57 protein-coding genes (2 of these 57 only partly in view) are annotated in these 54,810 nt (G+C 67.2%); 23 read left to right on the plus strand and 34 right to left on the minus strand.

The annotated features are described in order from the left end of the window. Positions 1–362, plus strand: the 3' end of a protein-coding gene (locus HWX55_RS13280) for a LysR family transcriptional regulator (protein WP_175975985.1). The gene continues 544 nt to the left of window position 1, outside the view; only the last 362 of its 906 coding nucleotides appear in the window; the start codon falls outside the window, past its left edge; it ends in the stop codon at positions 360–362. Positions 363–410: 48 nt separating this feature from the next. On the opposite strand, the gene HWX55_RS13285 is transcribed toward HWX55_RS13280, so the two are convergent. From HWX55_RS13285 to HWX55_RS13295, 3 genes are read right to left on the minus strand one after another with little or no spacing between them, the layout of a single operon-like run. Then, on the minus strand, positions 411–776 hold the full coding sequence (locus HWX55_RS13285; protein ID WP_175975986.1) for a hypothetical protein: 366 nt from the start codon (positions 774–776) through the stop codon (positions 411–413). After that, positions 773–1,720, minus strand: coding sequence for an alpha/beta fold hydrolase (locus tag HWX55_RS13290; RefSeq protein ID WP_175975987.1), 948 nt, complete (start codon positions 1,718–1,720; stop codon positions 773–775). The genes HWX55_RS13285 and HWX55_RS13290 overlap by 4 nt, the downstream gene beginning before the upstream one ends. Positions 1,721–1,772: 52 nt before the next feature. Next, the gene (locus tag HWX55_RS13295; RefSeq protein ID WP_175975988.1) at positions 1,773–2,666 is read right to left on the minus strand and encodes a LysR substrate-binding domain-containing protein; all 894 of its coding nucleotides are present in this window, start codon (positions 2,664–2,666) and stop codon (positions 1,773–1,775) included. A gap of 148 nt (positions 2,667–2,814) precedes the next feature. On the opposite strand from HWX55_RS13295, the gene HWX55_RS13300 reads away from it, so the two are divergent. The 5 genes from HWX55_RS13300 to HWX55_RS13320 all read left to right on the plus strand — a co-directional run bounded on the left by HWX55_RS13300 (position 2,815) and on the right by HWX55_RS13320 (position 6,484). Beyond that, positions 2,815–3,345, plus strand: a complete 531-nt coding sequence (locus HWX55_RS13300; protein WP_175975989.1) for a sugar ABC transporter — start codon at positions 2,815–2,817, stop codon at positions 3,343–3,345. Beyond that, the gene (locus tag HWX55_RS13305) at positions 3,338–3,664 is read left to right on the plus strand and encodes a hypothetical protein (protein ID WP_175975990.1); all 327 of its coding nucleotides are present in this window, start codon (positions 3,338–3,340) and stop codon (positions 3,662–3,664) included. The genes HWX55_RS13300 and HWX55_RS13305 overlap by 8 nt, the downstream gene beginning before the upstream one ends. An 18-nt stretch (positions 3,665–3,682) precedes the next feature. Next, positions 3,683–4,528, plus strand: a complete 846-nt coding sequence (locus tag HWX55_RS13310) for an MBL fold metallo-hydrolase (RefSeq protein WP_175975991.1) — start codon at positions 3,683–3,685, stop codon at positions 4,526–4,528. A gap of 32 nt (positions 4,529–4,560) precedes the next feature. Beyond that, entirely contained in the window at positions 4,561–4,728 is a 168-nt protein-coding gene (locus HWX55_RS13315; protein ID WP_175975992.1) for a glyoxalase, read from the plus strand. Positions 4,729–4,918: 190 nt separating this feature from the next. Beyond that, entirely contained in the window at positions 4,919–6,484 is a 1,566-nt protein-coding gene (locus HWX55_RS13320) for a methyl-accepting chemotaxis protein (protein WP_175975993.1), read from the plus strand. Positions 6,485–6,493: 9 nt separating this feature from the next. Here HWX55_RS13320 and HWX55_RS13325 read toward each other — a convergent pair whose 3' ends face one another. Then, a complete protein-coding gene (locus HWX55_RS13325) occupies positions 6,494–6,901 on the minus strand; it encodes a DUF3224 domain-containing protein (protein WP_175975994.1) in 408 nt (135 codons plus the stop codon). Positions 6,902–7,166: 265 nt separating this feature from the next. On the opposite strand from HWX55_RS13325, the gene HWX55_RS13330 reads away from it, so the two are divergent. Together HWX55_RS13330 and HWX55_RS13335 are read left to right on the plus strand one after the other, a co-directional pair. Next, positions 7,167–8,084, plus strand: coding sequence for an acetoacetate decarboxylase family protein (locus tag HWX55_RS13330; RefSeq protein WP_175976057.1), 918 nt, complete (start codon positions 7,167–7,169; stop codon positions 8,082–8,084). A gap of 43 nt (positions 8,085–8,127) precedes the next feature. After that, on the plus strand, positions 8,128–9,378 hold the full coding sequence (locus tag HWX55_RS13335) for a saccharopine dehydrogenase NADP-binding domain-containing protein (RefSeq protein ID WP_175975995.1): 1,251 nt from the start codon (positions 8,128–8,130) through the stop codon (positions 9,376–9,378). A gap of 38 nt (positions 9,379–9,416) precedes the next feature. Here HWX55_RS13335 and HWX55_RS13340 read toward each other — a convergent pair whose 3' ends face one another. Further along, a complete protein-coding gene (locus tag HWX55_RS13340) occupies positions 9,417–10,295 on the minus strand; it encodes a LysR substrate-binding domain-containing protein (protein WP_175975996.1) in 879 nt (292 codons plus the stop codon). A 132-nt stretch (positions 10,296–10,427) separates the two neighbouring features. Between HWX55_RS13340 and HWX55_RS13345 the strand changes: the two genes are divergently transcribed. Next, positions 10,428–11,060, plus strand: coding sequence for an NAD(P)H-dependent oxidoreductase (locus tag HWX55_RS13345; RefSeq protein WP_175975997.1), 633 nt, complete (start codon positions 10,428–10,430; stop codon positions 11,058–11,060). 63 nt (positions 11,061–11,123) lie between these two features. On the opposite strand, the gene HWX55_RS13350 is transcribed toward HWX55_RS13345, so the two are convergent. Beyond that, positions 11,124–11,741 (minus strand): LysE family transporter, encoded by a 618-nt coding sequence (locus HWX55_RS13350; protein WP_175975998.1) that lies wholly within the window; start codon positions 11,739–11,741, stop codon positions 11,124–11,126. Positions 11,742–11,808: 67 nt separating this feature from the next. Here HWX55_RS13350 and HWX55_RS13355 point away from each other — a divergent pair, with 67 nt between their 5' ends. Next, entirely contained in the window at positions 11,809–12,732 is a 924-nt protein-coding gene (locus tag HWX55_RS13355; protein WP_175975999.1) for a LysR family transcriptional regulator, read from the plus strand. A 465-nt stretch (positions 12,733–13,197) separates the two neighbouring features. Further along, a complete protein-coding gene (locus HWX55_RS13360; RefSeq protein ID WP_175976000.1) occupies positions 13,198–13,530 on the plus strand; it encodes a cupin domain-containing protein in 333 nt (110 codons plus the stop codon). A gap of 172 nt (positions 13,531–13,702) precedes the next feature. Here HWX55_RS13360 and HWX55_RS13365 read toward each other — a convergent pair whose 3' ends face one another. Beyond that, complete coding sequence (locus HWX55_RS13365; RefSeq protein ID WP_050013598.1) at positions 13,703–14,002, minus strand: H-NS histone family protein; 300 nt, start codon at positions 14,000–14,002, stop codon at positions 13,703–13,705. Between the two features lie 227 nt (positions 14,003–14,229). On the opposite strand from HWX55_RS13365, the gene HWX55_RS13370 reads away from it, so the two are divergent. Further along, positions 14,230–14,718 (plus strand): RidA family protein, encoded by a 489-nt coding sequence (locus HWX55_RS13370; protein ID WP_175976001.1) that lies wholly within the window; start codon positions 14,230–14,232, stop codon positions 14,716–14,718. Positions 14,719–14,763: 45 nt separating this feature from the next. Here HWX55_RS13370 and HWX55_RS13375 read toward each other — a convergent pair whose 3' ends face one another. Genes HWX55_RS13375 through HWX55_RS13385 form a run of 3 tightly spaced genes read right to left on the minus strand, consistent with a single transcriptional unit; the run spans position 14,764 to position 17,077 of the window. Then, entirely contained in the window at positions 14,764–15,753 is a 990-nt protein-coding gene (locus HWX55_RS13375) for an AraC family transcriptional regulator (RefSeq protein WP_175976002.1), read from the minus strand. Then, positions 15,750–16,808 carry an NAD-dependent epimerase/dehydratase family protein gene (locus HWX55_RS13380; RefSeq protein ID WP_175976003.1) on the minus strand — a complete coding sequence of 353 codons (1,059 nt, stop codon included), beginning with the start codon at positions 16,806–16,808 and terminating at the stop codon, positions 15,750–15,752. Before HWX55_RS13380 ends, HWX55_RS13375 begins: the two co-directional genes overlap by 4 nt. Continuing rightward, the gene (locus HWX55_RS13385; protein WP_175976004.1) at positions 16,805–17,077 is read right to left on the minus strand and encodes a hypothetical protein; all 273 of its coding nucleotides are present in this window, start codon (positions 17,075–17,077) and stop codon (positions 16,805–16,807) included. Before HWX55_RS13385 ends, HWX55_RS13380 begins: the two co-directional genes overlap by 4 nt. A gap of 276 nt (positions 17,078–17,353) precedes the next feature. On the opposite strand from HWX55_RS13385, the gene HWX55_RS13390 reads away from it, so the two are divergent. After that, a complete protein-coding gene (locus tag HWX55_RS13390; protein WP_089490112.1) occupies positions 17,354–17,605 on the plus strand; it encodes a hypothetical protein in 252 nt (83 codons plus the stop codon). A 249-nt stretch (positions 17,606–17,854) separates the two neighbouring features. Continuing rightward, positions 17,855–18,889: a helix-turn-helix transcriptional regulator gene (locus tag HWX55_RS13395; RefSeq protein WP_244140557.1), complete on the plus strand. Its 1,035-nt coding sequence runs from the start codon at positions 17,855–17,857 to the stop codon at positions 18,887–18,889. Between the two features lie 35 nt (positions 18,890–18,924). Here the strand turns inward: HWX55_RS13395 and HWX55_RS13400 are convergent, their stop codons facing one another. After that, positions 18,925–19,119: a hypothetical protein gene (locus HWX55_RS13400; RefSeq protein ID WP_050013593.1), complete on the minus strand. Its 195-nt coding sequence runs from the start codon at positions 19,117–19,119 to the stop codon at positions 18,925–18,927. A 457-nt stretch (positions 19,120–19,576) separates the two neighbouring features. Here HWX55_RS13400 and HWX55_RS13405 point away from each other — a divergent pair, with 457 nt between their 5' ends. The 3 genes from HWX55_RS13405 to HWX55_RS13415 are packed head-to-tail and all read left to right on the plus strand — an operon-like array spanning position 19,577 to position 22,495. Beyond that, positions 19,577–20,563 (plus strand): TRAP transporter substrate-binding protein, encoded by a 987-nt coding sequence (locus HWX55_RS13405; protein WP_175976006.1) that lies wholly within the window; start codon positions 19,577–19,579, stop codon positions 20,561–20,563. After that, positions 20,560–21,138, plus strand: a complete 579-nt coding sequence (locus HWX55_RS13410) for a TRAP transporter small permease (protein WP_175976007.1) — start codon at positions 20,560–20,562, stop codon at positions 21,136–21,138. The genes HWX55_RS13405 and HWX55_RS13410 overlap by 4 nt, the downstream gene beginning before the upstream one ends. A 4-nt stretch (positions 21,139–21,142) precedes the next feature. After that, complete coding sequence (locus HWX55_RS13415) at positions 21,143–22,495, plus strand: TRAP transporter large permease (RefSeq protein ID WP_006481162.1); 1,353 nt, start codon at positions 21,143–21,145, stop codon at positions 22,493–22,495. A 94-nt stretch (positions 22,496–22,589) separates the two neighbouring features. On the opposite strand, the gene HWX55_RS13420 is transcribed toward HWX55_RS13415, so the two are convergent. From HWX55_RS13420 to HWX55_RS13530, 23 genes are read right to left on the minus strand one after another with little or no spacing between them, the layout of a single operon-like run. After that, entirely contained in the window at positions 22,590–22,832 is a 243-nt protein-coding gene (locus HWX55_RS13420) for a hypothetical protein (protein WP_175976008.1), read from the minus strand. Positions 22,833–22,864: 32 nt separating this feature from the next. Then, on the minus strand, positions 22,865–24,283 hold the full coding sequence (locus tag HWX55_RS13425; RefSeq protein ID WP_175976009.1) for an FAD-binding oxidoreductase: 1,419 nt from the start codon (positions 24,281–24,283) through the stop codon (positions 22,865–22,867). Positions 24,284–24,285: 2 nt separating this feature from the next. Continuing rightward, positions 24,286–24,828: a permease gene (locus HWX55_RS13430; protein WP_175976010.1), complete on the minus strand. Its 543-nt coding sequence runs from the start codon at positions 24,826–24,828 to the stop codon at positions 24,286–24,288. A gap of 37 nt (positions 24,829–24,865) precedes the next feature. After that, complete coding sequence (locus HWX55_RS13435) at positions 24,866–25,945, minus strand: ABC transporter permease (protein WP_175976011.1); 1,080 nt, start codon at positions 25,943–25,945, stop codon at positions 24,866–24,868. Continuing rightward, a complete protein-coding gene (locus HWX55_RS13440) occupies positions 25,938–26,951 on the minus strand; it encodes an ABC transporter ATP-binding protein (protein ID WP_175976012.1) in 1,014 nt (337 codons plus the stop codon). Before HWX55_RS13440 ends, HWX55_RS13435 begins: the two co-directional genes overlap by 8 nt. Before the next feature lie 11 nt (positions 26,952–26,962). After that, positions 26,963–28,036 (minus strand): TauD/TfdA family dioxygenase, encoded by a 1,074-nt coding sequence (locus HWX55_RS13445; RefSeq protein ID WP_175976013.1) that lies wholly within the window; start codon positions 28,034–28,036, stop codon positions 26,963–26,965. A gap of 3 nt (positions 28,037–28,039) precedes the next feature. Then, positions 28,040–28,702 (minus strand): class I SAM-dependent methyltransferase, encoded by a 663-nt coding sequence (locus HWX55_RS13450; RefSeq protein WP_074808097.1) that lies wholly within the window; start codon positions 28,700–28,702, stop codon positions 28,040–28,042. Positions 28,703–28,730: 28 nt separating this feature from the next. Beyond that, positions 28,731–29,996, minus strand: coding sequence for a citrate/2-methylcitrate synthase (locus tag HWX55_RS13455; RefSeq protein WP_175976014.1), 1,266 nt, complete (start codon positions 29,994–29,996; stop codon positions 28,731–28,733). 1 nt (position 29,997) lies between these two features. Further along, positions 29,998–31,848: an acyl-CoA dehydrogenase gene (locus HWX55_RS13460; protein ID WP_175976015.1), complete on the minus strand. Its 1,851-nt coding sequence runs from the start codon at positions 31,846–31,848 to the stop codon at positions 29,998–30,000. Continuing rightward, on the minus strand, positions 31,848–32,942 hold the full coding sequence (locus tag HWX55_RS13465) for a hypothetical protein (protein WP_175976016.1): 1,095 nt from the start codon (positions 32,940–32,942) through the stop codon (positions 31,848–31,850). Before HWX55_RS13465 ends, HWX55_RS13460 begins: the two co-directional genes overlap by 1 nt. Next, complete coding sequence (locus HWX55_RS13470; RefSeq protein ID WP_175976017.1) at positions 32,939–34,516, minus strand: acyl-CoA ligase (AMP-forming), exosortase A system-associated; 1,578 nt, start codon at positions 34,514–34,516, stop codon at positions 32,939–32,941. The genes HWX55_RS13465 and HWX55_RS13470 overlap by 4 nt, the downstream gene beginning before the upstream one ends. Before the next feature lie 16 nt (positions 34,517–34,532). After that, on the minus strand, positions 34,533–35,708 hold the full coding sequence (locus tag HWX55_RS13475; RefSeq protein WP_175976018.1) for a PLP-dependent decarboxylase: 1,176 nt from the start codon (positions 35,706–35,708) through the stop codon (positions 34,533–34,535). Further along, positions 35,698–36,687: a 3-oxoacyl-ACP synthase gene (locus HWX55_RS13480; protein ID WP_175976019.1), complete on the minus strand. Its 990-nt coding sequence runs from the start codon at positions 36,685–36,687 to the stop codon at positions 35,698–35,700. Before HWX55_RS13480 ends, HWX55_RS13475 begins: the two co-directional genes overlap by 11 nt. Before the next feature lies 1 nt (position 36,688). Then, a complete protein-coding gene (locus tag HWX55_RS13485) occupies positions 36,689–37,672 on the minus strand; it encodes a ferritin-like domain-containing protein (protein WP_175976020.1) in 984 nt (327 codons plus the stop codon). After that, positions 37,672–38,298: a hypothetical protein gene (locus HWX55_RS13490; RefSeq protein WP_175976021.1), complete on the minus strand. Its 627-nt coding sequence runs from the start codon at positions 38,296–38,298 to the stop codon at positions 37,672–37,674. Before HWX55_RS13490 ends, HWX55_RS13485 begins: the two co-directional genes overlap by 1 nt. Position 38,299: 1 nt before the next feature. After that, a complete protein-coding gene (locus HWX55_RS13495) occupies positions 38,300–39,175 on the minus strand; it encodes a hypothetical protein (RefSeq protein ID WP_175976022.1) in 876 nt (291 codons plus the stop codon). A 7-nt stretch (positions 39,176–39,182) separates the two neighbouring features. Next, on the minus strand, positions 39,183–39,437 hold the full coding sequence (locus HWX55_RS13500; RefSeq protein ID WP_006481176.1) for an acyl carrier protein: 255 nt from the start codon (positions 39,435–39,437) through the stop codon (positions 39,183–39,185). A 58-nt stretch (positions 39,438–39,495) separates the two neighbouring features. Continuing rightward, positions 39,496–40,581: a hypothetical protein gene (locus tag HWX55_RS13505; RefSeq protein WP_175976023.1), complete on the minus strand. Its 1,086-nt coding sequence runs from the start codon at positions 40,579–40,581 to the stop codon at positions 39,496–39,498. Positions 40,582–40,594: 13 nt separating this feature from the next. After that, a complete protein-coding gene (locus HWX55_RS13510) occupies positions 40,595–41,932 on the minus strand; it encodes a hypothetical protein (RefSeq protein ID WP_175976024.1) in 1,338 nt (445 codons plus the stop codon). Beyond that, positions 41,922–42,665, minus strand: a complete 744-nt coding sequence (locus HWX55_RS13515; RefSeq protein WP_175976025.1) for an outer membrane lipoprotein-sorting protein — start codon at positions 42,663–42,665, stop codon at positions 41,922–41,924. The genes HWX55_RS13510 and HWX55_RS13515 overlap by 11 nt, the downstream gene beginning before the upstream one ends. Then, positions 42,662–43,879, minus strand: coding sequence for an FtsX-like permease family protein (locus HWX55_RS13520; protein ID WP_175976026.1), 1,218 nt, complete (start codon positions 43,877–43,879; stop codon positions 42,662–42,664). The genes HWX55_RS13515 and HWX55_RS13520 overlap by 4 nt, the downstream gene beginning before the upstream one ends. After that, the gene (locus HWX55_RS13525) at positions 43,851–44,561 is read right to left on the minus strand and encodes an ABC transporter ATP-binding protein (protein WP_175976027.1); all 711 of its coding nucleotides are present in this window, start codon (positions 44,559–44,561) and stop codon (positions 43,851–43,853) included. The genes HWX55_RS13520 and HWX55_RS13525 overlap by 29 nt, the downstream gene beginning before the upstream one ends. Then, the gene (locus tag HWX55_RS13530; RefSeq protein WP_244140558.1) at positions 44,558–46,321 is read right to left on the minus strand and encodes a fatty acyl-AMP ligase; all 1,764 of its coding nucleotides are present in this window, start codon (positions 46,319–46,321) and stop codon (positions 44,558–44,560) included. The genes HWX55_RS13525 and HWX55_RS13530 overlap by 4 nt, the downstream gene beginning before the upstream one ends. Positions 46,322–46,747: 426 nt before the next feature. Between HWX55_RS13530 and HWX55_RS13535 the strand changes: the two genes are divergently transcribed. The 6 genes from HWX55_RS13535 to HWX55_RS13560 all read left to right on the plus strand — a co-directional run. After that, positions 46,748–47,695, plus strand: coding sequence for a fatty acid desaturase (locus HWX55_RS13535; protein ID WP_175976058.1), 948 nt, complete (start codon positions 46,748–46,750; stop codon positions 47,693–47,695). A 29-nt stretch (positions 47,696–47,724) separates the two neighbouring features. After that, positions 47,725–48,576 (plus strand): ferritin-like domain-containing protein, encoded by an 852-nt coding sequence (locus HWX55_RS13540; RefSeq protein WP_175976059.1) that lies wholly within the window; start codon positions 47,725–47,727, stop codon positions 48,574–48,576. A gap of 619 nt (positions 48,577–49,195) precedes the next feature. Further along, positions 49,196–50,185, plus strand: coding sequence for a LysR substrate-binding domain-containing protein (locus HWX55_RS13545; protein ID WP_175976029.1), 990 nt, complete (start codon positions 49,196–49,198; stop codon positions 50,183–50,185). Positions 50,186–50,337: 152 nt separating this feature from the next. Then, a complete protein-coding gene (locus HWX55_RS13550; RefSeq protein ID WP_175976030.1) occupies positions 50,338–51,162 on the plus strand; it encodes an alpha/beta fold hydrolase in 825 nt (274 codons plus the stop codon). A 1,278-nt stretch (positions 51,163–52,440) separates the two neighbouring features. Next, positions 52,441–53,367: a helix-turn-helix domain-containing protein gene (locus HWX55_RS13555; RefSeq protein ID WP_244140561.1), complete on the plus strand. Its 927-nt coding sequence runs from the start codon at positions 52,441–52,443 to the stop codon at positions 53,365–53,367. Positions 53,368–54,100: 733 nt separating this feature from the next. Beyond that, positions 54,101–54,810, plus strand: partial view of a sugar transferase gene (locus tag HWX55_RS13560; RefSeq protein ID WP_089490097.1) — the 5' portion only. It continues 367 nt past the right edge of the window; only the first 710 of its 1,077 coding nucleotides appear in the window; the start codon lies at positions 54,101–54,103; its stop codon lies off the right edge, out of view.

Here is a 54,810-nt window from a genome sequence, read left to right on the forward strand (position 1 = left end):
CCGATCTGCGCAGCCAGGGGCACAAGATGATTCACTACACGCTGACGCTCGGCGCGCGGCATCCCGGATGGGAATACCCGGACGGCGACGGCTATGCGTGGTTGCCGTTGCCGAGCGCGATGCAGGTCAACAGCGTGCAGACCTATCACGCGGCGGGGCTGGCGGGCATCGGGCTGATCCAGGCCGGCTATTCGGCGCTCGCGCATCACATCGAAAGTGGCGCGCTCGTGGAGGTGCTGCCCGACTTGCGGCCCGAGCCGCTTGCCGCGTCGCTCGTCGTCGCGCATCGGCGCAATCTTTCGCCGCGCGTGCGGGCTTTCATGGACTGGATCGCGGGCGTGTTGAAGCCGTACCTCGATTAGCGCAGGGATGGGCCGGTTCGACGTATCGGCGGAGGCGATTGCTTTGCGTCACGCAAACTTGCCGAAATCCACGGCTTCCTTGCTGAATCTTCCGGTCGCCAGCAGCGCCCGCTCGATGTCCGCGACGATGGCCCCGTTGTTCACTGGCGCGGTGACACACCAGCCCCAGATATCGTCGTCGATTTCATAGTGGCCGCGCTCATACGTCCAATAGCTGAAATAGCGGTCCTGCGACAAGGCGACGTGCGGGTCGTCGAGGCCGTCCGGGTGCGCGAGCCGGACGGCATGCAGTGCATCCCGGAGAATCTCGGCGAGATCCGGAAAGTCGGCTGCGCGGTGGTCGTCGAGTATTTCGACCATCAGATCGCTACCGTGATAAACAGGCCGAACCCGGAATCGAATCAGATGCGTCATCGCGCGTTTTTCCGTTGCGAAAGCGCAGGGTGATCCAGCCCGTCGCCGGTCGATTCTCGAACGAACGCCGAAATGGCTTCCACCACGCTATTTGCCAAAGGAAGATCCGGGTTCGAATACGCGGCAAGGTTTTCGTCCAGCGCGTCCGTATGAACGGTTTTGAGCAGATGATTGGCATTCGCGACAATCGTCAGCCGCGCGCGTGGATTCGCGTCCTTCAACCGCTGCGCATCCTGCACGCCAACCTGAATATCCCGCGCGCCCTGCACGATCAGTACCGGCTTCGTATAGCCGGTGACAAGGGCCGCCGGATCGATGGCCAGTTCGCTCATCAGGAACCGCTGAACCTGTGGCCTGAACAACGGCATCAGCGCGGGATCGATGCCGGCCGCGTCGACCGTCTTCCCGGCTTCGAGCGATGCGAGTATCGACATCGCGTTGCGCAGTACACCGGCATTCGCGGGGTTCGACTGCAGTTGCTGCGCCAGTACCTGTCCGAGCGGCCGTCCCGGTGTGGCCACGAGGATCAGCCCGCACATATCGGCGGTCTGCCGCGCCGCCGACAACGCGACCCATCCTCCCTCGCTGTGCCCGAGCACCCATACGCGGCGCGCACCGGTTCGCGTCCGGATGGCGGCCACCCACGCGCGGACGTCTGCTGCGTAATCGTCGATCGTGACGTCGTCCGCATCCGTGATCGCGGACGCGCTACCGTACATGCCGCGCTTGTCGATGCGAACCGACGCGATACCTTGAGCGAGCAATCCTTCGGCAAGCAAACGATAGGTCGATGCGCGAATGCCGTAGGGATTGTTGCCGTCCCGATCGGTCGGGCCCGATCCCGGGACGATCAGCACCACTGGGACATCCTCCGCACCGCGAGACAACAGCGTGCCTTTCAGCGGGCCGGCCGGCCCCGTTGCTTCGATCTCTGTCTGCATCATGTGTGAAGGACGTTCCGAATTCGTGTTGTTGCGATGAACGGCCGGTGTGGCATCAACGCACCGAACCCCGCGCCTCGTCAAGCACCCACGCCGCAAACGCTCGCACCGGCGCCGCGCTCAATTCGATCGGTTCGGGCAGCACGAGGCAGAAGTTTTTCGTCACCGCTTTGCCGTCCGGCCAGGGCGCGACCAGGCGCCCTTGTTCAAGCTCGGCCCCGATGTAAAGGCGCGGCACCAGCGCGACGCCGAGGCCGGCCAGCGCGGCCTCGATCAGCATCGAATGCAGATCGTATCGCGGGCCGACCGCCGAATTGGTCAGCACGATGCCGGTCTCCTGCGCATAGAGCTGCCACGCATCCGGATTCTGCCGCCGGTGAAGGCGCGGCAGCGCATCCAGCGACGGATTGGCGCCAACGCCTTCGAGGAGCGCCGGACTGCAGACGGGCACCAGCACCTCTTCCAGCAGCGGATGCAGATGCATGCCGGCCCAGGCCGGGTGCGCGAAATGAATGGCCGCGTCGAACCCGCTGCCGGCCAGCAGGAACGGCTCCATCCGTTCGGCGATATGCACGGTGACGTTCGGATGGCGCGCCTGAAAGCGCTTCAGCCGCGGGATCAGCCAGCGGGTCGCGAAGGTCGGAATCGCGGCGATGTCGATGCTCGCGCCTTCGACGGGCTGCCCCATCAGATACAGGCTGTCCCGTTCGAGCCGATCCAGAATCTCGCGCACCTGTACCGCGTATCGCGTGCCGTTGGGCGCCAGCCGCACGCGGTTGCCGACGCGCTCGAACAGCGTCACGCCAAGGAACGCCTCGAGCCGGCCGATCTGGCGACTGACCGCGCCCTCGGTGCGCGCCAGCTCGTCGGCGGCGCGGGCGAAGCTGCCGTGTCGGGCCGCGGCCTCGAAGGCCAGGAGCGCGGAATTGCTCGGGATCTTGCGTCGCATCGGGGTCTCGCCGGTCGGAGTCGTTCAACCGTCAGCTTGATCAAATATCACTGAAGGCTGACTTTAAGTCGATATTTATACGGGAAACCGCAGATTAGCATTACGTCACTGCACTGAATATCCCGCATTCGAAACGAAGGACAAGCCGATGATCTACACCGTGGAATGCAGCTTCGCCGACCGGGCCAGCGAAGCCGAATGGAACGACTTCTACAGCTTCGACAAGCTGCCGGCCCTCATCTCGGTGGCCGGTTTTCACACGTCGCAGCGTTTCAGCGCGATCAGCGACGGTTGCCCCGTCTATCTGGCCGTTCACACGATCGACGGCCTCGACGTACTGACCGGCGATGAATATCGGCAGAAGGGCGGCGGTAATTTCGCGCGGTGGCAGCGGCACATCACCGACTGGCACCGCAACCTCTATAGCGATATCGGTCGTGCGCCGGCGGTCAATGCCGACGAACTGCTCGTGCTGAGCGCCAGCGGACCCGACTCGCTGATCGAACTGGGCCTCAAGCCGCTGGCCATGCAGGCCGTCGCACTGGAGCAGTGTCCGGCGCGCCGCTGGCTCGCGGTCCTGCGGCGCAGCGATGCGCCGCTTGCCGGGAACGTGCCGGCCGACCTTGATCTGTACGCACCGATGACGGCGCAACTGACGAAGGCCGCCCGCGATGCCTAACTTGACTTTCCATATCGATGCGGAACGCATGCCGCCTGACGCAAGCCTCGCCGAACTGTCCGGCGACTGCATCGAACTCTGTACGGAGGTCCTTCAGGCGGAACGGACGAACGTCCACGTTATTTACGTGGCGGTCCGGCACGGCTGCGGGCATCCCGTTTTCGCGGAAATCCGCTATCGCGTGGCGTCGTCTCGCCCGCCCGCGGTGATGAACGCGTTCATGGAAGCGCTGGATCGCGCAATCGTTCGCCGCACGGGGCTGACGGCGCGCATCCGTTGCTTCGGCCATGCCGCGCCGGACCTTCACGCCCGAAACTAGCCGCTGCGGAGAAGCATGATGTCCAACGTTACGTTTCCCGGCCGGCGTGTCGGCGATTTCACGATCACCGCGATCAGCGACGGCTACCTCACGGCCAGCCTCGATTTCCTGTCGAATATCGACGCGACCGACGCTGCCGGGATGCAGCGCGCGGCCGGCCAGCAGCAGCCGTCCGCCGTGCATATCAACTGCTACGTGGTGCGCGGCGCGGGCCGCACGATTCTCATCGACGCCGGAGCGGGCGGCATCAAGGAATGGGGTGGCTGCCTGCCCGGCAATTTGCGGCTCGCCGGTATCGATCCTGCCGCGATCGATACCGTGCTGCTCACCCACGCCCATCCCGACCACGTCGGCGGGCTGGTGAATGCGGCCGGACACGCGGCGTTTCCGAATGCGGAACTGGTCGCGCATCGACGCGAAGTCGAATTCTGGCGCGACGACGGCAACCTGAGCCGCGCCAGCGAGCGCGCGCGCGGCAATTTCCGGATCGCGCGTCACGCATTCGATGCTTACGGCGACGCGCTGCGGACCTTCGACGAAGGCGAGGTGCTGCCCGGAATCGCTGCCATACCGCTACCCGGGCATACCGACGGACATACCGGCTATGTGCTCGAATCCGGCGATCAGGGCCTGCTCGTGTGGGGCGATATCGTGCATTTTCCGCATATCCAGATCAAGCGGCCGGATGTGTCGATTGCGTTCGACCAGGATGCGTCGCAGGCGGCGACCACGCGTTCGCGGCTGCTGGATCGGGTCAGCGCGGAAGGGCTGCTGATCGCCGGCATGCATCTGGGCGAGCCCGGGTTCGCGCGAATCAGGCGAACGAACGGCGAATACGGGCTGTTTTACGAGACCGACGCGTGACGCGATGCCGGCGTTTCCGTAAGGGTCTGTCGATGGGCACCCGCGACGGTGGCGATCCGCTGGAAGCGCCGGCCGACATGCGTTACGGCAACCGGCGGGCGACAGCGCAGGACACGCGTGGAAACGTTTGGCAGATCGCCACGCACCAGCGCGACCTGTCGGCCGCCGAGGTTCGCTCCAGGCTCGGCGGCGGCCGGTAGCCGCGCTGCTTCCTCCTTCCCCTGTCGCAATCGTCAAGATTCGCGTCGCTTCCGGATAAAAGCCGCCCGTTCCCCGCGCCGTTAACCCGTTCGCAGCCCCCGCGCCGCGTACTGCGTGATGGCGCGCGTCGTTCGTGTTCCGGAATTCACATCCGCCGCTGGCCATGCTCGGCCGGCTCAAGGGAACGTCATGCGAAAACAACTCACTATCCGTGGTGGCCTCGTCGCGACCATCGCCGGCTATACCGTGCTGCTCGTGCTGGTGGTCGGCGCCTGCATCGCGGCGCTCTACGTCGGCAACGGCTCGCTCGAGGCGATGTACCGCGACGACACCGCGTCGCTGCTGCACCTGAAGACCAGCTCCGAGCGAATGCTGGTGCTGCGCGAACGCATGAGCGACGTCGCGCAGATCATCAGCGCCGGCCAGTCCGCGAAGGACGAAGTCGCGCAACTTCACGCGCTGCTCAAGCAGAGCAACGACGAACTGGACGCGTACACGCGTCTGCACGCGCGCGACGCCAGCGAGCAGGCGCTGTTCGACACGCTGCAGAACCGCCGTCGCGCGCTGCTCGACCGCGTGTTCCTGAAGGCGCTGTCGCAGCTCGACGGCGACGACGCGTTCAACTTCCTCGATACGCAGCGCACGGCGCCGCCTGCGTTGTTCGCCGCGTACCAGGCGGCGATCGATGCGCTCGAAGCGTTCCAGGTCACGCGCCAGAAGGCGCGCTACGAGGCGGCCGGCGTCAATTTCCACCGGATCGTGTGGGGGATGGGCGCGGTCGCGGCGCTGGCGCTCGTCGTCGGGTTCGTGGCGCAGCGCGTGCTCGCGAAGGCGATCATCGAGCCGATCAACCTCGCGGTCGACCAGTTCGAGAAAATCTCGAAGGGCGACCTGACCGGCGCGGTCGTCGTCCCGGGCGACAATGAGATGGCGTATCTGCTGAATGCGCTGAAGCGGATGCAGGACGGCCTCGTCGATACCGTGAGCCAGGTGCGCGCGAGCACCGAGACGATCGTCGGCGACGTGCGCACGATCGCAAGCGGCAACGTCGATTTGTCGACGCGCACTGAGCAGCAGGCCGTGTCGCTGCAGCAGGCGGCCGCGAGCGTCGAGCAGCTGACGGCGGCCGTGCGCCAGAACGCGGACAACGCGCGCGATGCGCGCACGTACGTCGAGGGCGCGGCCGGCATCGCGTCGCGCGGCGGCGAAGCGATGCAGCGCGTCGTCGAGACGATGTCGGAAATTTCGACCAGCTCCACGCGCATCTCCGGCATCGTCGGCGTGATCGAGAGCATCGCGTTCCAGACGAACATCCTCGCGCTGAACGCCGCCGTCGAAGCCGCGCGCGCGGGCGAGCAGGGGCGCGGTTTCGCGGTCGTCGCGACCGAGGTGCGCGGGCTCGCCCAGCGCTGTGCCGCGGCGGCGAAGGAAATTCGCGAGCTGATCGGTCATTCCGCGCGACGCGTCGAAGACGGCAGCGGCCTCGTCGCACGGGCCGGCTCGGCGATGGCCGAGCTCGTCGCGGCGGTCGAGCGCGTCAACGCGATCATGGGCGAAACCAGCCAGGCATTCGACGAGCAGTCGTCGGGCATCGAGCAGGTGAACGCCGCGGTGATCCAGATGGAGCAGACGATGCAGCGCAATGCCGCGCTGGTCGAGGAGGCGGCGGCCGCGGCGCTGTCGCTCGACGAACAGGGCGCGCGGCTGAGCGCGGCGGTCGCGCAGTTCCGGTTGCACGAAGCGGCGCTCGCGTGACGTGTACGCTTATTGCGGTGCGTCCGGCAGCGTGTACTCGAAGCGGTACGCATGCTGGCCGTTGTCGATGTCGATGAGCATCGCGCCGGAGAGGCCCAGCAATTCGTCCGTGCCGGAATCGGGCACGACCGTGATCGACTGCGTCGGCTGCCCGCGCGTCATGGTGGAGCTGTGCTGCAGCACGAAGCTGCCCTTGCGTCCGCCGAGCACGCCTTTGACGGTTTCCATCGCGACGTAGCCGGCCGAACCCTGAACGCTGCTGCGAAACGCGAGCATTTCGCCCTGGCTGACGGCTTCCAGATCGCCGTGAAAATGCTTGTCCAGCGACATGCGGCCGAGCCCGCTGTGTTCCGCGACGGGACTCAGGGGTTCCGGATTCAGCTTCACTTCGAATGGACCGCGGGCCTGCAGTTTCATGACTGTTCTCTTCGTTGAATGGGCAAGCGGCACTATAAGCCAACGCTGCCGACGGTGGCTGATCGTCCATATGCGCGATGATCGTCCTGTTTGATACGCGAAAGGACCGACTTGAAAAGTGCGCCGCCGTAGTCCGACATGTTCCTCTACTCGTCGCCTTGACCTTGAAGTTGACTTGAAGCTTAGAGTGCTTGCCGACGACAGTGAATCGGCAGGCTTCGTATCTCGCCTGTCACTGGTCGACCATCGACGGGAGACAACGAACATGGACAGGCGTTTTACACAGGTCGAATTCGGGCCGCACACGGTCGACGTGCCCGAGGGCGGGTACTACGACCGGTTCCGCATGAATCCGGACCTGGATGCGGTGGCGCACGATCCCGCCGCGGGGAACATCGATTTTTTCCGGCGGATTCCGAAGCGTCAGGTGATGTCGCGGGTGGGCCCGACGTGGGCGCCGAACTTTTACTATCGTTCCAGCAGCATTCAGCTGCTGTTTCTGGCGCCGCTCGAACGCCTTCGCACCATGCTGCCGGTTCCGCTCGAACCGCTGCGGGCGCTGCCCGGATACGGGCTCGTTGCGCTGACGTTCTTTTCGTACGCGGTGTGCGACAACGATCCGTATGACGAAGTATCGGTCGCGGTGGTGATCCGCCGGCCCGGCGCGAAAGGCTCGCACGCGCTCGAGCTGATCGACTCGATGCGGCGCCGGAGTTTCTTCGCGCACGTGCTCGCGCTGCCGGTCACGACGGAAATCGCGCGGGTGCGCGGCGTGCACGGCTATCAGCTGCCCAAGTGGCTCGCGGATATCGACGTGAGCATCGGCGCCACGGCGCGCGCGCGTGTGGCGGGCCCGGGCGGCCGGCCGGATCTGAGCCTGAGCGTGCCGATGCCGGTGCTGACCAGCGTGCCGTCGCAATCGCACATGGGCACGACGACGATGGTCAACCGCATCGACGGCGCATGGCATCAGGCATCGGTGCAGACCAACATGCTGTCGTTCGCGCAGCGCCTGTTGCCGCGCAACGTCGAGCTCGTGCGGCACGGTGGGCCGCTCAGCCAGTTGCTCGACGGGCTCGGCGCATCCACAATCATGCGTCTCGACGTGGTCAAGGATGCGCAACTGGTGCTCAATCTGCCGACGCCGTTGACGGCCTTCGATGAACCCGGAAAGCCACGCTAACGATACGGATGCGTGCGATGTGCGCGCACCGAAGGAGTCGTCCATGCCGCAACCGACCTACGATCTCGTCGTATTCGGCGCCACCAGTTTCGTCGGGCAGATCCTGGCCCGCTATCTGTCCGACTATCTGTCGGACACCGGTGCGGGCGAAACGCTGCGCTGGGCGATCGCGGGACGATCCGACGCGAAGCTCAGGCAGGTCAGGGATACGCTCGGCGCGGCCGCGCAGGCGGTGCCGATCATCGTCGCCGACGCGGCCGACGAGACGCAACTCCGGGCGCTGTGCGCGCAAACGCGGGTGGTGGTGTCCACGGTCGGCCCCTATGCGCTGTACGGCGAGCCGCTGGTCCGGGTCTGCGCGCAGACCGGCACCGACTATTGCGATCTCACCGGCGAAACGCAGTGGATCAAGCGGATGATCGACAAGTACGAGCCAGCGGCCCGCCAATCGGGCGCGCGCATCGTGCATTGCTGCGGCTTCGATTCGGTGCCGTCCGACATGGGCGTGTTCTTCCTGCAGCAACAGGCGCGGCGGCAGTGGGGCGTGCCGGCCGCTCACGTGAAGATGCGCGTGAAAACGCTGAAGGGCGGCGCGTCGGGCGGCACCGTGGCCAGTGTGATCAACGTGGTGCGCGAAGCGGCTGCCGACCCGGCATTGCGCCGCGAACTGCTCGATCCTTATTCGTTGTGCCCGCAACGGCATGGTTTCACCGTGCGGCAGCATGCGGTTCGATCCGCCGAATTCGATCGCGACTGCGATGCGTGGATCGCGCCGTTCGTGATGGCGGCGATCAACGAGCGCGTCGTGCATCGCTCCAATGCGCTGTCCGGCCATGCGTACGGCAGCCGCTTTACCTATGACGAAGCCGTGATGACAGGCACGGGCCTGAAGGGGCGCATGACCGCGCTGACGATGGTGGCGGGCCTCGGTGCATTCATGGTCGGCGTCCTCATCGGGCCGGTGCGCGGCCTGATGGAGCGCTTCCTGCTGCCGAAACCCGGCGAAGGGCCGAGCGTCGAGGCCCAGCAGGCCGGTCGCTACGATTTGCGCTTCTTCGGCCGCACCGACGACGGCCGAACCTTGCGTGTGAAAGTCACCGGCGATCGCGATCCGGGCTATGGCTCCACCGGCAAGATGCTCGGCCAGGCCGCGATCGGTCTCGCACTCGATTGCAGCCGCGACGGCGTGAAGACCGGACGCGGCGGCGGTTTCTGGACGCCCGCGACGATGTTCGACGAACGCTATATCGAGCGTCTGGTGCGCCATGCAGGGTTGCGTTTCGAGGTGATTTGAACGGAGTCCCCGCCGGCGATCGCTCGCGGGCGCTACCGCTACACCCGGTTGCGCTTGCCCGCGCCCGTGCGAGCAGCGGTTTCGTCCAGAATCGTCGCCGCGAATTCGACGGCCGCCGGCATCCGCGCGTCGTGCATCATCACGAATTCCATCTCCGGCAGTTCCGGCAAGCCTTCGGGCAACCCCAGTTCGCGAAGCGTGTCGTCGATCGCGCTGCGCGGCACCGGCGCGATCGCGATGCCGGCGCGTGCGAAGGTGCGGATGCCGGTCACGCTGGGGCTTTCGCACGCGATCCGGTAGCGCATGCCGGCCAGCGCGAGCGCCGTGATGGCGGCGCCGCGGTACGGGCACGGATCGGGGAAACACGCGAGCGGCACGTCGCCTTCCGGAAGCGGCTCGTGGCGCGCGAACGCCCAGACGAGCGGCTCGTGCCACAACGTCGCGCCGTGGCCCGCGTGCGCGCACCGGCTGCCGATCACGAGATCGAATTCGCCGTTGGCGTGCCGCCGGAACAGGCTGTCGCCGATGTCGACGACCAGATCCAGCCGCAGGCCACGCCGCGCGGCGCCATGGCGGCGCATCAGGTCCGGCAGCCAGCCGCCTGCAAAGTCCTCCGACACGCCGATCCGCAGCTTGACGTCGGTGGCATCACCCGTTCCCAGCCTGGCCCGCGCTTCCTCGCTCAGATTGAGCATCGCGCGCGCGTAGCCGAGCAGCGTCTCGCCATGCCCGGTGAGCGTGACGCTGCGCGTGTTGCGCACGAGCAGCGCCTGGCCGACCTGTTCCTCGAGACGAAGGATTTGCGCGCTGACCGCGGACTGGCTGAGGTTCAGCCGACGCCCGGCGCCGGTGAAGCTGCGCACGTCGGCAACCGCAACGAATGTATGAAGCAGTGCCGTGTCGAGGGGAGCATTCATTTATCACCAACCCGGGTTAATTCGATCAATTAATATCGTTTCCGGATTATAGGCCGACCCGATAGGCTTCGAAGCGAAGTGGGCGCGCGCGCATCCGGCGCGCCGTCGTCACTCTTGGCAAGGACCGGCGCCATGACACGCGTGCTCTATATCGAAGGCTCACCCAACAAGGCCTATTCGGCGTCCATCGAGGTGTGCAGTGCATTTCTCGACGCGTACCGGCAGGCTCATCCCGATCACGAGATCCGCAAGCTCGACATCTGGGATCTGCCGATGCCCGAATTCGACGGCGCCGCGCTGGCCGCGAAATATGCCGGACTGAACGGCACCGCGTTGACGCCGGAGCAGGCGGCGGCGTGGCGGCAGATCGAGCGGCTCGCGGCGCCGTTCCACGAAGCGGACAAGTTCCTGTTCGGCGTGCCGCTGTGGAATTTCAGCATTCCGTACAAGCTCAAGCATTTGATCGACGTGATCTCGCAGAAGGATGTGTTGTTCACGTTCGACGGAACGGGTTTCACCGGCAAGCTCGCCGGGAAAAAGGCGGCGGTGGTCTACGCACGCGGGCTCGCCTACCAGTCGCCGGGGTCGTTTACGCCGGCCGCCGAATTCGATCTGCAGCGTCCATACATGGAAACGTGGCTCAAGTTCGTGGGCGTGACGGACATCACGGGGATCGTCGTCGAACGCACGTTGTTCGGCCCGGACGGGCAGGTTGACCGGAGCCGGGCGATCGACGAAGCACGAGCGATCGCACCGACGTTCTGACGTTGCTGGCGCGGGCACCCGGCGCTTGGCGCCCGGCGCTGCGCATCCGGCGCGAGTCGGGCGTCAGCGCCCGCCGCGTGCGACGGCGAGTGCGACGCCGAAGCCCACCAGCAGGCATCCGAACGTGCGATCGATCCAGTGCCGCAGCGACAGCAGGCGATCGCGGACCGCCGTGGCCGAGAAACAGATCGCCACGAGGCTGAACCAGCCGGCATGGGCGGCCGCGATGAATGCGCCGTAGCCGATCTGCACGATCAACGGCGTGTCGGGCCGGACTGCCTGCATGAACAGGCTGACGATGAACACCGTGGTTTTGGGGTTCAGCGCATTGGTCAGGAAGCCCGTGCGCAGCGCGGCGAGATCGGACAGCGGCGCGACGCTCGTGTCGGCTTGCACGCTGCCGGCTTTCGTCATGAGCATCCTTGCACCGAGGTAGACCAGGTAGATCGCGCCGATCAGCTTGACGGCATCGAAGAGCCACAGCGACTGACGGATCAGGAGCCCGACGCCCAGTAGCGTGTAGCTCACGTGGACCGTCACGCCGAGCCCGATCCCGCATGCGGTGAGCACGCCGGAACGACGCGACAGCATCAGGCTGTTGCGCGTGACCATCGCGAAGTCCGGCCCCGGGCTGACGACGGCGAGCAGCGTGATGGTGACTACGACTATCAGTTCGGTCATGGCGTTGTTCCTGCGAAGGATAGGTTGATGGCACAATCGTATCGATCGTGCTTCATCAGGAAAAACGATGATTTCTGACCAGAATGGTGAGTCTGAATCACAATCGATTCGGACGAACCTGCCGTCGCTGATGGCGCTGCGCTGTTTCGAGGCCGCGGCGCGTCACGAGCATTTCAGTCGCGCGGCCGACGAGCTGTGCGTGACCCATGGCGCGGTCAGCCGCGCGGTGCGCTTGCTCGAGGACGATCTGGGCGTGGCGCTGTTCGAGCGGCGCAGCCGTCGCGTGTTCCTGACCGAAGCGGGCCGCACACTCGCCCAGGCCGTCCATGACGGCCTGGGCCTGATGCGTCACGCCGCCCACGCGTTGCGCGCCGACGCCGCCCGTGCGCGGCGTTCGGTGCTGTCGTGCGAGCCGACGCTCCTGATGCGCTGGCTGATCCCGCGCTGGCCGGATTTCCAGGCGCGGCACGCGGGCGTCGATATCCATCTGGCCGCCGCGGGCGGGCCGTTCTCGTTCGACAGCGGGGTCGACATGGCGATTCGTCGCAACGATTTCGCGTGGCCGGCGGGATATCACGCCGAGCATCTGTTTGCCGAACGGATCGGGCCGGTTTGCCGGCCGGACAAGGTCGGTGCGTGGTTTGCGTCGCGGCGCGGCGGCCGCACGTTGAAGCCCGACGCTGCGCTACTGCATACGCGGACCCGGCCGGACGCATGGAACGCGTGGGCGGGGGCGGCGAATCAGCCGGCCGTGAACGGGCGCGGGCAGAAGTTCGATCACTTCTATTTCAGTCTGCAAGCGGCCGTCGCGGGGCTCGGCGTGGCGATCGGGCCGTGGCACCTGGTGCGAGACGATATCGAAAGCGGTGTGCTGGTTGCGCCGATGGGGTTCGTCGAGGATGGATCGGATTACTACCTGTTGACGCCGGCGCCGGTGGCGGACGGGAGTGCGCAGGCGGCGTTGTTGGGGTGGTTGAGGGGACGGGTTTGACGGGGGCCGGTACTTCGTCGACGCTCGTTATCGATATCGACGCCCAAGACGATATTGTCGCTGATGGGGCAGACGCCATCTCGAATCGAAATAGAGAATGCATGGTCTTGCCGATGCTTGCTCATGCCAGCCAGCGAACGGAAAATGCGTTGGCGGAGACGCGTTCGCAAGCCCGCCATTAGCGTGAACAGGCCCTGGCCCGACGCTGCATAGGGCGGCAGGATGTCGACCGGCTTTTATCAAAATGACGTGTCCCGGCGCGCGCGCGTCGCTAAAAGAATGCCGATGCGCGCTTTACCGCCGCAACGAATCTGCGCCGATGAAGTCGCCGTCATTCTTCATCTTTTTTGATACGGTTTTTAACGATGCACGCGCAAACCTGGGCGACGTCAGGCTGCAGCGACTATTTCCCCGTCGCGTTTAAATCTGCATCCTTTACCCGAAGGTCAACGACGAGGCGAAGCCATGCAACTTCAAACCGGTAATTTATTCAGCGTCGAAGGGCGGCGCGGCGGCGACGAGCGAATCGACATGCTCGTCGAGAACTCGCGCGTGAACGTCGAGCGAATCGTGTCGATGGGGCATGCGAGCCCGGCCGGGTTCTGGTATGACGACCCGCGGGCCGAATGGGTCGTGCTGTTATCCGGCGCGGCCGTGCTCGAATTCGAAAAGAATGCGACGCGGCTCGATATGCGCGCCGGAGATTACGTACTGATCGACCCGCATTGCCGTCATCGTGTCGCATGGACGCATGACGAATTGCAAACCGTCTGGCTTGCGATCTATTACGAACGCTGAAGAAAGGATGGGCGTGCGGCACGGTCGGTGGATCAATCCGTGCACGACACGCCGATCGGGCAAAACCTCGTCTACCGGAGCGGCCATGGAATACCGCCGGTATCGATGCCCCAATCAATGCCCAACTTGCCGGGCAGCGTGTTGAATCACGCGCCGGCCCATGCGGGGAATCTTATTCCTGGATCAGGAATCGATTGCGATTCTTCGCATCCTTGATCCATGCGGGCGCGCGACCGCGGCCCGACCAGGTGGCCCCGGTCTTCGGATCGCGATACTTGGCCTGCACGGGGGCGCCCGCCTGTTTGGCCGGCCGACCGCGGCGCGTACCGAAAATGTCTTTTTCGGTAATGCCGTATTCCGCGACTTTGGTGCGGATGTCGTCGACGATCGCCTGGAATTCAGCGGCGCGCGCTGCTTCGGCTTTCTCGGCCAAAGCATCCATTTGGGCTTTCAGTTCCTTGTAAGTTGCCATATATCACTCTTCAGGTTGTGTCCATACATGATAGCGGTTTCAACCGGAAATGACGAAGAAAATTGCTCCGACTACGAATTCCATTGTCGATATCGCAATGGATGACTGCTTCGAACACCTGAGAAGTGGCTCGGCGGGATCGTTTGCGTCCGATCTTCTCGTGCGGGACAAGCTTCGGAGACTCAATTATTCTTTATCTTTTTTCAGAAGGATTGGGGAATTCACTGATGAACAGGGATGAAAAGCTGAAACAGGTCGCAGCCGAATTCGGATTCGATCCGGACGAAACGATCAGGATCGGCGGAAAGTACACGCCGGTCGTGATCGACGGAAGCACCGCCTACATTGCCGGCCAGGTGCCGCGAATCGGGGAAGTCGTGCATTTCGTCGGCATCGTCGGCGAGTCCGTTTCGCTCGAAGACGGCCGCCGCGCGGCCGGCATTTCCGCGCTGCGCGCGCTGGCGCTGATCCGTAAGCAGTGCGGCACGCTCGATGCGATCGCAACGGTGCCGCGCATGACCGTGTACGTGCGAAGCGCGCCCGGCTTCACGATGCAAAGCGAAGTGGCCGACGGCGCGTCGGACGTGCTGGTCGCGGTGCTCGGCGACGCCGGCGTCCATACGCGTTCGTCGGTCGGCGTGCTGCAATTGCCGAAGGGCGCGTCGGTCGAAGCCGATTTCATTTTCGGGCTGACTCGCGGCGGCGCCACCGGTTGATTCGGGATAGCTGCGGCGACGGGACAGCGGCCCGCGTTGTATCGATCAGTGCGCCGTGCGCGAGCGGGCGGCGTCGGGCGTCATTCCGGTCCATTCGTTGAATGCACGGAAGAACGAATTCGGATCCTGGTAGCCGAGCAGGAACGCGATCTGACTGTAGGGCAGGTCCGAGCGATCGAGGTAATGCCACGCGAGCTTCTCGCGGACTTCCGCCAGCAGGGTTTTGAAGTTCGCGCCTTCGTCGCCGAGCCGCCGCTGCAGCGTCCGCTTGCTGATCGCAAGCGTTTGCGCGACGCCGTCCGCGGTGGCGAGCCCGCCCGGAATCAATTCGAGCAGCGCCGCGCGCACTCGCTCGACGATGCCGGCCTCGGCCGACAGCGCGTCGAGGCGGCGGCGCAGGTCGGGTTCGAAAATCTGCCACATCGCGTGGTTCGCGGTCACGAACGGACGTCGCGCATCCTGCAGCGCCACGCTCACGGACGGCGCATCGCCGTACTGCGGCGTCACGCCGAAAAAGCGCGCATAGCCGGGATGGGGGCTGACGTCGCGCGGCAGCGTGACGGCGCGCGCCGACAGCTCGGTGCGGGTCGCCAGCCGCGCGAGTTTCACGAAGAAGCCGAGTTCGGCCGCGACCAGCATGCCGGGCGGCGGGATGTCGCGCTCGAGGAAATCGACGGCGAGAGTCAGCGCGTCGGCCTCGTGCGACACGCGCAACCGGACCGGGCCGATCAGCGGCTTGAACTGGCCGATGCGCCGGAGCGCGATCTCCAGGTTCGGGCTGCACAACGCGGCGAACAGCGGCGGATCGAAGGTCTCGACGGAGAGCAGATCGAGGATGCGCAGCGCGACGGCCGGCGTATTCGCCATGTCCTCCATCGCGCGCCACAGACGGAAGTACTCGCGGGTCGTCAGCCCGTTTTCCGGCCGCGTGAACAGATCGGCGGGCAACTGCGCGCGCCGCAGCAGTTCGTCGACGCGCAGGCCGAGGTCGACCATCACGACCTGCCAGCCCGGCGAAATCGCGAAGCGGTTCATCGCCGCAATTGCCCGGTTTCGACGAGCTGCTGAAAGAAGTCGTTCATCGATTCGGCGAGCGGGCGATAGCGGATGCCCAGTTCGTTGCGGCTGCGGCTGTTGTCCGCGCGCCAGGGCAGCCCGACGTTGCGCGCGATCATGCGGCGCGTCACGCTCTTGTTCGCGAGCGGGCCGACCAGCCACACCAGCCATTTCGGCAGGATGCGCCGCGGAATCGGATAGTCGGCGCCATACCGCTCCAGCAGCGTGGCGGCCATCGCCGGCAGGTTCGTGTCGTGTGCCGACACGATGTAGCGGCCGCTGGCGTTCGGCAGAAACGCCGCGCGCAGATGCGCGTCGGCGACGTCGCGGACATCGACCGCGCCCAGGCCGAGATTCGGCACGCCGGCCTTCATCGTGCCGTTGCCCATTTGCCGCACGATCTCGAAGCTCTCCGACGTCGCGTACGGATTGATGCCCGGCCCGATCACGAGCGACGGATTGATGGTCACGAGATCCCAGCGTTGCTGCTGGCGGGCAATCTTCCACGCTTCGCGCTCGGCAACGGTCTTCGAATACGAATAGGGCTGATGGGTCAGCGACGAGCTGGTGTTCCAGATCGCTTCGGTGAACACACCATCGGGCGTCGCGGCGAGATCGGCGTTGTCGCCGTAGATCGCCGCACAACTGCTGGTCAGCACGACGCGCCGCACCGACGGCGTGCGGTTTGCCGTCTCGAGCACATTGCGCGTGCCGAGCAGCGCCGGATCGACCAGCTCCTTCTGCGGATCGCGAACGGTGACGGTGAACGGCGACGCGGTGTGGAACACGGTCCCGCAACCCGCCATCGCGTCCGCGTACGACCCGGGTTCGAGCAGGTCCGCGCGGAAATAGCGGATCGTGCCGGGCTTGCCGGCCGCGATGCGCTGGAGGTGCTCGAGCTTGTCCGGGCTGTCGGGGTCGCGGACGGCCGCATGGACCGTCAGGCCGGCTTCGAGCAGCCGCTGCACGAGCCAGCCCGCGACGTACCCGGTCGCGCCGGTGACCATGACGGGGAGGTCGGTATCGATATTCATGAAGGGATTCCGTTGCAGAGGGGATGCGCCATGATGCCGCCATTTGCGCGCCACTTCACTCGCAAAGCGCGCCAATCGACATGCAGGGGGCGACAGGCGGCGCGAGACTGGAACATCGCAAGGCGTGCGACGAAGCCGCACGTCGCTGCCTGCGGCCGATTCGTCAGACGTGAAAGCGCACGCTTCGCCGGAATGCTCGCCGTCGTGTTGCTGCGCAACCAACCGCCGCGCCAGCCGGCCGCTTTTACCCCGTCCTTTTCGGAAGTCATCGTCTGACCCATATCAACCGGCATCCCCAGTTTTGGGGATGCCGGCGCCGAACGGTGCGCCTACGATGGTCAACGGGGCATCGCGACCGGATGTCGCCAGGACAATCGGACAGGCCTGTCGTTGCTTTGTCGATCGCTGCGTGCGTCCGCACAATCGATTGACACGATCGGCGCGTACGCTGATGCGCAACGTACGCGGTGCGTCGTCGGCGCCGCGGACGATCGCGCGTGGGTGACGGAAGGCCTGATGTCGTATTTCGGGGAATTTCAATCGATATGCTCGCACGAGACTATGTGGAACGTGAGCTCTCTCACATCCAGAGAATGGTGGCGCTGCTGGACAGCGAGACGGCCGTCGTCGATGTGTCGATGTCGGGCGCGGGGCGCGTCCGGCATCCGAGATACTGGCGCGGACGTATCGAGGAACTGCTGTCGACGCCCGACGTGCCGCGTCACGTCAGAAAGCTGAGCGAAGCGGTGCTCGCGAAGATCGACGAGATGGAAGCGCGGTTCACCGCGATGAAGTAAGTGCCTCGTCGGACCGGCGGCCAAACGCATTCCGGTCGCGTCGCCCGGTCGAAGACGATCGTTACGTCTGACGAGAACCGGTAATAAGCGTGGTATTTCGATCAAACCTGCATCGGCAATTTGAACAATGAGGCCGATTGAGTAAGATGCCCGAACGGCGTTCGATAAAAACGCACGGCACGGGGTGGCCAGATGCAGATGAACGGGGTGGTTCCATCGGCATGGATCGATGACGTCTACGCTGCGGCGTTGGGCGATCAACGATGGGAAGCGGTGCTGGACGGGCTGCGTTTGTCCGTCGGCGTGCGCATGGCGACGCTGCTGTCGTTCGACGACGCGGCGCGGCTGCCGGCGATCGAGCGGGCGGCCGGCGACGATCCGTCATGGGTCGCCGCGTGCCACCGCCGCTACAACACCGAGTTCTACCTGTACGACCCGGTCGTGCCGGTTGCCGCCGACTGGCAGGCAGGGCGCTGGTTCGAGGACGTCAGGCACCTGTCGGTGCGGCAGCGCACACATGGCGTGTTCTATCGGGAATTCCTGCAGCCGTTCGGGCTTGGCAGCATCTCGGGCCTGTACATCCATCGCGGCGAGGGCGCCAGCGCTTTTCTCAGCGTACAGAGCGGCCTCGAATCGCAAGGGCTGTCCGACGAGCAGCGCCGCACCATCGAAATCATGGGCGCTCACATCAGCCGTGCACTGCGCATCCACGCACGCATCGGCGAGCTCGAAGCGCGCGTGGCCGCCGCGGAATCGGCGCTCGACGCGGTGCCCGTGCCGGTATTCCTGCTCGGCCCGCAGCGCGAGCTGCGCTATACGAACTGCGCGGCCGATCAGCTGATCGCCGCCGAACCGGCGCTGCGGATCGTCAACGGCCGTTTCGCGCCGGAAGGCTGCGTCGACGATGCGCAATGGCGGCATGCATTCGCACGCGGCGGGCTGCTGCTGCGTCGTGCGACCGGCGAGCCGCTGCCGCTCGCGTTGATCCCCGTTCCCGAACAGTCGCGCCTCGCGCGCGAACGGCCCGGCGTCGCGGCGCTGATGACGGCCGCCGACCTGCGTTCGCCGTCGGCGCGCGCGCAGCGCTTGCGGGTGTTCTACGGGCTGTCGTCGGCGGAAGCCGATCTCGCCGTGCTGCTGTGCTGCGACGGGCGCTCGCCGCAGGAATGCGCGGCGCTGCGCGGCGTGTCGATCGGCACGGTCCGCGCGCAGATCAAGTCGATCTACACGAAGACGGACGTGGCGCGCGCCGCGCAACTGACGTCGCTGGTCATGCAGACCTGAGCGATCGATGCGGGCGGGCGCGCCCGCGTTTTGACCTATCCGCCGCCGATTCCCTGCAGTATCTTGCCGGTCCCGCCGCAGACGGTGCACGCCTGTCCCTCCACCATGCCGGTGCCGCGGCAGACGCGGCACGTGTCCTCGCCGATGCCCGGCGCGTCGGCAGGGCCTTCGTCGCCGGCGTTCGGCGGGGTAGCCGGGTCGGGCGGCGCTGATCGCTTCGTGATCGACATGACTGGCTCCTTTCGCGTTTCACGCGGTGGCGGCGCGCATCGCGCGTGCCTGTCAGGCGGCGCGCCCGTCGACGACGGATCGATCACGCGGGTTATCGCGGCGGCGCGGCAACATTGTAGTCAGTCATCCTACAACGACAATCAATGCAGCGAAAGAAGGCCGTCAGGCAGGTGAAAACTGCGACGTCGACGGCCAATCTGCGCGCCGGCGCATTTCCGGAAAACGTTTCGCGAAAAAGTACGAAAACGGAGCATCCAGCTCTCGGATCACCTCGTAAGCCCTTGATGAAAGCCGTTCTAGGGGTATGCACCAAGTGAGTTAAACGATTAACCGACGTACATTTGCCCAACACGTCATACGACGTATGACTCTGCGGTTCGGGGAAGCGCGTCGGCGAAGTCCGCGCGGGCCGCCGGATCGCCGCACAACAACGATCGACCATCCAGGAGACTCACCATGAAGCACCGATTCACCGGCTCCCGTACCGCCCTGGCCGTCGCCTTGATGGCTGGCTTCGCGCTGTCCGCGCAGGCGCGTGTGTTCCGCTCGGCGGACGTCCACGGCGACAATTTCCCGACCAACATGGCCGTGAAGTTCATGGGCGACGCGTTGTCGAAGCAGACGGGCGGCAAGGATTCGATCAAGGTGTTCGGCAACAGCGCGCTCGGCTCCGAGAAGGACACGGTCGACCAGGTGCGGATCGGCGCGATCGACATGGCGCGCGTGAACGGCGCGTCGTTCAACGAGATCGTGCCGGAATCGCTGATCCCGTCGTTCCCGTTCCTGTTCCGCGACGTCGACCATTTCCGCAAGGCGATGTACGGCCCGGTCGGCCAGAAGATCCTCGATGCATTTACCGCGAAGGGGATGATCGCGCTGACGTTCTACGAGAGCGGCGCGCGATCGATCTACGCGAAGCGCCCGGTGCGCTCGCCGGCCGACATGAAGGGGCTGAAGGTGCGCGTGCAACCGTCGGACCTGATGGTCGACGAGATCCGCGCGATGGGCGGCACGCCGACGCCGATGCCGTTCGCCGAGGTATACACGGGCCTGAAGACGGGCCTCGTCGATGCGGCGGAAAACAACCTGCCGTCGTACGAGGAAACCAAGCACTACGAAGTGGCGCCCGATTACTCGGAAACGCAGCACGCGATGACGCCTGAAGTGCTGGTGTTCTCGAAGAAGATCTGGGACACGCTGTCGCCGCAGGAGCAGGCGGCGATCCGGAAGGCGGCGGCCGATTCGGTGCCGTACTACCAGAAGCTGTGGACCGCACGCGAGGCGTCCGCGCAGCAGCTGGTGACGAAGGGCGGCGCGAAGATCCTGCCGGCCGCGCAGATCGACCGCGCGGCGTTCGTGAAGGCGATGCAGCCGCTGTGGACCAAGTATGAAAAGACGCCGCAGATGAAGCAGATCGTCGACGAGATCGAGGCCACCAAGTGACGCGTCGCACTTCGCTGAATGGCGCCGCGACCGTGGGCTCGCCAGACGCGGCCGCCGCCGACGGCGCGACGCCGTGCCGGCCGCGCGCGGCCGCGCCGGTGCTGCGCTGCGTGAACGACGTGCTGTTCCGCGTGCTCGCCGTGATCGCGTCCGCGTGCCTCGCGGTGCTCACGGTGCTGGTGTTCTACGCGGTCGTGATGCGCTACGTGTTCGAGAACGCGCCGGATTTCGTCGAGCCGATCGCGCTGCTGCTCGTGATCGTGATCGCGATGTTCGGCGCCGCGATGAAGGTGCGCGACGGCGGCCACATCGGCCTCGATTCGCTGGTGCGCCGGCTGTCGCCGAAGGCGCGCACGGTCGTCATCGCGATCCAGCACCTGAGCCTGATCGCGTTCGCGATCATGATCATGATCGGCTGCGGCAGCATGGCCGCCGAGACGATGGGCGACCGCATCCCGATCATCGGGCTGCCCGAAGGCGTGCGCTACCTGATCACGATGCCCGCGGCGGTTGCGATCATCTTCTTCTCGCTCGAGCACCTGCTCGCGCTTCGTCGTTCTTCGTCGGGACAATAACGCCATGGAACTCGCGATCCTGTCCGTCAGTTTTCTGATATTCCTCGTGCTCGGCGTGCCCGTGTCGTTCGCGCTCGGCATTGCGTGCGTGCTGACCTACATGGTCGAAGGCCTGCCGATCGCGACTGCGATGCAGGCGATGATCTCGGGGATGAACGCGTTCTCGTTTCTTGCGGTGCCGTTCTTCATCTTCTCCGGCGAACTGATGCTGCATGGCGGCATCGCGGACCGGATCCTGCGCTTCGCGCAGGCGACCGTCGGCCACTTCCGCGGCGGCCTCGGGATGGCGAACGTCGTCGCGTGCACGCTGTTCGGCGGCGTGTCGGGCTCGCCGACCGCCGATACGTCGGCGATGGGCGGCGTGGTGATTCCGCTGATGAAGCGCGAAGGCTACAGCGCCGCGTACGCGGTCAACGTGACCACGCATGCATCGCTCGCCGGCGCGCTGATGCCGACGTCGACCAACATGATCATCTACGCGTTCGCCGCGCAGGGCATCACCGGGATGCTGCACGGCCAGCCGGTGAGCGGCGTGTCGATCGGCGACCTGCTGTTCTCGGGGCTCCTGCCGGTGTTGTGGGTGATGGGCTTCGTGCTCGCCGCCGCGTACTGGCAGGCCGTGCGTCACGGCTATCCGCGCCGCGAGGACGGCTCGTCCGCGCTGCCGCGGTTTCCCGGCTGGTATGCGGTGCTGCGCAGCTTCGTCGGCGCGGTGCCCGGGCTGATGGTGATCGCGATCATCCTCGTGTGCGTCGCGAAGGGCATCGCCACCGCGACCGAAGCGGCCGCGATCGCCGTCGTGTACTCGCTCGTACTGACCGCGGTGGTCTACCGCACGCTGACGGCCGAGAAGCTGCGCCGCGCGCTGTCGCATGCGGCGCGCACGACGGGCGTCGTGCTGCTGCTGATCGCGGTATCCAACATGCTGCGCTTCCAGATGTCGTACCTGGAGATTCCGGATGCGATCGAAGGGCTGCTGAAGCAGTCGACCGCGGCGCCGTGGCTGATGCTGCTGTACATCAACATCATCCAGGTGTTCCTCGGCACGTTCGTCGACATGGCCGCGCACATCCTGATCACGACGCCGCTGTTCCTGCCGATCGCGATGGCGTGCGGCGTCGGGCCGGTGCAGTTCGGGATCATGCTGTTGCTGAACTGCTCGCTCGGCCTCGTGCATCCGCCGATCGGGTCGGTGCAGTTCGTCGGTTGCGCGATCGGCAACGTGTCGATCGGCGAGACGACGAAGATGGCGTGGCCGTATTACCTCGCGATCTTCAGCGCGATCAACATCGTCACGTACATGCCGTTCTTCTCGACGTGGCTGCCGAGCCTGATCAGCGGGCACGCGGTATTCTGATTGCATGCTTCGCCCGTTGCGGCGCCGGACGACCGAGGGTGTCCGGCGCCGCGGTCGCATAAGCGCGCTTGCCGGCCCGTTGCGAGCCGGCTGCTCAATCCTGCCGCCCATCCGGCTCGACGTGGCGATCGGCCGATCGTTCGTCGCGCCAGTCCGCCAGCGCACGCCATAGCGCCGGGCGCGCATGGTCGCGCGGCGGCAACGGGATCACGCAGGCGACGCCCCGCACGTTGACCACCACGCCCGAGTCGGGCAGCGTGGCCGGGATGCCGGAGGACGAAGGGGCGGCGTCGGGTTCGGACGGGATGCCCCGGTCGGGCGGGTGTCGAAACAGCATGAGAAATCTCCGTGGCGCCGCGAAGCGGCGAATCAGTAACGGACCCGCCCGACCAGGCCGAGCGGATCGATCGCGTGCTGGACGGCGCCGGCGAGCTGCCGTTGGGCGGCCGGCACGTGCTTGCGGTAGTACGCGATATTGACCGGCCCGACGCCATGCTCCGCGCTGAAGCAGCCGCCTGCCTGCACGACGCGGTCGTACAGCGCGCCGCGCAGCGCCACTTGCTGCAGCGGCCCGTAGCGTTGCGCCGCGGTAGGCGGAATCGACACGACGAGATGGCAGCCGCCGTCGCCGAAATGGCCGAACGCATGACAGCGCAGCGCCGGATGCGCGGCGGCGAGCCACTGCTCGGCATCGGCGACGAATCCGGCCAGCGCGCCGCGCGGAAACGACACGTCGAACGACAGCGGCAGGCCGTCCTGCGCGACCGCGGCCGGCAGCGCGTCGCGAATCCGCCAGAACCGTTCGGCCGGCGCGCACGTCGCGTCGAGTACGACGCGTTCGTTCGCGAGCGCATCGAGCGTCGCGACCGTGCGTTCCTCGAGCAGCGCATCGAGCCCCGGCATGCCGGTCGCGATTTCGACGAGCGCGTAGCATCCGGCTTCACCGGGCTCGAACGGCACGCGCAATGCCGGAAACGCCGCCGCGACGCAACCGACCGCCGCCGCCGACATGAACTCGAACGCGGACAGCATCTCGCCGAATGCGCGTTCGAACGCGAGCAGGCCGGCGAGCGCCCCATCGTACGACGCGAACGCGACGAACGCCGCGCACGACGACCGTTCGAGCGGCGCGAGCGCGAACGACACGGCGGTGACCAGCCCGTTCGCGCCATTCGCGCCGATGAAGCATTGCGCGACGTCGAAGCCCGCGTTGCGCTTGCGCAGCGGCGCGAGCGTATCGATCACGGTGCCGGCTTCGTCCGCCAGCACGACTTCGACGCCGAGCACGTGACGGCGCATGTCGCCGTACTTGACCAGGCGGCTGCCGCCCGCGTTCGCGCCGACGAGGCCGCCGGCCGCCGGATCGCTGCCGAGATCGAGCGGCACGCAGAGGCCGGCTTCGCCCGCCACGCGATTGAGGTCGGACAGCCGCACGCCGGCGTCGACCGTGATGCTGCGATTGGCCGGGTCGAACGCGCGAACGGCGCGCATCCGCTCGAACGACACCACGCATTGCGTGCCGCTGCGATCGGGCACGGCGGCGCCGACGAGGCCGCTGCGCGCGCCCTGGGCGACGAGCGCGATCCGGTGCGCGACGGCGACGCGGGCGAGCGCGCGCACGTCGGCGGTCGATGCCGGCCGCGCGACGCCGAGCGGCACGCCGCCGTGCTGCATGACGTCGGTCGCATACGGCTCGCAGGCCGTGCCTTCGAGCCAGCCGTCGCCGAGCGCCGCGGCGAGCGCCTGCCGTTGCGCGGCGTGTGCCGCGTGTGCGGGCAACGCGTTCATCGTCAGCGTGCTCGCGCGAGCTGCTTGCGCAGCCGGCCGCGCACGACGACCAGCGCGATCAGCGGCACGACGCCGCCCCACAGCGGGCTGTGGCGCATCGCAATCGACACCGCGAGCGCGACGACGGTAACCGCGAGCAGCACGAGCGACAGCGAACGCGTGCGCGCATGGTCGACGAACGTGCCGTCGACGAAGCCGCCGTCCGACCAGGCGGTATGCACGATGCCGACCACCAGCACGCAGACGAGCATCGCGGCCGGCCCGAGTTCCTCGCCCCACAGACGGCTACCTGTCGGCGACACGAGCGCGAGCACCGCGCCGATCACGAGGAACAGGTCGACGCCGATCGCGATGCTGTTGCGCTCCGCGCGGCGCATCAGCATCGCGCCGTGCACGAGCGCGAGCACGCCGCCGATCAGGAACGCATGGGTCCAGCGCAGGTCCGGCTGCTCGGGGCCGAGCCGGCCGTAGAACAGGAACACGATCGCCGGCAGGAAGTTGCTCGCGTGCAGCAGGTAGTCGGTTATGGGATGGTTCGATTTCATCGGTGTCTCTCCTTCGTCGAAACAGCGTGGCGACGCGTCACGCGTCGTGCCAGCGGAACAGCCGCGCGGCGGCGAACAGGAACAGCGCGGTGCACGCGGTCATGCCGAGCAGTTGCGGCGCGAGCTGCGCGTACGGCGCGCCGTCGACCAGCGCGCCGCGCAGCGCGACCGCGAACTGGTTGGTCGGCAGGAACGCGAGCCCGGCCTTCAGCCACGCGGGCGCGTCGTGCATCGGGATCGTCAGGTCGCTGAAGAACAGCAGCGGGTAATACGTGACGTTGCACGCGAGTTCGGCCGCCGCGAGCGAGCGGGTGCGGCTCGCCAGCAGCACGCCGATGCTCAGCACCATCGCCGCGCCGAGCAGCACGATCGGCAATGCGCGCAGCCCGTCCGGCGTCGCGATCGGCAGCGCGATGCCGAACGCGACGCGCGCGACCGTCAGCAGCACGAGCGCCGACAGCGCCATCATCGCCATCCGCGCGACGATCAGCGCGGCGAGGAACACGCCGCGCGACACCGGGAAGCACACGTAGAGCTTGAACGTATTGCGCTCGCGCAGCGCGGCGATCGCGGTGGTCGTCGAATTGAGGCCGATCGCCATGAACGCCATCACCAGGATGCCGGTCGCGAAGAATGCGCCATAGTCGAACGGGCGGCGCGTCGGCGCGGCGTTCTCGAAGCGCGCCTGCGCGGCCGGCAGCCCGAGCCGCTGCGCGGCGCAGCGCGCGAGCGCGATCTCGACGACGCGCGACGCGGCCTTTACCGCGAGCGAGCCGTTGAAGTCGTAGCGGATCGTCGCCGGCGTGCGTTCGTCCGCGCCGAGCACGACGATCACGCGATCGGCCGGCGCGCCGCGCCCGCCGAAGGTCGCCTTCACCGTGTCGCTGTGCGACAGGCTGGCGACGATCTGCGCCTGGCACGCCTGGTTGTACGGCGTCGCGCCGCCGGGCAAGTCGAATGCGACGTCGGCCGTGCCGAGCGAGCCCGAGCCGCCGAACGCGAACAGCATCACGCTCAGCAGGAACACCGGGAACACGAGCGTCCAGAACAGCGACGAGCGGCTGCGCAGATAGCCGAGCAGCTCGTTGCGCACGAGAATCAGGAACACCTTAATCATGGGTCGGGCCCTCGGTGCACAGGCGCAGCAGGTCGCCCGGCGTGCTCGGCGCGAGCGCGAGATGCTGGATGCCCTGTTCGCCGACGATCCGGTGCACGTTCGGATGCAGCGTCGCGTCGCCGAACGCCTCGACCACATGCGTGGCCGACACGCGCACGCCGGTCACGCCCGGCAGCGCGGCGAGCCGCTTGCGCAGCGCGCGCGCGTCGGCTTCGTCGCGGCAATGCAGGACCGCGCGCGCATCGCCGACGAGTTTGGCGCGCAGCGTGTCCTGGTCGCCCTGGTAGCGCACGCCGCCGTCGCGCACCCATACGAGATCGTCGACCACGCTCAGTTCTTCGTCGGAATGGCAGATCATCGCGACGCTCGTGCCGCTCGCGCGATGACGCAGCAGGTCGATCACGACGCCCGCATAGCGGCGGTCGAGCCCCGTGAACGGCTCGTCGAGCACGGCCAGCTCCGGCCGGTGCGCGAGCGCGACGTACAGGTCCACGCGCTGGCGCTGCCCCTTCGACAGCGCGCGGCATGGCTTGTCGAGCAGCTCGGCGATGCCGAGCGCGTCGGTGATCGCCGCATCGGTGTGCGCGTACATCGCGCGGTGCAGCGCGACGATCTCGGATACGCGTAGATGATCGGGATACTCGACCTTCTGCAACTGCGCGCCGAGCCGCCGCAGCGACCGCGAATCGCGCATGAAGCGTTCGGCCGGCACGTCGAGCACGCGCACGTCGCTGCCGCCGCGCCGGAAGCCGAGCAGCGTTTCGAGCAGCGTGGTCTTGCCCGAGCCGTTCGGGCCGACGATCGCGGTGATCGCACCGAGCCGGAACCGCACGTGGCGCGCGGACAAGCGGAAATCGCCGGCCGCGACGTCGATCGCGCGCGCGCCGAGCGCCGCGCCCGGCGCATGCGCGTCGGGCAGCGGCGGCGTGCCCGTGCGCTGCGGCCGGTCGAACGCGGCGGGCGGGCCGAACATCGCGCGCACGGACGCAAGAAACGAAACGCTCATCGTCGGCATCCTCAGTCGAACAGCATGACCTGCGTGTCGCGCGCGCCCCGGTACGGGTTGCGGCCGTGCGCGACCAGCATGTTGTCGACGACGAGCACGTCGCCGACCTGCCACGGGAACGCGCATTCCTCGTCGTCGAGCGCGTCGTAGATCGCCACCAGATCGTCGAACGGCATCGGCGCGCCGTCGCCGTAGCGGATCTCGTACGGGAACGCGGCGCGCGCGCCGTAGATGCGCTGCAGGTAGCGATAGCTGAGCTCACCCATCGAGCGTGGGTTCGGGTGCTGCGCGCTCGCCTGGTTGAACCACACCGTCTCGCCGGTGCGCGGATGCGTGCGCAGCGCGCTGCCGACGTGCGACACGGTCACGCTGCCGTCGTCGAGCCAGCGGCAGCCGACGCCGCGCTCCGCACACAGCCGCTCGACTTCGTCGCGCGCCGTCGTGCCGAACGCGTCGTCCCACGGCCGGTGGTACGCGGCGAACGGCAGGTTCGGGTTCGCGGCGATGCCGTCCGCGCGGTCGCCCGGCGCCGCGAAATTGCGCAGATACATCACGCCGCGCTCGGCGAACCGCGCGCGCAGCGCGGCCGGCAGGCGCGCGGTCACGCGCCGCATGTCGCAGATCGGCGTTTCGCCGCCCGCGTCGGCCGGTTGCCGGCAGTAGAACGCGACGAGGCGCGGGAACGCGGGCATGTAGGCCATCTCCTGATGCAGCCCGATCTTGAACGGCGGCGGCATGCGGGTCGATTCGTACACCTGGCCGTCGATCTGCCGGCGCGGGGCGGCGCCGGCCGTATAGCCGTTCGCGTGCGCCGGATACAGCGCGCCGAGGCGGCCGAACGCGGCGGTGTCGGGCACCGCGAAGCCGCGCCACAGCAGCGCGCCGCATGCATCGAGCAGCGTGTCGATCGTGTCGAGCCGCGAGCGGTACCACGCGACGAACATTTCCGGCGACGTCGCGAGTTCGGCGCTGCGCGGCGTCACGCACAGCGGCAGCGTCGCGCCGGGCGCGACCGGCGCGCACTGCACGTCGTCGGCGCCGAGCCGCACGGCCGCATGCGCGGCGAGGAAGGCGAGATCGGTCATCGCTCAGGCCAGCGCCGGTTTCTTCAGCAGGATTTCGAAGCCGAGCGCGCCGAGCCCCATGCTCGGGCTGTAGATCGACGCAACGGCAGTCAGGCCGGCTTCGGCCACCAGCGCATGCGCTTCGTCGAGTGTGATCTTTTCCTCGACGTGGGTCGGCGGATAGTCGGCGGCCGCGCGCATCTCGGTGAAGCGGTCGAGCAGGTGCTGCGGCGCGTCGCGGCGCATGTCGTGCACCAGCGCGATGCCGCCCGGCTCCAGCACGCGATACATCTCGGTCAGGCTGAGTGCCTTGTCGGGCAGGTGATGCAGCGTCGCGCGGCCGACCGCCATCGTCAGCGTGCCGTCGTCGAACGGCAGCGCGAGTGCGTCGCCGACGCGCATCTCGATCGTGTCGTCGAGCCCCAGTTCGTGAATGCGCGGGCGGCCTTCGTCGAGCATCGCCGGATCGAGGTCGATGCCGACGTAGCGCCAGCCGCGCATCGCCGGATCGGTCGCGAGCCGCACCGGCACGACGCCGGTGGCCGTGCCGATATCGGCGATCGTGCCGGCCGTCATCCCGCGCGCGAGCTGGCGGATGCGACTGATGAACAGCAGGTCCCACGGTTCGAGCGTTTCGGTGGCGAAGCGATCGTAGTCGTTCGCCGGGCGCAGGTTCTTGAGCAGCATGACGTTCCTTGTGCGAAAGGGTGAGGGTTCACAGCCAGCCGACCGGCACAGCGGCCAGCAGCCGTCGCGCGGTCGCGCTGTTGACGCCGAACGCCGGGCGGCGGCGCCGTTCCACGGCATGCGCGGCCATCGCTGCGATGCGCGCGCCGAGCCCGACGCCGACGCCCCAGGACGGCGCGGCGACGCCGAGTTCGAGCAGCGTCGCGGCGGTCAGGAAATCGATGTTCGGCCGCAGCGCGCGACGCGCGTCGGCCTGTGCGCAGCACGCGTCGAACAGCGTCATGTATCGGCCGTCGAAGCCTGCTTCCGTCAACCGGCCACGTATGTGCGGCGGACGCGGATCGGCGACGAACAGCGGATGGCCGAAGCCGTACAGCGTGCGTTTCGCGTCGAGCGCCGCGTCGATCGCCGCGCGCCCGGCCGTATCGAGCGCCGTAGCCGGCGCACCGGCGCCGCCCGGCACCGACTGCGCGAGCGCGGCGAGCCACTGCATCGCTTCGAGCGCCGCGCCGACGTGCGACGGCCCGCTCGCGAGAAAGCCGGATGCGACGGCCTGCGTCAGCGTGACGCCGGTGCCGATCGCGACGCGCGGCGCGAGCACGGTCGGCGTGATGTAGCCGAAGCCGGCGTGCCACGCGACGAGCAGCATGTCCATCGCCGCTTGCGCCGGTGCGTCGTGGCGCGTCGCGCCGGTCAGCACGAGCATGCGTTGCGCTTGCGTCTGCGCTGCCTCGAGCGCCGTGCTGCCGGCGCCGGCGCCGGCGCCGGCGCCCGCGCCTGCCGCGAACGGCCGGCCCTCGATCGCCGCATGCAGCAGAAACGGCGCGGCGGCCGCGCACAGCAGCATCGTGTCGAGATCGACATCGCCCGGCGCCGCGCCTTGCACGCGTGCGGTCACGTCGTCGAGGCCGCGCAGCAGGCCGGACGCGGCCGCGAACACCGGCGCGACGCCGGCCGCGCCGAGCTCGGCCGCGACCGACTGCGCGACCGCGCCCGGCGCCAGCGCGTCGGCGAACGCGGCGAGCCGCGCGCCGATCGTCGCCTCGTGCGCGCGATGGTCGGCGCTGCCGGGCGCGACGTCGAACCACAGGTGCGCGAGCGCGCCTTCGAACGTCGTCGCGCCGATCAGCGCGTTCAGGTCGAGATCGCGCACGCGCAGCGCTTCGGGGTCGAGCGTCGCGCCGTCGATGTCGGTGCCGCGATGGCGCGTCGCCGGGCGGCCGAGCAGATTGCGCGGCGCATCGTCGGTCGCGGTGATGGTGGCGGAGGTGCCGGAATCGAGCGTCGTGTCCATGTCATTCCACCGCGGCGAGTTCGTCGCTGCTGACGCTGATCGCCGCGTGCGCCATCGCGGCGATCACGGCGGCGTGCTGGTCGACGACGGGCAGCACGTTCGCGAAGTAGTAGCGCGCGCTTTTCAGCTTGCCGCGATAGAACGCGAGTTCGGCCGGCGCGTCGGCCGTTTCCGGCGCATCGAGCCGGCGCGCGGCGATCGTCGCCGATTCGAGCAGCACCCATGCCGACGTGACGACGCCGAACATCTCCAGAAAGCGCGTGTAGAACTGGCTGCTGCGATGCGTATGGCCGTCCTGCACGTCGCGCGCGATGTCGTCGAGCGCGGCGGCGATGCGGTCGGCGCCCGTGCGCAGCGCATCGAACAGCGGCCGCAATTCCGCCTGCGTGCCGGGTTGATGCTGCTGCGCGAGGAACGCGTCGAGTTCGTCGCGGTAGTACTGGATCAGCCGCGAATGGCGGCCGAAGCCGAGCTTGTCGCGCACGAGATCCTGCGCCTGGATGTAGTTCGTGCCTTCCCAGATCGACAGGATCTTCACGTCGCGCGCGTTCTGCTCGACCGGGCTCGCATCGGTATAGCCGAGCCCGCCGTGCACCTGGATCGCCGTCTCGCAGATGCGCCACGCCTGGTCGGAGATGAACGCCTTGCAGATCGGCGTCAGCAGCAGTTGCAGCTTGCGATGACGCTCGATCTCGGCCGGGTCGGCGTCGGGCGTCGCCTCGAGCATCGCCGCGCGCGTCGCGGTGGCCGCGAGCTTGCCGAGCAGGCCGCGGCAGCCGTCGACGCGGCTTTTCATGTCGACCAGCATGCGCTGCACGTCCGCGTGCTCGACGATCGCGACGCGTGCGGCGTTCGTGTTCGACGCGCGCTCGATCGGCCGGCCCTGCAGCCGGCGGCCCGCATACTCGACCGCGTGCAGGTACGCGCTCGACGCGACGCCGACGCCGAACATCCCGGTGCTCATCCGCGCCTGGTTCATCAGCGGCATCAGCTGCAACAGCCCGACGTTGCGGCGGCCGCCGAGCAGCCAGCCTTTCGTCGTGCCGTTCGAGCCGAACACGAGATGGGTGTTCGCGCAGCCCTTGAGCCCCATCTTGCGCGGCAGGCCGATGCAGTCGACGTGGTTCGGCTGCAGCTCGCCGGTGGTTTCGTCGGGCCAGAAGCGCGGCACGACGAGGCACGATAGCGAGAACGAATCCGGCGACGCGGTGTCGATGCGCCCGAGCACGAAGTACAGCGTGTTTTCCGTCAGCTCGTGCATGCCGGCCGAGATATAGACCTTCTCGCCGTCGATCGCGTAGATGTCGCGTTCGAGCGGCGTCGCGCGCAGCGCGACCGCGGTCAGGTCGGTGCCGGCCTGCGGCTCGGTCGCGCAGAAGCACGCGTCCCAGCGGTACGCTTCGAGCGGCGCGATCAGCGCCTTCTGGTGCGGCGTGCCGTGCATCTGCAGCAGCTTGACCGCGGGGCGCGTGAAGCCGCCGTACGTCATGAACGACGGATTCGCGCCCATGAACATCTCGTAGATCATCTGCGTGACGATCGGCGGCAGCCCGTGCGCGGTACCGAACAGCGTGTTCGACCACTCGTCGCGAAAGCGCGCCCACAGCGCGTGGAAATGCGAAGGAATCCGTACTTGGCCGTCGTCGAGCAGCGTGCAGCCCTCGACGTCCGCCTGCTGGTAGCTGCGGCCGAGGTCGAGCGCGAAATCGCGTGCGCGTTCGAGCAGCGCATCGATCGACGCGCGATCGTGCGTGCCGTACAGGCCGTGTTCCGCCAGGAACCGCTTGTCGGCCTCGAACAGTTCCCACAGAAAGAAGCGCAGCTCGCGCAGGCTGACCTTGTAGGCGCTCATCATGCATCTCCTTCGATATCGAGCGCGGCGTCGAGGCCGCCGGCGAGGTCGACGACGGCTGCTGCCGCCGCGCCATGCAGCGCCGCGTCCCATACGAGCACCGTGCGGCGTTCGCCTTCGTCGAGCGCGCCTGCGAGCCGGATCAGCGCGGCGGCCGATTCGGCTGACGACAGATGGCCCGACCCGTCGTGCTGGATGCGCGCGGGGACCGGAATCGACGCGGCGTCGGCCACGCGCGCCGCGAAGCCGGGATCGAAGCCGGGCGGCACGCACCAGTCGATCTGGTTCGCACGCAGGTTGGCCTGGTCGAGCGCGCGGCGGATCGCGCGCGCGGCGACCGGCGCGAGCGTGTCGCGCAGCGCGGCCGGCGCGTCGGCCCACGGATCGGCGATCGACGGCCCGAATTCGAGCGCGACGGAGCGCACGCCACTCCACGCGGCCGGCTCGGGCGACGGGCCCGCGCGCGACACGAGCAGCGCGGCGGCCGCGTCGCCGTAGCCGACCAGGTCGCCGAACTGGCGGAAGAACGGGTAGAGCCACTTGTCGCTGAGGATCACGAGCGCCTGGTCGCCTTCGTCGCGCAGCAGCCCGTCGAGCAGCATCAGCGCCGAATACCAGCCGAGCGTGCCGTTCTGGCCGAGCGCGAACGGCGTCACGCGCTGCAGCCCGAGTTCGTACTGCATGCGGCCGACGACCGAGTCGCCGATGCCTTCGTTGAGCGCGCAACTGGCGACGATCACGTGCGTCGTGCGGGCCAGCGGGCCGGAGCCGAGCTGGTCGCGCAGGTCGAGCGCCGCATCGGCGGCGAGATCGGCGAGGCTGCGCCCGGGCGGCGCGACGCGCAGCGCGGGCCGGCCGCCCGGCGCGAGACGCGTGCCTTCGTCGGGCGTCAGCGCGCCCAGGCCGCGCGGCCGCGCAAAGCGCGCCTGCGGCAGCAGCAGGTGCCGGTAGCCGGGATGGCGCTCCTGCGCCTGGATCGCACTGAACACGACGGCGGGCGGCAGCACCACGACGCCGCCGGACAGCGCGAGCGTGCCGGGCGCGGCGACGCGCGGCGCGCCGACACAGGTTTCATCGAGCGTCGACAGGGTCATGCGGCGGTCTCCTCGAGGTTCGGGCGCGCGAACGCGTCGCGATACTGCGCTTTCAGCGCCGGTCGGTCGATCTTGCCGTTCGGGTTGCGCGGCAACGCGGGCAGCGGCTCGACGACGAGCGGGTTCATGTAGGTGGGCAACGCGTCGCGGCATGCGCGGGCGATGTCGGCGCGGCACGCGTCGGCGTCGAGCGTCGACACGACGCACGCGGCGATCGCCTCGCCGAGCGCCGGGTGCGGGACGCTGAATACGGCAGCCTCGCGAATGTGCGGCAGCGCGAACAGCACGTCCTCGACCTCGGTCGGGCTCACGCGATAGCCGGACGTCTTGATCATGTCGTCGCCGCGCGCGACGAAGTACAGGTAGCCGTCCGCGTCGCGCCGCACGATGTCGCCGGACCACACGGCGACGTCCGGGCGCGGGATTTCGCCGTGGCGGCGCGGCAGCGGGCGAAAGCGCTGCGCGGTCAGCTCGGGCCGGTTCCAGTAGCCGAGCGTGACGAACGCGCCGCGATGCACGAGTTCTCCGGGCTCGTCGGCCGCGCATTCGCTGCCGTCCGCGCGCAGCACGAGGATCTCCGCGTTCGGCACGGCCTTGCCGATCGACGTCGGGCGCAGCGCCGCGTCGGCCGGCGGCAGGTAGGTCGAGCGGAATGCCTCGGTCAGCCCGTACATCAGGTACGGCGACGCGTGCGTGAACAGCGCTTGCAGGCGATGCAGCAGCGGCGTCGCGAGATGGCCGCCGGTGTTCGCGAAGCGGCGGATTCGCGTACGTGCGGTGTCGCTCCAGCCGGCGGACGCAAGCTGCATCCACAGCGGCGGCACGCCGGTGATCGACGTGACGCCGAACGCGTCGCAATGGCGCGGCACTTCGGCCGGCTGCAGGAAGTCGAGCGGCGTGTAGCACGCGCCGGACGCGAGCGCGGTCGTCAGTTGGCTCAGGCCCGCGTCGAAGCTGAGCGGCAGCACGCCGAGCACGACGTCGTCTTCGGCGAGCTGCTGGTACGCGGCGACGCTGAACGCGCCCGACACCAGGTTGCGATGCGACACGACGACGCCTTTCGGCTTGCCGGTCGAGCCGGACGTGTAGAGCAGCGCGGCCGGATCGTCGTCGACCGGGCGGCCGGCGGCGGGCAGTGCCGGCGCGTCGGTGTCGGCTGCTTCGATCGCATCGGCCAATTCCTCGATCAGCAGCGTGCGTTCACCGACGAGCGCGGCGAGTGTTGGCAGGCGCTTGAGCCGCTGCGCGCCGGTCACGAACAGCGCGGCGCCGCTGTCGGCGACGATGTGTTCGATCTGCGCTTCCTTCAACTGCGGATTGACCGGCACGAAGATCGCGCCGAGTGCGTTGGCCGCGAGCATCGCGACCACGGTTTCGATGCGCTTCGGCGCGTAGATCGCGACCCGTTCGCCGCGCTGCACGCCGCGCGAGGCGTGCGCGGCGGCGGCGCGCCGGACCGCGCGCGCGAGCTGGTCGTAAGTCAGTGTGCCGCCGCCGTCGGTATACGCCGGACGATGCGGCCAGCGCTCGGCGCCGTGTTCGAGCAGGTCGGCGATGCTGATCAATGCGTTCATGATCGGCTCCTCGGGTTCAGGCCGGCCGCACGTACACGTGCGCGGCTTCGTGGGACAGGAAATGCGCCATCGAGTACGTGCGGTGATAGGCGCCGCAGCGCGCGAACACCGCGATGTCGCCGACCTGGGGCGGCGCGCCCGTATCGTCGCGGCCGATCACGTCCGCGCGGCTGCAGGTGCTGCCGACGTACAGCGTCGGCACGCCACGGGGCGGCGGCGCGGGCGTGCGGCGCACGAGCGACGGCGCGGCCAGGCGGCGCATCATCGTTTCGGTCTGCGCGAGCAGGAACGCATGCGACAGCCCGCCGTCGCAGACCGCGATCGTGCGGTCCTGCCACGGCTTGACCGCGACGACGCGCGTCGCGAACACGCCCGCATCGGCGAAGATCGCGCGGCCGGATTCGTGGGCGAGCGAATACTGGCCGGCGAGCGGCGCGAGCGCGGTCGCATAGCGTTCGAACGCTATATCGCCCGGATGATCGTCGGCAAAGCCGCCGCCGAGGCTCAGCGACGCGAGCGGCGCACCGTTGGCCGGTGCGAGATCGCGCGCCAGCGCCGCGAGCCGTTCGGGCAACACGAGCGTGTCCGGCTGCGTCGGGTCCTGGCGGATGAACGAATGCGGGCCGGAGAACACATGCAGCCCGGCGACGGGCAAGCCGGCGGCCGCGAGCGTGCGCACCGCGTCGTGCGCCTCGTTCGGCGTCATCCCGAAGTGGTCGTGCCACAGCGCCCTTGCGTGTTCACCCGCTAACGCGCCGGCGTTCACGCGCAGCAGCACGGCGCCCGGCGTGCTGCCGCCGGCCGCCGCTTCGCGGGCGAGCGGCACGAAGCGCGCGACCGCGTCCGGGTTGTCGAGCACGAAATGGCAGCGCGACGCGAGCCCCGCGCGCATGAACATCTCGTCCATCGACGGATTGTTCAGGTAGCGCGGCGTCTTGATCCGGCCGATCACCGCGTCGAGTTCGCCGCGGCTCGCGAGTTCGACGCCGTCCTCGTACGCATGCGCGCAACGCGCGAGCATGTCCTGATTCGGGTTCGCCTTCAGCGACACGATCAGCCGCGTGCCGAGCCGCGCCTTCAGCGACCGGTAGCGGGCGATCGCGACCTCGGGCTCGTACACGTAGCACGGCGTGCGCAGATCGGCGATCCACGCCTGATCGGCGGCGGCGGGAAGCGGGCGCTCAGGCGTCATGGCGGCTCACCGGATGGAGCGTGGCGGCCGCATACGCGCCGCAGTTCGACTGCATCACGCCGAGCACGCGCCGGCCATGCGCGACCGCATCGAGCCCGACGTCGGCCAGGTTGATCGGGAAATCCGAACAGCACGCGTGGCCGCGCGCATGGATGTTGTCCGCATAGAGCCGCTCGGCCGGCACGCGCATCGCGCGGCACAGCGCGCTCCAGCCGGGCAGGTCGGCGTTGTGCGGCAGCACGAGGTCGTATGCGTCGAGCGCATGCGGCTCGAGCGCGACGGCTGCGTCGATCGCACGGCGCGTGTACGGCCACTCCATCATGATCAGGTCGGCCTCGTTCGCGGCGACGGTGTCCGACCCGCGATGCCATTTCGCATGCGTTTCGATCGCGATGCCGCCGAGCCGGTTCTTCGTGCTGTTGCGCGCGATCAGCATCGCGGCCGCACCGTCGCACTGCACGCCCGTCATCTGCCGCATCCGGTAATCCTCGCCGTACACGCGGTCGGACGACACGACGAGCGCCGTGTCGAGTTGCGGATGGCGGCGCATCAGCGCGCGCACGGTCTCGATGCCGGCCGCGACCGACACGCAGTTCAGTTGCGCGACGGAGCCGAGCCACAGCGGCTCGATGCCGAAGCGCGCGGCCACTTCGTGCGGCAGGCTGCGCGGCGCGGGCGGCACGCTGAACTGCTGCGTGTGCACGTGCACGATCGCGCCGACGTCGGACGGATGCACGCGCGCGGTGTCGAGCAGCCGGCCGACCGCCGCGATCGCGAGATCGGTCTCGCTCGTGTCGAGCGCCATGTGGAAATAGCGGCTGCCCGACTGCGCGATCGCGGCCGCCCGCTGCGCCGGGTAGTCGCGCTCGGCGGCCCAGGCCTCGATATCGACGGGCGGGCCCGGCAGCTCGTAGGCCACCGCGTCGATGCCGATCCAGAAGCCGGCGTCGTGGGATGCGGGGGAAGAGGGCATCGTCATGTCAATTGAGCGGCATCGCCGCGTAGTCGAGGACGTCGAGCTTTTCGAAGGTGGCCTGCACGGTCGGCGTGAGCAGGCCCATCTCGCGGATCGTCGGCACGAGGCGCCGGAAGATCGAGCGGCGGATCGAGCTCGATACCGGCGACTCGCGCACCATCGCGCTGCATTCGCGCTTGGACAGCCCCATCGGTTCCCAGATGTCGTCCGCGCACAGATGCTCGTACAGCACGGCCGCGCCTTCGCAGATGAATTCCTCGCGCTCGCGCAGCTCGTGCGAACTCATCTCCGCGTACACGCGGCACAGCGTGATCCGGCCGACCGCGAAGTGGCGCGCTTCGTCGCGCTGGATCCGCAGGAACAGGTCCTTGATGAACGGGTCGGTGCTGTACGCGACGACGCTCTGGAAGATCGACAGCGCGATGCCCTCGACCAGCACCTGCATCCCGAGGTTCGTCATGTCGAGCGCGTTGCTCGTGATCGTGTCGTGCAGCAGCCCCTTCAGCGAGCGGCTCATCGGGTAGCTGACGTCGAGCTTCTCGTTGACGAGCTTCGCGTACGCCTCGACGTGGCGCGCTTCGTCCATCATCTGCGCGGCCGCGCACAGCCGCGCGCTCAGGCCGTTTTCGGCCGACGCGAGCTTCGACGCGCAGATCAGCGCGGCCTGCTCGCCATGCAGGATCTGCGACAGCAGCCAGCCCTGCGCGTGGTGGCGCACCTCGTGCTTGTCGGCGTCGGCGAGCTTGCCCCACAGCTCGGTGCCGTAGATCAGCAGCGTCGGGTCGGGCATGCCGAGCGGGTTCGCCGGGTCGAGGTCGTGGTTCCAGTCGACGTCGGTCGCGACGTCCCACTGCGCGGCCTTCGCCTTCTCGTATAGCCGGTTGAGCGCCTCTTCGCGCAGCGTGTAGTCGTTCGACATCAGCGCGTCGACGGGCATCGACCAGCGGATATCGGCCGTGTCCTGCATCACGGTAAGCGTGTCGTTCATCAGGGTCTCCCCGGCCGCGCGGCGGCGCCGGAATGATGGGCGGAATCGGTGAATGGGGCGGCGCGCGACGCGCCAGGGTGCGGTTCGAGCCGGATCGCGAACGCCGGCCACGCGCCGCGCAGTTGCGCGTCGAACGCATCGGCGAGCCGCGCGGGCCAGATCGCGCAGCACACGCGGTTGTCGCCGGCGAATTCCGCATCGCGCAGGATGCGGTCGCCGATCCAGACGACCGGTGCGCCGCGCGCGGCATCGCGCAAGGCTTCGTCGTACAGGTGCACGCCGAGCAGCACGTGCGGCGCGAGCAGCTCGGCCGGCAGCGCGCCGAAATACGGCGCGCACACTTCGATGAACAGGCGCGCGTCCGGGTGCACCGCGTCGCGAATCCGCGCGGTGACTTCGGCGAGGAATGCGAAATACTGCACGTGGTCGAGCAGCACGCGGCGCTCGCCGCCGGCCGCGTCCGACGTATTGTTCGCGTCGTACGCATCGCTGGCCGCTTCCGCGAGCGCGGCGCGTGCGTAGTCGGTGGGCGTGTCGAGCGGCATCCGGTACGCGCTGGCCGCGACCGCGACTGGCTGGCGCGCATCGCGCTCGATCCGGTAGGTGAAGTGAACGGGTCGCACCATCTCACGCCTCGCCGTCGAGAGAGAACGTCGCGTCCGGCGCGAACGCGACGTCGGCGATCGCGTAATAGCCGTTCAGTGCGAGCGAGCAGACGGCCGCGCGGCGCGGCGTGTCGCCGGCGCGGTGCGCGAGCAGCACCGACAGCCACGGGTCGCTGCCGAACGCATGGCCGAACACGCCGTGGCCGTCCGGCAGCAGCGGCGTCTTGCCGACCGACGCGAGCAGCGCGCGCCGCGACGTGGCCGGAAAGAACGGCAGCGCCGCGTGCAGGCCCGGGCGCGCCGCGCAGAACGTGCGGATGTCGCGGCCGAGCCGCACGACCGCGCTGGACGGCGGCGCGGCGTCGGCGATCACCGACTGCGCCGGCTCGCGGCCGACGTCGACGAGCAGCGTGCAGACGCCGAAGCCCGAGCGCCCCCAGGCGGGGTTGCCGTGCCAGTACGTATAGCCGTGCACGTCGATGTCGACGATCTGCAGCAGCAGCGTGCGCGGCCCGGTCTCGGCCGCGGTCGCGAGCGTGCGGCGCAGCACGTAGCCCCAGCCCGCGCATTCGTACGAGCAGGTCATCCAGTCGGGCGTGTAGTCGTTCGCGCCGGCCAGCGCCCGCGCGAACACGCGATGCTGCGGCGAATCGTTCATCAGCAGCATCGACAGGATCGTCGAGCTGACCACGTAGTCGTCCGCGCCGACCGCGCCGCACAGCCGCTCGCGCTCGGCGCACGCGAGCGTGCCGATCGCGTGCGCCGTGTCGTCGAGCGGCACGGCCGCGCCGTCGCGCGACGGCGCGACGCGCCGGTACGCGAGCGCCTGCACGGTCAGCGCGGTCGCCGGGGCCGGCTCGACGGCGGCGGTCGCCACGGGGGCAAGGGGCGCGAGCATCGCCGTATCAGGCCGCGTGCTGCTGGCTGCGCAGTTGCGCGTCGAGCTGCTGCAGCGTCGTGTACTGCGTGATGTTCAGCGCTTCCGGATCGATCGAACCGTAAAGCTGTTCGCAGAACACGATCAGCTCGACGATGTTCAGCGAATCGATGCCGAGTTCGCCGATGCCGGCGTCCGTGTCGACGGTTTCGACGTTGAGGATCTTCGCGACTTCGCGGGACAGGATGTCGAGCGCGTCGGCCGGAACGTTCTGGGTCGTCATGAGGGGAGCTCCTGGAGTTGAGTTGAATGGATCGGGATCGATCGGCCTGTCGCGTGGATCAACTGCCGGCTTCGCAGCGCAGGCTCTTGCGAAGCTCGTGATAACAACGGTACGAACTGCCTTCCATCTTCGAAAACGCCAGCAGGTCGCGCTGGTCGTCGAACAGCGGCACCTTGCCGTCGCGCACGAGAGCGCTCAGGAACTCGTTCGACAGCAGCTTGATCGCTAGCACGCGCTGCACCTTGCCGAAGCTGTAGTGCGCGTCGTCGGTCTGGGTGCGCGCGGCGTCCGCGATGAAGCGGTGCACGGCGCGCGCGTCGGCATCGAGTTCGACGCGGCCGGTCCGTTCGAGCCAGCCGACGTGCGCCATCAGCGCGCGGACGAAGTACGGCCGCACGACGGTCAGGTATTTGTTGAAGACGGTCGGCCCGCCGATCCGCAGCCGATCCTCGGCGGCGACGCGCACCGGGCCGCCGACGTTCGCGAGTTGCAGGTTGCCCGCGAGGAACGGCGCGCCGCAGGTCGTGCGTTTCAGTTTTCGGTACTCGTCGGGCCACACGAGATAGGCGGCCGGGAACATCACGCCCGGCAGGCGCGCGGCGACGACGGCCATGCAGTCGCGGTGCGCCTCGATGCCCCATACCTTGTCGACGGTCAGCGCGAGCCCGTTGTCGTCGCTGCGTACGACGGTGCGCCAGGCGGCCAGCGTCGGGCCGCCGCCGTCGCTCATCAGGAACGCGAAGTTGTGGCCGGCGTCGATGCATTCGCATGCGCGACGGTTCTGGTCGTCGGAGAAGAACAGCCCGAACATGATGCGGATGAATGCGCGCATGAACGGCTTGAACAGGTGATGAAACCCTTCGCTGCCGATCTGCTCGAGCAGCGCTTCGGTGAGCGGCGCCTCGTCGTGCCGCAGCGGTGTCGACGCGGACGCGTCGGGCAGCACGTCCGGCGTGGCGGCACGCAGCGCGATCACCATCTCGCTGTCGAGCAGCCGCACGGCGGCGGCTTCGACGAGCCGGGCCGCCGCGCGCGGCGGCGTGCCGATCGCGTCGAGGTGGCGCAGCACCGGATACGCAGCCTGGTCGGCCACGCGCAGCAGCGGCGGCGGTGCGACCGGGGTGGGAGCGGAAAGCGTGGACATGGCAGGGTTCCTGTCAGAAACGCACGCGCACGGCGGCGTCGATGCGGGTGCCGAGGCCGACCATCCGGTACTCGGACTGGCTGTCGGAGAAGGCGTGGGTGAGCGCGACATCGACGCTCACGCGTTTGTTCACGTCGGCGACGACCTGCGCGATCGCGAGCAGGCCCTTGTCCTGCGGCGAATAGACGCCGCGCAGCGAATACTCGACGCGGCCGACCTTCTTGCCGAGCCGCGCGAACAGGTAGTCGCGCAGGCTGCCGTCGACGCTCACGAAGTTGGCCGTGCCGCCGAGGCCGGCCAGCGCGGCGCCGGGCGCGACAGGCAGCAGTGCGTTGTTCGCCTGCGCCGCGCCGACCATCCGGCGCCACTGGCTCGCGTCGTAACGCGCTTCGTCGTGCGACCACTCGACGATCAGCGACAGGTTGCCGGGCAGCGCGCTCTGCATGCCGACCGCGCTGCGCCACATGTACTGGCGATCGTTGCGGCGATCGACGGCGTCGTACGCGTCGGCCGAATCGAGCGGCGTGCCGTTCGCGATGAACGCGGGCAGCGGCCGCGTCGTGCCGCGTTCGAGCCACGCGCTCGCATAGACGGTGTTCGAACGCGCGACGTCGAACGACAGCGTCGCTCCCGCGCCGCCTCGGCCCGCGTGACGGCCCGCGAGCAGTGCGGCCGAGCCGCCCGCCCAGTTGTACGCGCCGCGCACGAGCTGCGTCGCGCCCTGCACGTCGCGGTTGTCGACGTCGTTGCGCAGCGTGCGGTTCTCGCCGGCGATGAATTGCAGCGTGGTCTGTTCTCCGGCCCATTTCGCTTCGACGAGCGGCGTGCCTTCGACGTCGCCGTAGCGATCGTAGATGTCGGCCGTCGCGGCCCGCTTCTGGAAGAAGCCGAGCGGGAAGAACGCCTGCGACGTGTCGAGCGTATCGATCCGCTTGCCGGCCGTCAGCGTGATGCCGTTGTCGAACGCGTAGCGCACGCCGGCTTCGTTGAAGCGGCTCGCCTGTGCGCCGAGCGAATGGTTGCTGGCGACGACGCGCGCGTTCACGAACAGGTTCTCGCCGTCGATGCGTGCGAGCAGGCCGGCTTCCTGCTGGTTGCGCGGCGAGTCGCCGATCAGGCGGCCGAGCAGCGCGCGGCCGTCCATGCTGTCGACGGAGCGCGCGTAGCCGATACCGTTGAGCGTGCCGAGCTGATCCATCAGCGATTCTCCGTGCGCGAGCGTGCAACCGAGCGCGAGCGGGATCGCGAGCGCGACGCCGGGCCAGCCGCGGGACGTGCGGTTTGCGCGATCGGGCGGTGAACGGAGGCGGTCACGATGAGCGTCGGCATCGGCGTCGTACTCATTGGCCATCGGCGAGCGTGTCGGGATTGAACCATCCCGACGGAATCTTGCGCGGTTGGCCGTCGAGGATGTCGACGACGCTCGCGCGCTGCTTCTCGACCTCGTTGCGATACGTGATCTTGCGGATCACCTTGCGGCCGTTCGCGTCGACCGGAGCCGAAAAGTCGGCGCTGCGAAACAGCAGGCCGCTCGCCAGGAAGAACTGCGCGCGCACCGGCACGTCGGTGTCGGGCGTCACCCACAGCTTGATCGTCGGGTACACGTTGTCGGGATCGGCCGCGCTCAGGTCGAGCTCGGTGGCCGGCTTGCCGGCGATCGGCGTCGTGCCCGGCACGGCCGTCGCGCGATAGCTGTCGGCCCAGTGCGTGCGCGTGATATCGCTGATCACGACTTCCCCTTGCAGCCGCTGCATCCCGTTGATGCGCACCGCGCTGCGCGTGTTCGGCACGTAGAACCAGTGCCCGCGCGTCGTCGCGAGGTATTTCTGGCCGTCGTTCTCGCCGCTGCGCGTCAGCGCGAGCGTGTCGCCGTTGCCGCGCGTGTAGACGAGATAGCGCGTCGCGTCGCCGGCTTGTCCGCCGACCTCGTTGGTGATCCGGATGTTCGTCTGCGTATCGGCGGCCGTGCTGCGGTAGGCGTCGGCACGGGCGAGCATGGTCTGGGCCGTCGGCGTGTCGGCCGCGTGCGCGGCGAGCGGCACGCACGCGACGAGCGCGGCGAACGTAAGGCGAATGCGGTTCATGGGGCGAGTCCTTCGAGGATGTTGCGTTTCGCGAGCCCGATCGTCGCGAGCAGCGCCGCGGCCACGCCGAGCACGACGAACGCGGCTTCGACGGCGGCCACGGCGACGGGCGATACGGTGAATTCGAGCAGGATCGGTTTCACGCGGCCGGGCGGCGCCGGCAGGTGAATCTGTGCGTGATTGAGCGCGATCATCGTCAGCAGCGCGAGCGCGATGCCGGCGGCCGCGCCGAGCAGGCCGAGCAGCGCGGTTTCCTGGATCAGCACGCCGCGCACCGTCGCGGCCGGCACGCCGAGCGCGCGCAGCGTCGAGATCTCGCGGCGCCGCTCGACGATGCTCATCAAAATCCAGTTGCTCATCGACAGCAGGATCGTCACGCAGAGAATCGCGCCGAACACCGAGAACTGGTTCTTGTACAGCGCGACGACCTGGTGATAGAGCGACACGAGCTGGTCCCAGGTCCGCACGTCGAGCGTCGGCAGCGCGGTGCGCAGCGTCGCGGCGGCGGCCGTCGTGCCGGCGGTGTCCTCGAGGAACACCGCGATGCGCGACGCGCGGTCGGTGCGCAGCAGCGCCTGCGCGGCCGTGAACGTCACGTTGACGATCCGTTCGTCGACGTCCTTGTTGCCGGTGCTCATCACGCCAACAATCTGCGCGTCGGTCGCGTTGATGCCGCCATGCGCGGTCGACGCCATCAGCTGCACGACCGAGCCGACGTGCACGCCGAGCTTGCGTGCGAGCTCCGCGCCGACGACGACTTCGGTCCCCGCGTTCGTCGGCGACAGATAGTGGCCCGACAGCACCGTGTGATAGTCGAAGAAGCCGGGCGGCTCGCGGTTCGGTTCGATCCCTTCGCCGACGAAGCCGTAGCTCAGGTCGCCGTTCGATACGAGCCCGTCGAAGTCGATGCCGCGCGCGGTCGTCGCGACGCCGGGCAGCTTTGCAATCGCCTGCGTGGCGGCGGCCTGTTCGTCGGCGGTCAGCCCGTATTGCAGCGGCCGTTCGCCGATCAGGTCGAGATAGCCGTGATGCAGCACCTGTACGTGGCCGACGCCGCTGTCGATCGACCCTTCGCGCACGGCATCGAACGTCGCGATCACGTAGCCGAGCGCGAGGCTCGACGCGAACGCGGCGACGCCGATCATCGCCATCGTCAGCACGGTGCGGCGCCGGTTGCGCCAGAGGTTACGCCACGCAAACGTCGACCAGTTCACGATTCACTCCCGGTACGCCGTCGCGCATCTCGATGCGGCGCGGCAGGTGCGCGCACAGACGATCGTCGTGCGACGCAATCAGAAAGGCGGTGCCCAGCGTGCGGTTGGTGTCGAGGATCAGCTCGGCGACCGCCCGCGCATTGGTGCTGTCGAGGCTCGCGGTCGGCTCGTCCGCGATCACGATCGCCGGCTCCTTGGCGAGCGCGCGGGCCAGGGCGACGCGCTGCTGTTCGCCGCCGGACAGCTCGCCGGGCCGATGCCGTTCGCGCGCGGCGAGCCCCACCGCGTCGAGCATCGCGCGGGCGCGCTCGCGCCGCGTGCGCGGCGTGCCCCACGCGAAGCAGCCGAGCTCGACGTTCTCGAGCGCCGACATCACCGGTATCAGGTTGAACTGCTGGAATACGAAGCCGATGCGTTCGCGGCGAATCCGTTCGAGCGTGTCCGGCGCGTCGTCGATCCGGCGGCCTTCGAGCCAGCGTTCGCCGCTCGTCGGCACGTCGAGAAAGCCGGCGAGGTTGAGCAGCGTGCTTTTGCCGCTGCCCGACGGACCGACGAGCGCGACGACGTCGTGCCGGGCGATCGAGATCGTCGCGTCGCGCACCGCGACGACGCGGCCCGCGCCTTCGTACGTGCGTGTGACGTCGCGCAGCTCGAGCACCGGGGCCAGGGGCGCGGCCGTCATGCGAATGCTCCCTGGCCCGCTTCGACGGCAACCGGTGCTGCGATGACGGGCAGCGCGCCGTTCGCATAGAGATCGCGACACTTCACGCGCTGCAGCTTGCCGCTCGTCGTGCGCGGCAGCGAGCCGGGCTCGACGAAACACAGATCCTGCGCGGCGAAGCCGATGCGCGACGCGAGCAGCTGCTGGCATTCGGTGCGCGTTTGCGGCGTCGCGTCGACGGGCCGCGCCTCGATCGCGACGACCAGCCGCTCGGTGCCGGTTTCGGGATCGGGCAGCCCGAACGCGATGCACGTGCTCTTGCGCAGCGCGCTGTGCGACGCCAGCGCTTCCTCGATCTCGTGCGGGAAATAGTTGCTGCCGCGAATGATGATGACTTCCTTCTTGCGGCCGAGGATATGCAGCTGGCCGTCCGCGACGTAACCGATGTCGCCGGTGCGGAACCAGCCGTCGGCCGTCAGCGGCGCGGCGATCGTGCCGTCGTCGGGGTTCAGGTAGCCGAGCATCACCGACGTGCCGCGGATCGCGACTTCGCCGACCGCGCGGTTCGCCAGCGCGCGGTCGCCGTCGTCGAGGATGCGGAACGCCATCCCGTCGATCGGCGTGCCCATCGCGAGCACCGTTTCGGTGTCCGTCTCGCGGCCGTCGTTCGCGGCGGCCGGCTGCGCGTCGCGGCGCTCGATCAGCGCGCGCCGGTCGAGCGTGTCGGCGATCACGTACGGCGCGCCGTCGACCGCGCCTTCGTGCCACGCGCGATGCATCGATACCGCGAGCGTCGATTCGGCCATCCCGTAGCACGGTTGCAGCGCCGATGCCGCCAGGCCGTACGGCGCGAACGTCGCGGCGAAATCGCGCAGCGTCGCGTCGTCGACGCGTTCGCCGCCGATGAAGATGTTGCGGCACGCGGACAGATCGACGCCGTCCATCGCTGCCGCATTGAAGCGGCGCACGCAGTAGCGCAGCGCGAAGGTCGGCACCGACGTCGTCGTCGCGCGCGCCGACGCGATGCGCTTCAACCAGCCGAGCGGATTCCGGATGAAGCTGTTCGGCTGCATCATCAGCAGCGGCGCGCGGTAATGCAGGTTCGACAGCAGCGTGAGCAGCCCCATGTCGTGATAGAGCGGCAGCCACGACGCGGTGCCGTCGCCGGCCGCGATATCGAAGCGCACCGAGCCGCCGATGCCGAGCACGTTCGCGATCACGTTCTCGTGGCTGAGCACCGCGGCCTTCGGATGCGACGTCGAACCGGACGTGAGCTGCACATGATGCGGATCGCTGCCGCTCTTCGCGCTGATCAGTGCGCGCGCGCCGGCGTCGGCGGCATTCGACAGCGTCGCGAGATCGACCACGCGTGTTGAGGCCGCGGGAAACGCGTCGTCGCGCCACGCCGCGGCCTGCGCATCCGCGGCGACGACGATGCGCGGCCGGTACAGCTCGCACGCGACGTCGATCACCTGCCGTCCGGCCGCCGCGCGCCGTGCGGGAACGGGCACGGTGCAGGGCAGCGCACCCGTCATCACGCAAGCCATCATCGCGACCGCATGCTCGACCGACGCGGGCAGCGCCAGCATCACCAGATCGTTCTCGCGCACACCGAGCTCGCGCAGCGCGCCGGCCTGATGAAACACCGCTTCCGCGAAGCGCCGGTACGTGACGCCGGCTTCGTTGCCCGCATCGTCGACGAACGTCATGCGGTGCATGGCGCCCGCGACGTCCTCGAGCGATTCGATCAGGCGATGAATGGTCGATGCGTACTTCGTCACGAGGATTCTCCCGTTGCGGAACACGGCCGCTCGCGCCACGGTGCCGGCGGCGCCGTTCGTCGAGTGAGGTGGATTCTTGCCGGATCGATCGGCCGCGACAAACGGAATCTATGCAGGCTATGCATGAGCGGAGCGCATCCACTCGGGGCAGCGCACATTCGTTATCAGCGTGAACGGTGAATACGCACTAGGTGACTGGTCTGTCTCATTCGACCGGTCGTCTAGTTCACGATGTGGTGCGCTCATGCGCAGGCGTCATGCAATGCGTTCGGAAAATTCGTTTGTCCGAAACATCGACTCACAGAAGAATTGCATCCCGGCAGCGCGCCAGCGCCGCCGCGTCATCGTGCCGGCAGGGCCCGGCTCAAGGAGAGCGTCTTGTCCGTCACCTCATCGCTGGTCGCCCGCACGAAATTGGTTGCAGACATGAAGAGCCGCCCGAGCGGCGTGGTCTTCTCGCTGAAGCTGGCGGTGTACGTCGCGCTCATCGCGCACGGGATGATGTTCGCGCTGTCGGCGCTCGTGATCCTGAAGATCGTCGGCATCCTGCTGATCGGTGCGATGTATGCGCACGGCGTCGAGCTGCAGCACCAGGCGCTGCATTACCAGGGGTTCCGCAGCAAGCGCCTGAACATGGTGTTCGGCGTGCTGCTCGGCATGCCGATGCTCGTGTCGTTCCACGCGTACCAGGACAGCCACCTGCGCCATCACCGGCTGCTCGGCACGCCGGAGAACAAGGAGTTCTTCGACTACGGCGACCAGTACGGCGCACGCCCCGTCGTCAATGTCGGGCTGTGGGCGTGGCGGCTGTCGATGGCCGCGCACTATATCCAGTTCGCGAAGAGCGTTGCGAAGCTCGTCGTGCCGGGCGCGCGCTTCGGCGACAACGCGCTCGTGTCGCGTGCGATCCGCCGCAACTACTTGCTGATGGCGGCGGCGATCGCGCTGCTGGCCGCGCTGTCGTTCGCGCTGCACACGTGGTGTGTCGTCTGGGTGTGGGTCGTGCCGCTCGTGTGCGTCGCGGCGCCCGTGCATGCGCTGGTCGAGATGCCCGAGCACTACCGCTGCGACCTGACGAGCACCGACCCGTTCCGCAACACGCGGACGATCGAGAGCAATGCGTTCATGACATGGTTCACGAACGGCAACAACTATCACGTCGAGCATCACATGATGCCGAACCTGCCGATCGAGCGCCTGCACGATCTGCATGGCGCGATCGCGCCGCGCATCCGCTATTACCACCGCACGTACCGGCAGTTCTACTACGCGTTGCTGCGCGGCCGGCTGACGCCGCGCTCGGTGGACGACGATCGGGACGATCGCGAGCCCGATGCCGAAGCGGTTGCGTCGGCGTCCACGCAATCGGCATGACTACCGCTGCCGACTATCTCGGGACGACGATGCTCTATCCGGAACTGTTCAGGTCGCTCGAAGCGGTTCGCTGGGACATGGAGAAGGACATTCCGTGGAACCGGTTCGATCCCGCGTTGCTCACCGACGAGCAGGCCGAGACGATCAGGATGAACGCGATCACCGAATGGTCGGCACTGCCCGCGACGGAAATGTTCCTGCGCGACAACCGGCACGACAGCGATTTTTCCGCGTTCATGAGCGTGTGGTTCTTCGAGGAGCAGAAGCATTCGCTCGTGCTGATGGAATACCTGCGCCGCTTCAGGCCGGAGCGGGTGCCGACCGAAGCGGAACTGCACGCGGTGCGTTTCGAGTTCGATCCGGCGCCGCCGCTCGAGACGCTGATGCTGCACTTCTGCGGTGAGATCCGTCTGAATCACTGGTACCGCTGCGCAGCCGACTGGCACACCGAGCCCGTCATCAAGCAGATTTACGAAACGATTTCGCGAGATGAAGCGCGTCATGGCGGCGCTTACCTGCGCTATATGAAGAAGGCGCTGAACGACCACGGCGACGTCGCGCGTGCCGCCTTCGCGAAGATCGGCGTGCTGATGGCGTCGGCGCGTCGCACCGAGAAGCCGCTGCACCCGACCAACCTGCACGTGAACCAGGCGCTGTTCCCGCGCGACACCGTGCAGTCGCGCCTGCCCGATCCGGAATGGCTCGAGCGCTGGCTCGACGAGCAGATCCGTTTCGACGGCGAGTGGGAGCAGAAGGTCGTCGAGCGGATCCTGCACAACCTGTCGATCCTGTTCGAGCGCACGTTCGCGACCGCGCAGGAACTGAACCGCTATCGCCGCGAAGTGACCGCGCGGACGAATGGCGCGGTGGGCCGCCCGTAGCGGATCGATACAGGCAGCCCGTCGCGCGGTGCGGGCCGGAATCCGGCCGACATCCGAACGCCATGCGGCCGAACGGCGCTACCGGCCGGCGAATTAATCATTTCCGGACATAATCGACGCATCAGTTGCTTGAAATTGCATGGCAGCTTTGAAATTCATCCGTTTAGCATATTTATGTAAACACGGAATTCCGGATTTAGATGGCATTTTCGTGTATGTTACCGACCGGTTATCTTTCGAAATTCGGGAAAATAAATTTAAAAGTTGGCTGATTGAAATTGAATTGTAGGAATCGGATGATGCATCTCCTTGTGCGAAGAGATCGACACGATAGCGTCGTATTCTGGCGGTAATCCTATGTTTTTGAAGGAGTTTATCGACTATTTGGAGTGCTGGATTCGTTCGCATATTAATTTACAAAATCACTACCGGGATAATGTTCGTGTAAGTATATTGGTGCGATCAAAATCGATAGATAAATACAAGTGTCACGATTGAAAATAAGAATGATGTGCATCCATGCTTCAATATAAAATCGTTTCCGAATCCAAATGGGAGAGACGATTCAGGGAGAGAACGGCGACTTATCTGTCGATGGGTGCAACTTTGAGGCGGCGGTATGGCTAATGTGAGATTGGCAAAGCGATTGAGAAGTCTGCCTTCGCTGGATTTCCTGAGAGGCTTCGAATGCGCGGCGCGCCATTTGAGCTTCACGCGGGCGGGGCAGGAACTGAACGTCACGCAATCGGCCGTGAGTCGGCAGGTCAAGGCGCTCGAAGAGCAGCTCCGGATCGAGCTGTTCCATCGGCACATTCGTTCGTTGACGCTGACCGACAAGGGGCGCGAGCTGTACGACGCGATCTCGTTCGCGTTGTCCGACCTGGAATCGGTGGTCGGCAAGCTGTCGTCGAGTGTCGGCCAGCGCGCCATCTCGTTGTCGACCACCGTCTCGTTCGCCGCGCTGTGGCTGATTCCACGCCTCGGTTCGTTCCGCGCCAGCTATCCGGACATCGACGTGCGCGTGTCGGCCACGAGCGAAATCGAAGATCTCAAACGCAAACGTTTGCACCTGGCCGTGCGCTATGCAGGCCCGTATACGTCGACCGACGATACGGACGTGCTGTTTCGCGAGCGTGTCGTCGCGGTGTGCAGCCCGAGCCTGGTGGCGGCGGGCGACGCCGCGTCGATGAAGCCGGCCGACCTCGACAAGCACGTGCTGCTGCACCTCGACGACCCGCGCGGCGAATGGCCGTGGCACGGCTGGAGCCATTTGTTGAAGGAACTCGGCGTGCCGCGGCTGCGGCCGGCCGGCGCGCTGCACTTCAGCCAGTACGATCAACTGGTCCAGGCCGCGGTCGACGGCCACGGTATCGCGATCGGCAGGCGGCCCCTCGTCGACGGGCTGTTGAAGCAGGGGCGGCTCGTCGAGCTGTTCCCGCACTGCACCGTTGCATCGGGCAGCTACGTGCTCGTGCAGAACCCCGATGCGTGCAACGAATTCGATATCGCGGTGCTGACCAACTGGTTGCTCGAACAAGCGTGTCATTCGCTCGAGGAAGAGCCGGGCATCGCCGGCAGCAACGTGCTGCCGATGTACCGCGTCGGATAGCGCGGCGCGGCGTGGCGAATGCGTCGTGCGCGGCGTCATGCACGACGCCTGCAACCTGTGCGATGATGCGCCGCTTCGCGTTCGTCGCAGAACGCCGCCGACTGCGGCACCCGTTTCCGGGCCATCGCCGCGTCCTCACATCCGGAGACAGCATGCCCGCACACAGTATTCATGGCAGTACCCTGCACTACCTCGATCACGGCGCCGGTTTTCCGGTGCTGCTCGGGCACAGCTATCTGTGGGACGCGACGATGTGGGCGCCGCAAATCGACGCACTGTCGCGCCGGTATCGCGTGATCGTGCCGGATCTGTGGGGGCATGGCGAATCGGGCGCGCTGCCGGACGGCACGCACACGCTCGACGATCTCGCCGCGCACGCCAGCGCGCTGCTCGACGCGCTGGAGATCGAACAGTGCACGATCGTCGGGCTCAGCGTCGGCGGCATGTGGGGCGCGCGGCTCGCGTTGCGCGAGCCGCAGCGCGTGCGCTCGCTCGTGATCATGGATGCGTCGCTCGAAGCCGAACCGGATGCGACGCGCGCCCGCTACTTCGGGATGCTCGACGCGATCGAGGCAGCGGGCCGCATCGCGCCGCCGCTGCTCGACGCGATCGTGCCGCTGTTCTTCCGGCCGGATGTCAATCTCGACGACCCGGTGCCGACGGCGTTTCGCGATGCGCTCGCGAACCTGCCGGCCGACCGGCTGCGGCAATCGATCGCGCCGCTCGGCCGGCTGATCTTCGGCCGGCCCGATACGCTCGCGACACTCGCCGAACTCGATGCCGCACGCACGCTGCTGATGTGCGGCGCGGGCGACATGGCGCGCCCGCCGTCGGAAACCGTGAAGATGGCGAGCGTGATCGGTTGCGCGCATGCGCTGGTGCCCGACGCCGGCCATATCTCGAACCTGGAAAATCCGGCGTTCGTCACGCGCACGCTGCTCGACTGGTTCGACGCGCAGCAACTGCCGTCGAACTGACGATCGCGCGAACGGCGACGCCCGCGCGCTCGGCGCCGCGCAGATCGGTTTTTCCGGTGGCGAGCCGCCGCAGCGCAGCGGTCGGAAGTGTCGGACGGACATGCACGCGGCTGCCGGGTTTCTAACGATCCTGATTGCGTGGGCGTGAGCGCGGCCGTCGGGTCGCGCGGCCGAATGGTCGCGATCGACCACCCATCTTCCGGAGTACTACCGATTCGATTGGGAATTGAGGTTGCCAGTCGACACACGAAAATCGGAGGTACGAACGAAAGTTTGTTGCACGCCGTGTGCATGACAGAAACGCATCTGGGGGGCGCCCGCAACCGTTTTCTCCGTTCCTGATCCCGGGCAGACGGTGCGGGCAGGGCAACGCGCATATCGCATGCGCCGCATTCGACCGACGCGAACGCCCATCAAAACGAGTCGATCCGAATTCGATGAGCGCGCCGGACGAACTGCCCTATGACGGATCGATACCGACAAGTCCGACAAACGGCATAGGATCCGGCACGCGAACGAATCGTCCAGTGTAATCAATCGTAATCGCATGTAACCCTTGGTTATTCCGTGTGATCCCGTGTATCGGCCATGGGTTCGGTTTCTTCAACGACAAACGTTTGCGTGCCGCTATACCGAAAGATTCGACGATGGAACCGGTATTTCATTACCGATCCGAGGTCACGCACGATCTGAATTTTCCTTAAACGGCTGGCCAAAATCCCGGGATGACGTTTGCGCGAAATCGCCGGCTTCACCCGGCCTGAGCGACATTCGACCATGCCTGCCTGAACGACTCTCACCAGCGCCCACGCGGGTCGCCGCGATACGGCCGGTTCGCCCATTGCGGCGGCGCCACTCGAAAAAGACGGCTCATTCGATCGATTTCGGTTTCTCTTCATTACCGGTGATTTCCCCTGCCTGCGTTATCCCGATTCATATTTCCCAACATTGATGCACGTCAATGTTCCACGAAATGGCGTGATCGTATTTCCACCGAAATTGACGAATTTCAATAAATAGGACCATATCATTGGCTTGATTGAATCCGACAACAACACGGCGAAAACAGACATTGACAAATCGGCGGGCGAGAAGCGCCCCTTATGATGCGGCGCAGAAAACAACAAATGTAAGAAATTGTTAAAGGGCCGCAAGATGCAAACAGTGCCGAATCATTCATCGACGGGGTCAAGCGTGAATCGGGGAAGAGGCGCCGGCAACGAACATCAACGGGCAAGCGTAATCGTCCTGTTGCTCGAGGGTTTTTCCATTATGCAGATGGGCAAGCTGGCCGCCGTTTTCGAACTGGCGAATCAGCTCGGACGGGTCGATGGCGCATTCGTCGACCGTTACGAATTGCGCCTGTATTCCGTGCATGGCGGCCCGGTTCGTTCGTCGTCGGGCGTCGGCATCTGGACGGAAGCGGCGCGCACACTCGAAGCCAGCAGGGTGCACGCGATGTTCGTGTTGAGCGGTCAAAGCGGGACCGACGAGCTCGACGAACAGTTTATTGCGTGGGTCCGGCATGTCCATCAGCGGGCGCGGGTCGTGCGCGGCAGCCATGGCGGCCGGAGATTGCTGACGCAGATTCGCCTGGCGCAGAAAGAGATAGAGAAGGCAGCGCCGGGAACGGACGGCGGCGCGTCGGACGATGAAGCCGCCGGCGACGAAGACGACGGGCCTTTCTCCGATGCGTTGTCGATCGTCCGGGTGGACATGGGTTACGAAATCGCGCAGGAAATCGTGATGTGCATGGTGTCCGGCGCGAACCGCAAACTGACCGACGTGTTGTTCGGCGCACGCGTCGCCCGTGCGAGCACGCTGATCCGGATGGCCGCGCATCATTTGCGGGTCAATAGCGAGAACCGCATTTCGATCGCCGATGCCGCGCAGGCCGCTGCGATGAGCGAGCGCAATTTCTTGCGGCGCTTCAAGAACGAAATCGGTGTCACGCCTACCGAGTTCGTGCTGAGGATACGCCTCGAAAAGGCATGCCGCATGCTGATCGAGACGGATCTTCCGGCGGACAAGGTCGCGCGGCGCACCGGCCTCGGCAGCGGCGACCGGATGGCAAAACTGTTTCGCCAGCACTTGCAGACATCGCCGACCGAATTTCGGGCGGCTGCACGAAAAGACAGTGACGCGTCGACGGACACGCTGTACGCGTCGGATTTGGGCGACTGGATGAGCGGCGCATCGTCCTAGAGCGGGCGATCGCAATTCGCCATCGGACGCCCATCGGCGAAGTCGCTTTACCCGAATTCAATTCCATGCCTGGATATCGATGTTTATTCAGCATGACGATTTTATTAATTTGGAATACAAATCAATTGTATAGGTAATTCTGATTGGACGAAGGCGGATTCGGCCACAATCGTGGCGCGGTCGGACATCGATCAACCCACGCGTATTTCCACTGATTAAGTTATCGACTGGCCTTTCGAGGAGTCGGCACCCCGGTACTCCTCGGAATTTTGCCTGCCGTGTCGTCGTGAGCGCACCGTGCAGGCCTTTTTATTCGTTGGGCGAGCATCGAGTGCCGTCGTTCGGCCGATGCTCGCTCGTAGGCCAGGACGCACCAGGCGATGCATGCGCATGCCCCGTGCGCGCGCATGGCGGCCGCGACGAATTGCAAATCGACATGAAATTCATGTCGTACATCCGATCCGAATCCGGGCATGAATGGGTGCGAACGCACGTTATTCGTGCATCGCTCGATTCGAGAAATGGATCGAATAATTCGCTCGTGAAATCGGCCTTGATTTGTTCCGCCATCAACAAGGCGGATTCGGACGCAATCGATAAAGGCGCAAGTCGCGGCGAATATGATGCACTGCGGAAACGTTGAAGCAGAGGCGCCGCAACCAGCGTGCCGCGTGATGTGATGCCGCGCTGCGTCGTGAGTGGATATTGGGTGATGAATTAGGAGTTCATATCAATGAATTCGTTGATCAATCGAGCGACCGATATCGGAATGATCGTGCTGGGCGCGTTCATCCCCGCATTGATCGGTGCGACCGGCGGTGCGCGTGGCACCCTGTTCGACGGTGCCCTCGTCGCGTTTGCCGCCGCGCTGGCGTTGTCGGTATTTCCCGCATGTGGCATCTACGAGAAGGTGCGGACGCAATCGGCGCTGCACCTGCTCGGGCGCACGGTGCTGGCATGGATCGTCGTGCAGGGCATGAGCACCGCGCTGCTTTACGTGCTGCATCGTGCGCATGTGCTGTCGAGCGAATGGTTCGTGTGCTGGACGCTCGCCAGCGGGATCGGCCTGATCGCATTCCGCGCGCTGACGCTCGCGATCTTTGGTGTGATCGAGCGTGCGGGCGGTCAGGTGCGCGCGGCGGCGATCGCGCACGCGGACCGGCGCGGCCAGTTCGAGATCGGCCACCGGACGGTCGGACGCGTCAAGCGGACGGTCAAGCGGAGCTTCGACCTCGTGGGCGCGTCGGTGCTGCTCGTCGTGCTCGCGCCGGCATTGCTGGGCATCGCATGGGCCGTGAGGCGCGACGGCGGTCCGGCGATCTTCGGGCATGAGCGTGTCGGCCGAAACGGCCGGCGCTTCAAGTGCCTGAAATTTCGCTCGATGGTGACGAACGCCGATGTGGTGCTCAAGGCGCTGCTTGAGCGCGACGCCGACGCCCGGGC

The organism is Burkholderia sp. BCC1047, from assembly GCF_902833155.1.
Taxonomy (GTDB): Bacteria; Pseudomonadota; Gammaproteobacteria; order Burkholderiales; family Burkholderiaceae; genus Burkholderia; species Burkholderia sola.

Bases quoted from the DNA above. Each gene is read 5' to 3' on its own strand.
- HWX55_RS13285 (WP_175975986.1), bottom strand. From the start codon at position 776: ATGACGCATCTGATTCGATTCCGGGTTCGGCCTGTTTATCACGGTAGC.
- HWX55_RS13290 (WP_175975987.1), bottom strand. From the start codon at position 1,720: ATGATGCAGACAGAGATCGAAGCAACGGGGCCGGCCGGCCCGCTGAAA.
- HWX55_RS13295 (WP_175975988.1), bottom strand. From the start codon at position 2,666: ATGCGACGCAAGATCCCGAGCAATTCCGCGCTCCTGGCCTTCGAGGCC.
- HWX55_RS13300 (WP_175975989.1), top strand. From the start codon at position 2,815: ATGATCTACACCGTGGAATGCAGCTTCGCCGACCGGGCCAGCGAAGCC.
- HWX55_RS13305 (WP_175975990.1), top strand. From the start codon at position 3,338: ATGCCTAACTTGACTTTCCATATCGATGCGGAACGCATGCCGCCTGAC.
- HWX55_RS13310 (WP_175975991.1), top strand. From the start codon at position 3,683: ATGTCCAACGTTACGTTTCCCGGCCGGCGTGTCGGCGATTTCACGATC.
- HWX55_RS13315 (WP_175975992.1), top strand. From the start codon at position 4,561: ATGGGCACCCGCGACGGTGGCGATCCGCTGGAAGCGCCGGCCGACATG.
- HWX55_RS13320 (WP_175975993.1), top strand. From the start codon at position 4,919: ATGCGAAAACAACTCACTATCCGTGGTGGCCTCGTCGCGACCATCGCC.
- HWX55_RS13325 (WP_175975994.1), bottom strand. From the start codon at position 6,901: ATGAAACTGCAGGCCCGCGGTCCATTCGAAGTGAAGCTGAATCCGGAA.
- HWX55_RS13330 (WP_175976057.1), top strand. From the start codon at position 7,167: ATGGACAGGCGTTTTACACAGGTCGAATTCGGGCCGCACACGGTCGAC.
- HWX55_RS13335 (WP_175975995.1), top strand. From the start codon at position 8,128: ATGCCGCAACCGACCTACGATCTCGTCGTATTCGGCGCCACCAGTTTC.
- HWX55_RS13340 (WP_175975996.1), bottom strand. From the start codon at position 10,295: ATGAATGCTCCCCTCGACACGGCACTGCTTCATACATTCGTTGCGGTT.
- HWX55_RS13345 (WP_175975997.1), top strand. From the start codon at position 10,428: ATGACACGCGTGCTCTATATCGAAGGCTCACCCAACAAGGCCTATTCG.
- HWX55_RS13350 (WP_175975998.1), bottom strand. From the start codon at position 11,741: ATGACCGAACTGATAGTCGTAGTCACCATCACGCTGCTCGCCGTCGTC.
- HWX55_RS13355 (WP_175975999.1), top strand. From the start codon at position 11,809: ATGATTTCTGACCAGAATGGTGAGTCTGAATCACAATCGATTCGGACG.
- HWX55_RS13360 (WP_175976000.1), top strand. From the start codon at position 13,198: ATGCAACTTCAAACCGGTAATTTATTCAGCGTCGAAGGGCGGCGCGGC.
- HWX55_RS13365 (WP_050013598.1), bottom strand. From the start codon at position 14,002: ATGGCAACTTACAAGGAACTGAAAGCCCAAATGGATGCTTTGGCCGAG.
- HWX55_RS13370 (WP_175976001.1), top strand. From the start codon at position 14,230: ATGAACAGGGATGAAAAGCTGAAACAGGTCGCAGCCGAATTCGGATTC.
- HWX55_RS13375 (WP_175976002.1), bottom strand. From the start codon at position 15,753: ATGAACCGCTTCGCGATTTCGCCGGGCTGGCAGGTCGTGATGGTCGAC.
- HWX55_RS13380 (WP_175976003.1), bottom strand. From the start codon at position 16,808: ATGAATATCGATACCGACCTCCCCGTCATGGTCACCGGCGCGACCGGG.
- HWX55_RS13385 (WP_175976004.1), bottom strand. From the start codon at position 17,077: ATGACTTCCGAAAAGGACGGGGTAAAAGCGGCCGGCTGGCGCGGCGGT.
- HWX55_RS13390 (WP_089490112.1), top strand. From the start codon at position 17,354: ATGCTCGCACGAGACTATGTGGAACGTGAGCTCTCTCACATCCAGAGA.
- HWX55_RS13400 (WP_050013593.1), bottom strand. From the start codon at position 19,119: ATGTCGATCACGAAGCGATCAGCGCCGCCCGACCCGGCTACCCCGCCG.
- HWX55_RS13405 (WP_175976006.1), top strand. From the start codon at position 19,577: ATGAAGCACCGATTCACCGGCTCCCGTACCGCCCTGGCCGTCGCCTTG.
- HWX55_RS13415 (WP_006481162.1), top strand. From the start codon at position 21,143: ATGGAACTCGCGATCCTGTCCGTCAGTTTTCTGATATTCCTCGTGCTC.
- HWX55_RS13420 (WP_175976008.1), bottom strand. From the start codon at position 22,832: ATGCTGTTTCGACACCCGCCCGACCGGGGCATCCCGTCCGAACCCGAC.
- HWX55_RS13425 (WP_175976009.1), bottom strand. From the start codon at position 24,283: ATGAACGCGTTGCCCGCACACGCGGCACACGCCGCGCAACGGCAGGCG.
- HWX55_RS13430 (WP_175976010.1), bottom strand. From the start codon at position 24,828: ATGAAATCGAACCATCCCATAACCGACTACCTGCTGCACGCGAGCAAC.
- HWX55_RS13435 (WP_175976011.1), bottom strand. From the start codon at position 25,945: ATGATTAAGGTGTTCCTGATTCTCGTGCGCAACGAGCTGCTCGGCTAT.
- HWX55_RS13440 (WP_175976012.1), bottom strand. From the start codon at position 26,951: ATGAGCGTTTCGTTTCTTGCGTCCGTGCGCGCGATGTTCGGCCCGCCC.
- HWX55_RS13445 (WP_175976013.1), bottom strand. From the start codon at position 28,036: ATGACCGATCTCGCCTTCCTCGCCGCGCATGCGGCCGTGCGGCTCGGC.
- HWX55_RS13450 (WP_074808097.1), bottom strand. From the start codon at position 28,702: ATGCTGCTCAAGAACCTGCGCCCGGCGAACGACTACGATCGCTTCGCC.
- HWX55_RS13455 (WP_175976014.1), bottom strand. From the start codon at position 29,996: ATGGACACGACGCTCGATTCCGGCACCTCCGCCACCATCACCGCGACC.
- HWX55_RS13460 (WP_175976015.1), bottom strand. From the start codon at position 31,848: ATGAGCGCCTACAAGGTCAGCCTGCGCGAGCTGCGCTTCTTTCTGTGG.
- HWX55_RS13465 (WP_175976016.1), bottom strand. From the start codon at position 32,942: ATGACCCTGTCGACGCTCGATGAAACCTGTGTCGGCGCGCCGCGCGTC.
- HWX55_RS13470 (WP_175976017.1), bottom strand. From the start codon at position 34,516: ATGAACGCATTGATCAGCATCGCCGACCTGCTCGAACACGGCGCCGAG.
- HWX55_RS13475 (WP_175976018.1), bottom strand. From the start codon at position 35,708: ATGACGCCTGAGCGCCCGCTTCCCGCCGCCGCCGATCAGGCGTGGATC.
- HWX55_RS13480 (WP_175976019.1), bottom strand. From the start codon at position 36,687: ATGACGATGCCCTCTTCCCCCGCATCCCACGACGCCGGCTTCTGGATC.
- HWX55_RS13485 (WP_175976020.1), bottom strand. From the start codon at position 37,672: ATGAACGACACGCTTACCGTGATGCAGGACACGGCCGATATCCGCTGG.
- HWX55_RS13490 (WP_175976021.1), bottom strand. From the start codon at position 38,298: ATGGTGCGACCCGTTCACTTCACCTACCGGATCGAGCGCGATGCGCGC.
- HWX55_RS13495 (WP_175976022.1), bottom strand. From the start codon at position 39,175: ATGCTCGCGCCCCTTGCCCCCGTGGCGACCGCCGCCGTCGAGCCGGCC.
- HWX55_RS13500 (WP_006481176.1), bottom strand. From the start codon at position 39,437: ATGACGACCCAGAACGTTCCGGCCGACGCGCTCGACATCCTGTCCCGC.
- HWX55_RS13505 (WP_175976023.1), bottom strand. From the start codon at position 40,581: ATGTCCACGCTTTCCGCTCCCACCCCGGTCGCACCGCCGCCGCTGCTG.
- HWX55_RS13510 (WP_175976024.1), bottom strand. From the start codon at position 41,932: ATGGCCAATGAGTACGACGCCGATGCCGACGCTCATCGTGACCGCCTC.
- HWX55_RS13515 (WP_175976025.1), bottom strand. From the start codon at position 42,665: ATGAACCGCATTCGCCTTACGTTCGCCGCGCTCGTCGCGTGCGTGCCG.
- HWX55_RS13525 (WP_175976027.1), bottom strand. From the start codon at position 44,561: ATGACGGCCGCGCCCCTGGCCCCGGTGCTCGAGCTGCGCGACGTCACA.
- HWX55_RS13535 (WP_175976058.1), top strand. From the start codon at position 46,748: ATGAAGAGCCGCCCGAGCGGCGTGGTCTTCTCGCTGAAGCTGGCGGTG.
- HWX55_RS13540 (WP_175976059.1), top strand. From the start codon at position 47,725: ATGCTCTATCCGGAACTGTTCAGGTCGCTCGAAGCGGTTCGCTGGGAC.
- HWX55_RS13545 (WP_175976029.1), top strand. From the start codon at position 49,196: ATGGCTAATGTGAGATTGGCAAAGCGATTGAGAAGTCTGCCTTCGCTG.
- HWX55_RS13550 (WP_175976030.1), top strand. From the start codon at position 50,338: ATGCCCGCACACAGTATTCATGGCAGTACCCTGCACTACCTCGATCAC.
- HWX55_RS13555 (WP_244140561.1), top strand. From the start codon at position 52,441: ATGGGCAAGCTGGCCGCCGTTTTCGAACTGGCGAATCAGCTCGGACGG.